General features: G+C 38.5%; 52 protein-coding genes and 1 pseudogene (2 of these 53 cut by a window edge). 32 read left to right on the top strand and 21 right to left on the bottom strand.

All coding sequences use genetic code 11. From position 1 onward, the window contains the following. Positions 1 to 215 carry the final stretch of an energy transducer TonB family protein gene (locus J7R10_RS02445; RefSeq protein ID WP_010704990.1) on the top strand. Its footprint begins 565 nt before the window's first position, so only the last 215 of its 780 coding nucleotides appear in the window; the start codon falls outside the window, past its left edge; the stop codon is at positions 213 to 215. Between the two features lie 102 nt (positions 216 to 317). Here J7R10_RS02445 and J7R10_RS02440 read toward each other — a convergent pair whose 3' ends face one another. Next, positions 318 to 2,432, bottom strand: coding sequence for a lytic transglycosylase domain-containing protein (locus tag J7R10_RS02440; protein WP_010704991.1), 2,115 nt, complete (start codon positions 2,430 to 2,432; stop codon positions 318 to 320). A 248-nt stretch (positions 2,433 to 2,680) separates the two neighbouring features. Between J7R10_RS02440 and dapA the strand changes: the two genes are divergently transcribed. Both dapA and smpB read left to right on the top strand, forming a co-directional pair. Continuing rightward, positions 2,681 to 3,565 carry a 4-hydroxy-tetrahydrodipicolinate synthase gene (gene dapA / locus J7R10_RS02435; RefSeq protein ID WP_010704992.1) on the top strand — a complete coding sequence of 295 codons (885 nt, stop codon included), beginning with the start codon at positions 2,681 to 2,683 and terminating at the stop codon, positions 3,563 to 3,565. A 15-nt stretch (positions 3,566 to 3,580) separates the two neighbouring features. Beyond that, positions 3,581 to 4,057: an SsrA-binding protein SmpB gene (gene smpB, locus J7R10_RS02430; RefSeq protein WP_004864754.1), complete on the top strand. Its 477-nt coding sequence runs from the start codon at positions 3,581 to 3,583 to the stop codon at positions 4,055 to 4,057. Between the two features lie 431 nt (positions 4,058 to 4,488). Here the strand turns inward: smpB and J7R10_RS02425 are convergent, their stop codons facing one another. Beyond that, positions 4,489 to 5,157 (bottom strand): uracil-DNA glycosylase, encoded by a 669-nt coding sequence (locus tag J7R10_RS02425; protein WP_026501284.1) that lies wholly within the window; start codon positions 5,155 to 5,157, stop codon positions 4,489 to 4,491. 563 nt (positions 5,158 to 5,720) lie between these two features. Between J7R10_RS02425 and rpoZ the strand changes: the two genes are divergently transcribed. The 11 genes from rpoZ to panB all read left to right on the top strand — a co-directional run bounded on the left by rpoZ (position 5,721) and on the right by panB (position 15,092). Continuing rightward, a complete protein-coding gene (gene rpoZ / locus J7R10_RS02420; RefSeq protein ID WP_010704994.1) occupies positions 5,721 to 6,119 on the top strand; it encodes a DNA-directed RNA polymerase subunit omega in 399 nt (132 codons plus the stop codon). A gap of 130 nt (positions 6,120 to 6,249) precedes the next feature. Beyond that, entirely contained in the window at positions 6,250 to 8,475 is a 2,226-nt protein-coding gene (locus J7R10_RS02415; RefSeq protein ID WP_010704995.1) for a RelA/SpoT family protein, read from the top strand. 14 nt (positions 8,476 to 8,489) lie between these two features. Beyond that, positions 8,490 to 9,068 (top strand): orotate phosphoribosyltransferase, encoded by a 579-nt coding sequence (pyrE, locus tag J7R10_RS02410; protein ID WP_010704996.1) that lies wholly within the window; start codon positions 8,490 to 8,492, stop codon positions 9,066 to 9,068. A gap of 92 nt (positions 9,069 to 9,160) precedes the next feature. Further along, the gene (locus J7R10_RS02405) at positions 9,161 to 9,760 is read left to right on the top strand and encodes a DUF2062 domain-containing protein (protein WP_010704997.1); all 600 of its coding nucleotides are present in this window, start codon (positions 9,161 to 9,163) and stop codon (positions 9,758 to 9,760) included. Then, the gene (gene acpS, locus J7R10_RS02400) at positions 9,757 to 10,158 is read left to right on the top strand and encodes a holo-ACP synthase (protein ID WP_010704998.1); all 402 of its coding nucleotides are present in this window, start codon (positions 9,757 to 9,759) and stop codon (positions 10,156 to 10,158) included. Before J7R10_RS02405 ends, acpS begins: the two co-directional genes overlap by 4 nt. Positions 10,159 to 10,244: 86 nt before the next feature. Continuing rightward, positions 10,245 to 11,057, top strand: coding sequence for a signal peptidase I (lepB, locus tag J7R10_RS02395; RefSeq protein ID WP_010704999.1), 813 nt, complete (start codon positions 10,245 to 10,247; stop codon positions 11,055 to 11,057). After that, a complete protein-coding gene (gene rnc, locus J7R10_RS02390) occupies positions 11,038 to 11,745 on the top strand; it encodes a ribonuclease III (RefSeq protein ID WP_010705000.1) in 708 nt (235 codons plus the stop codon). Before lepB ends, rnc begins: the two co-directional genes overlap by 20 nt. Beyond that, positions 11,738 to 12,643, top strand: a complete 906-nt coding sequence (gene era, locus J7R10_RS02385) for a GTPase Era (RefSeq protein ID WP_010705001.1) — start codon at positions 11,738 to 11,740, stop codon at positions 12,641 to 12,643. Before rnc ends, era begins: the two co-directional genes overlap by 8 nt. 1 nt (position 12,644) lies before the next feature. Next, a complete protein-coding gene (recO, locus tag J7R10_RS02380) occupies positions 12,645 to 13,382 on the top strand; it encodes a DNA repair protein RecO (RefSeq protein ID WP_010705002.1) in 738 nt (245 codons plus the stop codon). Between the two features lie 35 nt (positions 13,383 to 13,417). Continuing rightward, complete coding sequence (gene panC, locus J7R10_RS02375; RefSeq protein ID WP_010705003.1) at positions 13,418 to 14,272, top strand: pantoate--beta-alanine ligase; 855 nt, start codon at positions 13,418 to 13,420, stop codon at positions 14,270 to 14,272. Between the two features lie 4 nt (positions 14,273 to 14,276). Beyond that, positions 14,277 to 15,092: a 3-methyl-2-oxobutanoate hydroxymethyltransferase gene (gene panB, locus J7R10_RS02370; RefSeq protein WP_010705004.1), complete on the top strand. Its 816-nt coding sequence runs from the start codon at positions 14,277 to 14,279 to the stop codon at positions 15,090 to 15,092. Between the two features lie 416 nt (positions 15,093 to 15,508). Here panB and J7R10_RS02365 read toward each other — a convergent pair whose 3' ends face one another. Beyond that, a complete protein-coding gene (locus tag J7R10_RS02365) occupies positions 15,509 to 16,129 on the bottom strand; it encodes a YfbR-like 5'-deoxynucleotidase (RefSeq protein WP_010705005.1) in 621 nt (206 codons plus the stop codon). Between the two features lie 3 nt (positions 16,130 to 16,132). Beyond that, positions 16,133 to 16,996, bottom strand: coding sequence for a CAF17-like 4Fe-4S cluster assembly/insertion protein YgfZ (ygfZ, locus tag J7R10_RS02360; RefSeq protein ID WP_010705006.1), 864 nt, complete (start codon positions 16,994 to 16,996; stop codon positions 16,133 to 16,135). A 67-nt stretch (positions 16,997 to 17,063) separates the two neighbouring features. On the opposite strand from ygfZ, the gene J7R10_RS02355 reads away from it, so the two are divergent. Then, positions 17,064 to 18,392: a dihydroorotase gene (locus J7R10_RS02355; RefSeq protein ID WP_010705007.1), complete on the top strand. Its 1,329-nt coding sequence runs from the start codon at positions 17,064 to 17,066 to the stop codon at positions 18,390 to 18,392. Positions 18,393 to 18,607: 215 nt separating this feature from the next. Here J7R10_RS02355 and J7R10_RS02350 read toward each other — a convergent pair whose 3' ends face one another. Continuing rightward, entirely contained in the window at positions 18,608 to 18,985 is a 378-nt protein-coding gene (locus tag J7R10_RS02350) for a TIGR02301 family protein (protein WP_010705008.1), read from the bottom strand. Positions 18,986 to 19,503: 518 nt separating this feature from the next. Between J7R10_RS02350 and cysS the strand changes: the two genes are divergently transcribed. The 5 genes from cysS (at position 19,504) to pssA (ending at position 25,390) form a co-directional block, all read left to right on the top strand. Further along, the gene (gene cysS / locus J7R10_RS02345; RefSeq protein ID WP_010705009.1) at positions 19,504 to 21,009 is read left to right on the top strand and encodes a cysteine--tRNA ligase; all 1,506 of its coding nucleotides are present in this window, start codon (positions 19,504 to 19,506) and stop codon (positions 21,007 to 21,009) included. A gap of 45 nt (positions 21,010 to 21,054) precedes the next feature. Beyond that, complete coding sequence (locus J7R10_RS02340; RefSeq protein WP_010705010.1) at positions 21,055 to 21,726, top strand: DUF421 domain-containing protein; 672 nt, start codon at positions 21,055 to 21,057, stop codon at positions 21,724 to 21,726. Between the two features lie 116 nt (positions 21,727 to 21,842). Then, positions 21,843 to 23,726: an ABCB family ABC transporter ATP-binding protein/permease gene (locus J7R10_RS02335; protein WP_010705011.1), complete on the top strand. Its 1,884-nt coding sequence runs from the start codon at positions 21,843 to 21,845 to the stop codon at positions 23,724 to 23,726. 117 nt (positions 23,727 to 23,843) lie between these two features. Then, positions 23,844 to 24,542, top strand: a complete 699-nt coding sequence (locus tag J7R10_RS02330) for a phosphatidylserine decarboxylase (RefSeq protein WP_010705012.1) — start codon at positions 23,844 to 23,846, stop codon at positions 24,540 to 24,542. 8 nt (positions 24,543 to 24,550) lie between these two features. Continuing rightward, positions 24,551 to 25,390 (top strand): CDP-diacylglycerol--serine O-phosphatidyltransferase, encoded by an 840-nt coding sequence (gene pssA / locus J7R10_RS02325; RefSeq protein ID WP_010705013.1) that lies wholly within the window; start codon positions 24,551 to 24,553, stop codon positions 25,388 to 25,390. Between the two features lie 76 nt (positions 25,391 to 25,466). On the opposite strand, the gene J7R10_RS02320 is transcribed toward pssA, so the two are convergent. The 9 genes from J7R10_RS02320 to rpsF form a co-directional block, all read right to left on the bottom strand. Then, on the bottom strand, positions 25,467 to 26,216 hold the full coding sequence (locus tag J7R10_RS02320; protein WP_010705014.1) for an SDR family NAD(P)-dependent oxidoreductase: 750 nt from the start codon (positions 26,214 to 26,216) through the stop codon (positions 25,467 to 25,469). A gap of 2 nt (positions 26,217 to 26,218) precedes the next feature. After that, a complete protein-coding gene (gene purF / locus J7R10_RS02315; protein ID WP_010705015.1) occupies positions 26,219 to 27,712 on the bottom strand; it encodes an amidophosphoribosyltransferase in 1,494 nt (497 codons plus the stop codon). Between the two features lie 73 nt (positions 27,713 to 27,785). Next, positions 27,786 to 28,367 (bottom strand): CvpA family protein, encoded by a 582-nt coding sequence (locus J7R10_RS02310; RefSeq protein ID WP_010705016.1) that lies wholly within the window; start codon positions 28,365 to 28,367, stop codon positions 27,786 to 27,788. Between the two features lie 120 nt (positions 28,368 to 28,487). Next, positions 28,488 to 29,882, bottom strand: a complete 1,395-nt coding sequence (radA, locus tag J7R10_RS02305) for a DNA repair protein RadA (protein ID WP_010705017.1) — start codon at positions 29,880 to 29,882, stop codon at positions 28,488 to 28,490. A gap of 6 nt (positions 29,883 to 29,888) precedes the next feature. Then, positions 29,889 to 31,379 (bottom strand): replicative DNA helicase, encoded by a 1,491-nt coding sequence (locus tag J7R10_RS02300; RefSeq protein WP_010705018.1) that lies wholly within the window; start codon positions 31,377 to 31,379, stop codon positions 29,889 to 29,891. Positions 31,380 to 31,973: 594 nt separating this feature from the next. Continuing rightward, a complete protein-coding gene (rplI, locus tag J7R10_RS02295) occupies positions 31,974 to 32,570 on the bottom strand; it encodes a 50S ribosomal protein L9 (protein WP_010705019.1) in 597 nt (198 codons plus the stop codon). 25 nt (positions 32,571 to 32,595) lie between these two features. Further along, positions 32,596 to 33,576: a DUF2232 domain-containing protein gene (locus J7R10_RS02290; RefSeq protein ID WP_010705020.1), complete on the bottom strand. Its 981-nt coding sequence runs from the start codon at positions 33,574 to 33,576 to the stop codon at positions 32,596 to 32,598. Between the two features lie 149 nt (positions 33,577 to 33,725). After that, complete coding sequence (rpsR, locus tag J7R10_RS02285; RefSeq protein ID WP_010705021.1) at positions 33,726 to 33,974, bottom strand: 30S ribosomal protein S18; 249 nt, start codon at positions 33,972 to 33,974, stop codon at positions 33,726 to 33,728. Further along, a complete protein-coding gene (gene rpsF / locus J7R10_RS02280) occupies positions 33,974 to 34,372 on the bottom strand; it encodes a 30S ribosomal protein S6 (RefSeq protein ID WP_208436377.1) in 399 nt (132 codons plus the stop codon). Before rpsF ends, rpsR begins: the two co-directional genes overlap by 1 nt. A 349-nt stretch (positions 34,373 to 34,721) precedes the next feature. Here rpsF and J7R10_RS02275 point away from each other — a divergent pair, with 349 nt between their 5' ends. From J7R10_RS02275 to gmk, 7 genes are all read left to right on the top strand, one after another. Next, on the top strand, positions 34,722 to 35,309 hold the full coding sequence (locus tag J7R10_RS02275; protein ID WP_010705023.1) for an undecaprenyl-diphosphatase: 588 nt from the start codon (positions 34,722 to 34,724) through the stop codon (positions 35,307 to 35,309). A gap of 76 nt (positions 35,310 to 35,385) precedes the next feature. Next, entirely contained in the window at positions 35,386 to 36,330 is a 945-nt protein-coding gene (gene fabD / locus J7R10_RS02270; protein ID WP_010705024.1) for an ACP S-malonyltransferase, read from the top strand. 18 nt (positions 36,331 to 36,348) lie between these two features. Continuing rightward, a complete protein-coding gene (fabG, locus tag J7R10_RS02265; protein ID WP_010705025.1) occupies positions 36,349 to 37,086 on the top strand; it encodes a 3-oxoacyl-[acyl-carrier-protein] reductase in 738 nt (245 codons plus the stop codon). 261 nt (positions 37,087 to 37,347) lie between these two features. Further along, a complete protein-coding gene (locus J7R10_RS02260; RefSeq protein ID WP_004860281.1) occupies positions 37,348 to 37,584 on the top strand; it encodes an acyl carrier protein in 237 nt (78 codons plus the stop codon). A gap of 101 nt (positions 37,585 to 37,685) precedes the next feature. After that, on the top strand, positions 37,686 to 38,948 hold the full coding sequence (gene fabF / locus J7R10_RS02255; RefSeq protein ID WP_010705026.1) for a beta-ketoacyl-ACP synthase II: 1,263 nt from the start codon (positions 37,686 to 37,688) through the stop codon (positions 38,946 to 38,948). A 115-nt stretch (positions 38,949 to 39,063) separates the two neighbouring features. Beyond that, positions 39,064 to 40,173 carry an endolytic transglycosylase MltG gene (gene mltG / locus J7R10_RS02250; protein WP_010705027.1) on the top strand — a complete coding sequence of 370 codons (1,110 nt, stop codon included), beginning with the start codon at positions 39,064 to 39,066 and terminating at the stop codon, positions 40,171 to 40,173. A gap of 62 nt (positions 40,174 to 40,235) precedes the next feature. After that, positions 40,236 to 40,907 carry a guanylate kinase gene (gene gmk, locus J7R10_RS02245; protein ID WP_010705028.1) on the top strand — a complete coding sequence of 224 codons (672 nt, stop codon included), beginning with the start codon at positions 40,236 to 40,238 and terminating at the stop codon, positions 40,905 to 40,907. A gap of 42 nt (positions 40,908 to 40,949) precedes the next feature. On the opposite strand, the gene rsmA is transcribed toward gmk, so the two are convergent. The 6 genes from rsmA to lptF all read right to left on the bottom strand — a co-directional run bounded on the left by rsmA (position 40,950) and on the right by lptF (position 48,492). Beyond that, on the bottom strand, positions 40,950 to 41,780 hold the full coding sequence (rsmA, locus tag J7R10_RS02240) for a 16S rRNA (adenine(1518)-N(6)/adenine(1519)-N(6))-dimethyltransferase RsmA (protein WP_010705029.1): 831 nt from the start codon (positions 41,778 to 41,780) through the stop codon (positions 40,950 to 40,952). Further along, positions 41,771 to 42,784, bottom strand: a complete 1,014-nt coding sequence (pdxA, locus tag J7R10_RS02235; protein ID WP_010705030.1) for a 4-hydroxythreonine-4-phosphate dehydrogenase PdxA — start codon at positions 42,782 to 42,784, stop codon at positions 41,771 to 41,773. Before pdxA ends, rsmA begins: the two co-directional genes overlap by 10 nt. Then, the gene (locus J7R10_RS02230; RefSeq protein ID WP_010705031.1) at positions 42,784 to 43,740 is read right to left on the bottom strand and encodes a SurA N-terminal domain-containing protein; all 957 of its coding nucleotides are present in this window, start codon (positions 43,738 to 43,740) and stop codon (positions 42,784 to 42,786) included. The genes pdxA and J7R10_RS02230 overlap by 1 nt, the downstream gene beginning before the upstream one ends. A gap of 121 nt (positions 43,741 to 43,861) precedes the next feature. Beyond that, positions 43,862 to 46,213 (bottom strand): LPS-assembly protein LptD, encoded by a 2,352-nt coding sequence (locus J7R10_RS02225; RefSeq protein WP_010705032.1) that lies wholly within the window; start codon positions 46,211 to 46,213, stop codon positions 43,862 to 43,864. Further along, positions 46,214 to 47,305, bottom strand: a complete 1,092-nt coding sequence (gene lptG / locus J7R10_RS02220; protein ID WP_010705033.1) for an LPS export ABC transporter permease LptG — start codon at positions 47,303 to 47,305, stop codon at positions 46,214 to 46,216. After that, positions 47,302 to 48,492 carry an LPS export ABC transporter permease LptF gene (gene lptF / locus J7R10_RS02215; RefSeq protein ID WP_010705034.1) on the bottom strand — a complete coding sequence of 397 codons (1,191 nt, stop codon included), beginning with the start codon at positions 48,490 to 48,492 and terminating at the stop codon, positions 47,302 to 47,304. The genes lptG and lptF overlap by 4 nt, the downstream gene beginning before the upstream one ends. Before the next feature lie 406 nt (positions 48,493 to 48,898). On the opposite strand from lptF, the gene J7R10_RS02210 reads away from it, so the two are divergent. Genes J7R10_RS02210 through J7R10_RS09820 form a run of 3 tightly spaced genes read left to right on the top strand, consistent with a single transcriptional unit; the run spans position 48,899 to position 49,780 of the window. Next, complete coding sequence (locus tag J7R10_RS02210; protein WP_010705035.1) at positions 48,899 to 49,345, top strand: DNA polymerase III subunit chi; 447 nt, start codon at positions 48,899 to 48,901, stop codon at positions 49,343 to 49,345. Then, complete coding sequence (locus J7R10_RS09825) at positions 49,345 to 49,527, top strand: hypothetical protein (protein WP_010705036.1); 183 nt, start codon at positions 49,345 to 49,347, stop codon at positions 49,525 to 49,527. The genes J7R10_RS02210 and J7R10_RS09825 overlap by 1 nt, the downstream gene beginning before the upstream one ends. Then, complete coding sequence (locus J7R10_RS09820; RefSeq protein ID WP_010705037.1) at positions 49,514 to 49,780, top strand: hypothetical protein; 267 nt, start codon at positions 49,514 to 49,516, stop codon at positions 49,778 to 49,780. The genes J7R10_RS09825 and J7R10_RS09820 overlap by 14 nt, the downstream gene beginning before the upstream one ends. On the opposite strand, the gene J7R10_RS02205 is transcribed toward J7R10_RS09820, so the two are convergent. Beyond that, entirely contained in the window at positions 49,777 to 51,066 is a 1,290-nt protein-coding gene (locus J7R10_RS02205) for an MFS transporter (protein ID WP_208436376.1), read from the bottom strand. The genes J7R10_RS09820 and J7R10_RS02205 overlap by 4 nt on opposite strands. A gap of 601 nt (positions 51,067 to 51,667) precedes the next feature. On the opposite strand from J7R10_RS02205, the pseudogene bafA (J7R10_RS10320) reads away from it, so the two are divergent. Both bafA (J7R10_RS10320) and bafA (J7R10_RS02195) read left to right on the top strand, forming a co-directional pair. Further along, positions 51,668 to 55,401 (top strand): annotated as a pseudogene (bafA, locus tag J7R10_RS10320) (BafA family autotransporter). Between the two features lie 355 nt (positions 55,402 to 55,756). Beyond that, positions 55,757 to 57,671: the 5' portion of a BafA family autotransporter gene (bafA, locus tag J7R10_RS02195; RefSeq protein ID WP_010705039.1), read on the top strand. It continues 635 nt past the right edge of the window; 1,915 of the gene's 2,550 nt are visible here — the first part of the coding sequence; the start codon lies at positions 55,757 to 55,759; its stop codon lies beyond the right edge, outside the window.

Genomic DNA, 57,671 nt, shown 5'->3' with positions numbered 1-57,671 from the left:
TAGGACAGCGTAACAGTTCTGCAAAAGGAACAGTGAAGTTAGAATTTAGGGTGCATGAGCAAGGGAGTATTTTTTCTAGCCGTGTTGTAGTCTCTGCGGGTGATCCAGAACTTGATCGATTAGCTATGACGGCGCTTTCCCGTGTTGGCTCTTTTCCTCCACCACCACCATCAAAAGTGAACAAAATTATTAGAGTATCATTGATATTTAGCTGACTTCTATGGGATTTATGATTCATTTTCACATATTTTATGTTTGTTGCTATGATATTGTCGTTTGTGGGTTAAGAAATGAGAATGAACGACAAGATCATTATATTACTTCCATCGACCGTAAAGAAGATCAGCTTTCATATCTGTTTTCCCAGTAAGTCTTGCTTTATAGACTTCATAATTCTCCATAACACGCATCACGTAATTACGTGTTTCTGTATAGGGAATGCGTTCAATCCAATCGATGACTTTATCAAGAGATTGCCCTCGAGGATCGCCATAACGTTCTATCCATTCATTGACACGACGAGAGCCTGCATTATAACCAATAAGAGTTAAGATATAGGATCCATTAAAACGTTCCAATTGTTCACTGAGAAAATAGGCACCTAATGTAGCGTTATAGCTGGCATCGCTACTCAGTTTTTTGGGTGACCATGTGATTGAATATTTCTTTGCAAGTGCTTTTGCTGTCGTAGGCAGGAGTTGGAGGATGCCTCGTGCGCCTGCTTTTGATATAGCTGTCGGGTTAAATTCACTTTCTTGGCGCGCTATAGCATAAACAAGTGCTTGTCCTGCGGCTGATACGTTGGCAGAGGTTGGTATAGCACCTATAGGATGGGAAAGTGCACCAACATTTTTACCTTGAAAAACGGCATTTTTTCCGATTTTGAGACTGGTATAATAGTCTCCATTTTTTTCTGCCATTACTGCCAGAAGCGCTAATTCGCCAGGGCTTTCTATTTTTTTGCCAAGTTCTCTGTAAAAAATTTTAGCTAACTGAGCATAACCTGCTGCTTCAAGGCGTTGAATTGCTTTAATAGCATTGCGTGCGCTAAAGCGTTGTCGTTCAAGGGCTGTTGGTTTAGGAAAAAAAAAGTCGAGTTTTTTTTTGTTAAGCCGTGCAGCTGCTAATTGTCCATAATAAGTTGCACCAAAATGAGCAGCACGATGAAAATAATTTTGTGCACTTTTATGTTCACCTAAAGTTTCTGCCGCACGTCCCATCCAATAATATCCACGGGATGCAGAAAGAGGTGTAGAAGATAATTGGGGAATACGCGAAAAATGGTGTATTGCCAATTTAGGGTCATGAAGAAACCGTAGCGCATACCAACCTGCATGAAATTCAGCATCGACTGCCAATAAAGATGGCATACCAGTGTGTGTGGCCACGAGTTGATAAGCAATTTTAGGTTTGTTTAAATCAAGCATTTCGCGAGAAAGTGCACGTTGCTCTTTCCATAATGCAGGAGGGTTTATAAGTCTTAAGACATTTCTTGGTGTGTTCATCAGAAGTGTTGTGGCTTCATTATATTGTCCAGTTCGCCGAAGATAGCGAATTCGAGCGAATTGTAAGAGAGGATTTTTTTGCCATGATCTCTCTACGGCCCGTAATTTTTGTGCGGCTCTAGGATCATTTTTTTCAACGGCGACAAAAGCATTAAAAAGAGATTGAGCATGAGCTAATTTTGCAACGCGCACTGCTGAATCAAAGTGATGTGCATAAAGCATGAATTGCATGCGTTTTAGATGATCAATAGGTTTTAATGCAGCACGTGCATTTTTAAGAATAAGTTCTTCTTCTTTCGCATTGAGTTTTGTTTTATGCCACCATGGTGCAATAATTTGATGAGCACGGGTGGTTTGTCCAGTTGCGATAAGTGCTTTCGCAAAGAGAGCCATACCTTGTGCTGTTAAGGGGGGATGATGAGCAAATTTTTGGATAATCACATGTGTGGAATTTGTTTCATTGATAAAAGCACGTTCAGCATTACATTGCATAATATCTATGCCGGGCCATCCTTTTAGCTCGTTGATTGCATTGAATATTTCAGAACTTGGGACATTGGCTTGGCTTGATATACCGATTGCCCATATCAAAATATGATAATCAAGGCTATTTTTTTCCATTGAATTACGAAGACTTATTGTTTTTGCAATATCATTATTTAAAAGTGCATCTAAACCAGCTTTAAGGTATTTAAGAGGAGCATTATTATGCAGCGGCGTAGGAGGGCTGTGGTTTGCCTTATAAACCTGTCCAAGAGATTCCTGTGCTTCTTTTTTTGTGACAAAGGGAATAGGGCGCGCTAGAGGAATTGGGGCTTTTCCGGGCAAAAGGCGTGTCTGTGCACAGGCATTTGAAAATGAAATTGTTTTTGCCAGTATAAGTACAGTAAAGGTTTGCACAAAAAAAGGGACAGAAAGTGGGCGCATAGAGAAAAAAACCTTGAGACATTGCTTTTTGAAAACACTCAAGAATCTCTAAAACACAAGGGTGAAAAACGCGTTAATGTGGGCTGATACTTTAAAGAAATATGCAAAATTGAAGGAGACATATGCTAAATCTTATGAGAACTATCGTGAAATTCATCTTGCTTCAATAATAGAGCAGGACTATGCTCTATTATTGCTAATTTATAAAGGCCATAAAAAAATAAAGAGAACATTAAAGGAAGTTTATCATGCTCAAGGGAGCTGTGACCGCGCTTATCACACCGTTTGATGATGAAGGCGCTATTGATGAGAAAGCGTTTTGCAATTTTGTTGAGTGGCAGATTGTACAAGGTATTAACGGTGTAAGCCCTGTTGGAACAACAGGTGAATCACCGACTTTAAGCCATGAAGAGCATAAGAAGGTTATAGAATTGTGTGTGGAGCAAGTTGCTAAGCGTGTTCCTGTTGTTGCTGGAGCAGGATCCAATAGTACGAGTGAGGCTGTAGAGCTTGCTCAACATGCGCAAAAGGCAGGTGCAGATGCAGTCCTAGTAGTCACTCCCTATTATAATAGGCCTAATCAGTCTGGTTTATACGCGCATTTTTCTTCCATTGCGAAAGCTATTTCTATCCCTATTATAATCTATAATATTCCCGGTCGTTCTGTGATCGATATGGCTGTGGAAACTATGAGAGATCTTTGTCGGGATTTTAAAAATATCATTGGTGTTAAAGATGCAACGAGCAAAATTGAACGTGTGAGTGAACAACGTGAAAAGTGTGGCGAGGATTTTGTGCAGCTTTCTGGTGATGATTGTACAGCATTAGGTTTTAATGCACATGGAGGTGTAGGGTGCATTTCGGTTTCCTCTAATGTTGCTCCCAAACTCTGTGCACAACTTCATGAGGCTTGTTTGCGTGGTGATTATAAAACAGCCTTCAAATTAAATGACCGCCTGATGCCTCTCAATCGTGCAGTATTTATTGAACCCAGTCCTGCAGGTATTAAATATGCTGCCGCAAAATTAGGATTTTGTAACGATATTGTCCGTTCTCCAATTGTTCCATTAAAAGATACCACAAAGAAGATCATTGATGCGGCTCTGTTCCATGCGGGTCTGCTTAAAGAATAAAATGATAGAGTAGTCATGAACAAAAAGAAGAACGTGCCAGTACGAAAAATAATTGCTGACAATCGGAAAGCCCGTTTTAATTATGAAATTCTCGATAATCTTGAGGCGGGTTTGGTACTTCATGGTGCGGAAGTGAAGTCATTGCGTTCCAATCAGGCCAATATTGCTGAAAGCTATGCTAGCTTTGAAAATGGCGAATTATGGCTCGTGAACAGTTATATTCCTGAATATACGCAAGCTAATCGTTTTAATCATGAGCCACGTCGTTTGCGTAAATTATTAATTTCAAAACGTGAAATGGCACGATTTTTTAATGCGACTTCTCGTGAGGGAATGACACTTGTTCCCCTTAAATTGTATTTTAATGAAAGAGGATGTGCTAAGTTGGAAATTGCCCTAGCACGTGGGAAAAAGCTTCATGATAAACGCGAAACGGAAAAAAAACGTGATTGGGGACGCGAAAAAGCAAGGCTTTTAAAAAAATATGGATGAAAAAATTGGTTTGTATATCTTTATTCATGCGCTTTTTAAAGAAACATCTCTTAAGGTACTCAAGCCTATTTCGCGGTACCAGCCGTGGATGGTGTATTGGTAAATCCATTGAGCACGACCATCTTTACGCTTGTGAAGGTGCAAGTTGGCTTCATCATTCTATTTGCTAGTTCCCAATGTTGCGATAGCTCTTTTGCAATAGCTCTTGCATTAAGCCGATTCATAAGAGGTATTTTTACTCTTTTCTTTCTTTTAAATATTTTGCCCACATGTCAGTCCCGTTTGTGACCGGCAAGGAAATGCTTTTGATTGATTCTACATAAAACAGGCTTGAAATGAGAGAATCTGAACAGTATTCGTGTCACTCACTTAACATGCAAAATAATAAAACACCATTACGAATCCATGTTTTCATATAGCTTTAGGAAATTTCAGCATTGTTCTAGATATGTTTTTGCTGCTTCAAAAATTTGATGGAACATAGCATCCGTTAAGCGGCCAGTATTGGTATTATAGCGTGAACAGTGATAGCTTGAAAAGATACGTAATCCTCCGATATCATTTATTTTTCCATGTCCGAAAGGATGGGCTAAAATTTTTGCATTGAGAGCGCGTAGAGTGGAATGATGCGCAATAGTGCCAAGGGTGATAACAGCTTTAAGTTTAGGAAGATTTGTTAAAAGAGGGGAAAAGAAATATCGGCAAGTATTGATTTCTGCACCAGTGGGTTTGTTTTCTGGTGGAACACAACGAACTGAGTTGACAATTGCTACATCAATCAATTCAAGAGTGTCGTCTGCTCTTTCTTCGAAGGTACCTTGGGCAAAACCAAATTTTTTTAGAGTGGAATAAAGTAAGTGTCCAGCATAATCACCAGTGAATGGGCGTCCAGTTCGATTTGCTCCGCGTAACCCAGGGGCAAGACCCACAATGAGAAGCCGTGTTGTTGTTGCACCTTTATAGGGAAAGAATGGGCGCACCGGTGCATTATACCAACTTGGTTCTTTTATACGCCAGTCAGAAATGAACTTGTGTAAGCGTGGGCATAAATTGCAGTTTTGTGCGGGTTCTGGGCAAAGCGATGTTAATTGGCTATTCATAGACATTAATTGTTTTTTATAAAAATTCTTTTGAGTTGTTTATGAGGTGTATGACGAATTATATTTTTGTAAACAACCTTGATGAATATAAATGGGTTATTTGATAACAGAATTTAACATAAAATGATTGCCAATTCTTTTTCATAAAGGAGCAAATCTTTTAGTAATTTATGAGGTGAATAAGAGAGCAATGAAGAGAGATGTTATGGAATAAAATTCCTTAATATAAATACTGTGCATGAGATTGTCGTTATTACAAAAAAATAATAAATTGGAATGATTGCTATAATCTCAAAGGATAAATTTTTTAGAGTAGAGAGTCAATTTATCAAGTCAGTATAGTTTTTGTTTAAAACTGATACTTTTAAAGTTTTCCTTTTACAAAGAGCGTTGGAAACAAATTTGAAGAGGTTTTGTGCTTTTATGAAGATTCCAAGATTCTTTTAATAAGCTTTTTGAGCAAAAAAACAAGCTTGTGTTGTTTTTCTTGTGTTTTATTTTGATTATTGTATATACTCTAACACCTATTATAAAATTTTTTAAGCTTTAAGAAAGAGACATAAATGGCCCGCGTAACGGTAGAAGATTGTATTGATAAAGTCGATAACCGCTTTGAGTTGGTGCTTTTAGCTGGGCATCGAGCGCGTCAGATTTCACAGGGTGCGCAGATCACGGTTAATCGTGATAATGATAAAAATCCAGTTGTTGCTTTGCGTGAAATAGCTGAGGAAACATTATCGCCTGCCGATTTGAAAGAAGATCTTATTCATTCATTGCAAAAGCATGTGGAAGTGGATGAACCAGAAATGGCAAGTGAATTTATTTCTCATTCAGGTGAATCTGAAACTGTTTTTGGAACATCGTCAGAAGAAGAGGGCTGTTCATTTGATTATATGTCAGAAGAAGAGCTTTTAGCAGGTATTGAAGGTTTAGTCGTTCCGGAGAAAAGTGACGATTATTAATTGCAGCGATTTATATTTCTGGAGAAAATATACGTTGTTATGCGGTAGCGGTTGTTTTTCTTGTCTTTTATTGATGAATTATTCATGCTCAATAAGGGGTAAGTTGTGAAAAGATAAAGGATATGCTCGTATGATGCGTCAGTGTGAGCTTGTTGAGCGTGTTCAACGTTACAAGTCTGACGTGGATGAGGCTCTGTTAAATAGAGCCTATAATTATGCAATGCAAAAGCATGGTCATCAAAAGCGTGCTTCTGGAGATCTTTATTTTTCTCATCCTTTAGAAGTTGCTGCTATTTTGACAGATATGCGGTTGGATGAAGCGACAATTGCCGTTGCTCTTTTGCATGATACAATTGAAGATACAAGCGCTACACGAGCTGAAATTGACCAGCTTTTCGGGTCTGAGATTGGAAAGTTGGTTGAAGGGCTCACAAAACTTAATAAGCTTGATCTTGTATCGAAGAAAGCAGTACAGGCAGAGAATCTTCGTAAACTTCTTATTGCTATTTCTGATGATGTTCGTGTTCTTTTAGTCAAGCTTGCTGATCGTCTTCATAATATGCGCACTCTTGGTGTTATGCGTGATGATAAGCGTCAGCGAATTGCTGAGGAAACAATGGATATTTATGCGCCACTTGCAGGTCGTATGGGTATGCAAGATATGCGCGAAGAATTAGAAGATCTCTCTTTTTTTTATTTAAATCCAGAAGGTTATCGGACGATCACCAATCGACTTTCTGAATTATCAAAGCGCAATCGTGATGTGCTTTCTAGGATTGAAAATGAACTGGCAAAACTTTTTTTTGAACATGGCATTAAAGCGGATGTTAAAAGCCGTCAGAAAAAATCCTATTCAGTTTTTCGCAAAATGGAAAGTAAGGCATTATCGTTTGAACAGTTGTCTGATATTTTTGGATTTCGCGTTATTGTTGAAACAGTGAATGATTGTTATCGTGCTCTTGGTATCATTCATACGACTTGGCCAATGGTACCTGGTCGTTTTAAAGATTATATTTCTATACCAAAGCAAAATGATTATCGTTCCATTCATACGACGATTGTAGGTCCCTCTAGGCAGCGTGTAGAACTGCAGATTAGAACGGCTGCTATGGATGGAATTGCTGAATATGGCGTTGCGGCACATTCTATTTATAAAGATCATGGCTCCAATTATTCAACTTTGAAGTTATCAAACGAAACAAATGCCTATGCATGGTTGCGTCAAACGATTCAATCTTTGTCAGATGGGGATAATCCAGAAGAGTTTTTAGAACATACAAAGCTTGAGCTTTTTCAAGATCAAGTTTTTTGTTTTACTCCAAAAGGCCGATTAATTGCCTTTCCAAAAGGCGCGACCCCTATCGATTTTGCTTATGCCGTTCATACGGATATTGGTAATTCTTGTGTAGGGGTAAAAATCAATGGTCGTATTATGCCTTTAATGACCAAATTAAAAAATGGTGATGAAGTTGATATTATACGTTCTCAAGCTCAAATTCCGCCAGCAGCTTGGGAATTCCTTGTTGTAACAGGTAAAGCGCGCTCAGCCATTCGTCGAGCAACCCGTGCAGCGGTACGTAAGCAATATTCTGGTTTGGGGTATCGTATCCTCGAGCGTTCGTTTGAATATATGGGAAAGCAATTTTCAAAAGATGCTCTTAAGCAAGTTTTGCCACGTTTGGCACGTAAAGATGTGGAAGATGTATTGGCCGCTGTTGGACGTGGTGAACTCCTTTCTGCTGATGTGGTTAAAGCAATTTATCCTGATTACCAAGATCATCGTGTTGTACAAAAGTCCTCTTTTAAGCCTGGAGAAGAAGGTTGGTTTAACATTGAAAATGCTCAAGGGATGATTTTTAAAGTTCCAGAAAATGAAAAGGATACAACTGTGCAGAAGCATCAATCCAAAGCATTACCTATCAGAGGAACACGTGGAGATATTCCTGTACGGTTTTCTCCTGAAGGAGCAGTACCGGGAGATCGGATTGTTGGCATTATGCAACCAGGAGCGGGAATCGTTATTTATCCGATACAGTCTTCGGCTTTGATGGCCTATGATGATCAGCCAGAACGATGGATTGATGTCCGCTGGGATATTGATGCTCAAATGAGCGAACGTTTTCCTGCTCGAATTAATATTTTAGCTGTTAATAGTCCTGGCTCTTTAGCTGAAATTACACAAGTGATTTCTGCCAATGATGCCAATATTCAAAATTTATCTTTTATTCGTACAGCACCAGATTTTACAGAAATTGTGATTGATCTAGAAGTTTGGGATTTAAAACATTTGAATCGTATTTTTTCTCAGTTAAAAGAAGCAGGTTCAGTTAGTGCAGTACGGCGGGTTCATGGGTAAAGAGAGATTTAACGATGAATACACAAGATGTGATTGATATTTTTAAACAAGCAGATGCTATTTTGGAAGGACATTTTATTTTAACATCAGGCCGCCATAGCGCTACTTATATGCAGAAGGCGAAAGTATTTATGCATGCTGACTTGACGGAGAAGTTATGCCGTGGGTTGGCTGAGAAAATCAAAAAATCTATTGAGGGAAAAATTGATTATGTGGTTGGTCCAGCGATTGGTGGGCTTATTCCTTCGTACGAAACTTCGCGTCACCTTGGTATTCCCTCCCTTTGGGTAGAGCGTGTAAATGGTGTATTTGAATTGCGTCGTTTTGAAATCAAGCAGGATGCCCGTGTTGTGATTGTTGAAGATATTGTAACAACAGGCCTTTCCATTCGTGAGACGGTTGAGGCTCTGGTGGCAGCAGGAGCAGATGTGTTGGCGAGTGCATGTATCTTTGATCGTTCTGGCGGTAAGGTTGATGTTGGGGTTCCGTTGATTGCTCTTGCTGAATACGAGATAGCATCTTATGCTAGTGATGCACTCCCTGCTGAACTTGCCATGCTCCCAGCGGTTAAGCCAGGAAGTCGAAATATTTAATTGTCTTTCTATTTTTTTTTACAAAATCTTGGAGAAATTAATTTGAACCATGTGGATTATTTCATTGTCACAAGATGTATATAGAGAGTCAAATGCTTTTTCGTCGTAGAGAACCGGTAGATTTTGTAAAGCGTATTCGACTTTGGTTATGGCCACGTCGTTCATTCTCTCGCTCATTTCACTATATACGTAAACGTATTTTGCGTATCTCAGCGACGCCACATAAAGTTGCGTTGGGGTTTGCTATCGGTATTTTTTTAGCTTGTTCTCCTCTCTTTGGGATGCATATTGTTTTAGCAATATTTTTTTCTTGGATTTTACGCGGAAATTTTGCTGCAGCAATTATCGGGACAGCTTTTTCTAACCCACTTACATTTTTGCTGATTGTTATGGCTGATTATAAGGTAGGCTATTTCTGTTTATCGCTTTTTAGCAATGTAGATGAGATTTCTCTTTCTCAAATTCGTGTTTTGTTTGAGGGTTTGACGCTGTCAAATATATCTCTGCTTTTTAAGGGGACATGGGACTCAATCATGAGACCAATGATTTTAGGTGGTATCCTTTTAGGTTTTATTTTGGGCAGCTTATCTTATATAGGCGTTTACAGAGCAATTGCCCGTTTTCAAAAAAAACGATATCAAAAGATTATAAAAAAAGCGCTTATGGCAAAAAAATCGGGTAATATCTTATGATTATTGGTCTTGGAAATGATCTCATTGATATAAGACGCATTGAAAGAATGTTGATTCGTTATGGGGATCGTTTTATTCAACGTATTTTTACTGATATTGAGCAGAGCAAATCTGAAATTCTCTCCAAAAGATCTTCTTCTTATGCCAAAAGATTTGCTGCTAAAGAAGCATGTGCTAAGGCTTTGGGGACTGGAATTTCTTGTGGTGTGAGTTGGAAAGACATGGGAGTGGTCAACTTACCGTCTGGCAAACCAGTCATGAAACTCACAAATCGTGCGCAAATGCAGTTACAAAAGTTATTGCCTCCCGATTATGAAGCTGTCATTCATCTGAGCATAACAGATGATTTTCCTTGGGCGCAGGCATTTGTTATTATCGAAGCATTTCCGCGTGGATAGAATAGATATCGTGGGAGATTGTACTTTTGTTATTTGGACATTATGATAAAAAATGAATTATATCTGTCATGAGAAGGTAGTCTGTAATGATTCAGAAAGAGAAAATGCATAAAAAGAAAGAAAAAGGCGGAATTCTTGAATTTATTTTGGTTTTGATACAAGCCCTTTTTTTAGCAGCACTTATTCGTACGCTTTTTTTCCAGCCTTTTAGTATTCCTTCTGGTTCAATGCGTCCTACTTTACTTGTAGGAGATTATCTATTTGTTTCCAAATATGCTTATGGATATTCTCGTTTTTCTATACCTTTTTCTCCTCCTCTTTTTTCGGGACGTATTTGGGCATCACAACCGAATCGTGGAGATGTTGTCGTTTTTCGTTTACCGAGCAATCCCGATATTGACTATATAAAACGTGTTGTTGGGCTACCAGGTGATCGTATACAAGTTCGTCAAAGTGTTCTTTATATTAATGGTAAGGCTGTTCCACGTCATTTTATGGGGAAGATTGATAATTCTGATATAACAGAGGTTAATGACCCTGTTGATGTGTATCGCGAAACAATGCCTAATGGTGTTCGCTACGATACACTTGATTTAGCTTTTATTCCGCAAGTTGATGACACAAAAGTCTTTGAAGTTCCATTAGGACATTATTTTATGATGGGTGATAACCGTGATAATTCAGATGATAGTCGTCTGGATGTAGGCTATGTTCCCGAAGAAAATCTTATTGGTCGAGCGAGCGTGATTTTTTTCTCTATCAGTAATGGTTCAAGTGCTTGGCAGATTTGGCGCTGGCCATTTGATGTGCGTTGGAGTCGTTTGTTTTCTTTTATCAATACTGTTCATGATTTGCCGCTTGTTAAGCAAGGAATCAGTAATGAAACGTCCAGTAATTGACCAGCTTGAAAAACTGACGGGACATCGTTTTAGAAATGAAGAGAAATTAAAAAGAGCGTTAACACATTCGAGTGTACAAGATTCGGAACAAGGGAATTATGAAAGACTCGAATTTTTAGGTGATCGGGTTCTAGGACTTTTGATTGCAGAGATGCTGTATCAATTTTTTCCGCAGGCAAGTGAAGGTGAATTATCGGTACGTTTAAATGGTCTGGTCAATGCGCAGACATGTGCCGATATTGCACAAGAAATGGGTTTGCCTGATATGATTCGTGTTGGTTTTGAGATGAAAAACTTCGAAGGGCGTCGACACATCAATATGCATGCCGATGTAATAGAAGCTTTGATTGCTGTGATGTATCTAGAGGGAGGATTGGAGAGTGTTCGGCCTTTTATTCAAAGATATTGGAAAGATCGGGCGAAACAAATGGATGCTGGTCGACGTGATGCCAAGACGGCGTTACAGGAATGGGCTCATATACAGAGCAACGCCCAACCATATTATCGGGTTATAAAACGTTCTGGTCCAGATCATGATCCTGTTTTTATGGTAGAGGTAAGCATTTCTGGTTTTGCTCCAGAGATCGGGCGGGGTAGTTCTAAAAGATATGCTGAGAGAATGGCAGCTGAGAAAATTTTACGACGAGAGGGTATATGGAAAGCAATAGGAAAAAGTGATCATGGATGACGTTATGAAAACGCGTTCTGGTTTTGTTGTGCTTATTGGGATGCCGAATGCTGGCAAGTCAACATTAGTTAATCAGTTGGTGGGAACAAAAGTTTCAATTGTAACGCATAAAGTACAAACAACACGCACTTTAATCCGTGGTATTGTCATTCATGATAATACGCAAATTGTGTTGATTGACACACCAGGTGTTTTTCATCCTCATAAGCGATTAGAACGCGCAATGGTGTCTGCTGCTTGGGGAAGTGCTAAGAGTGCTGATATTCTTTTAGTTTTGATTGATGTTCAAAGTGGTCTTTCGGATGATGTCTATAAGATGTTGGATATTGCAAAAAATATTAAACAGGATAAGATTCTGGTTCTTAATAAGGTTGATACAGTTGTTAAGTCATCCCTTTTAGCATTAACCACTCAAATTAATGAGCGTGTGCCATTTGTGCAGACATTTATGATTTCGGCTTTAAACGGTTCTGGTTGCAAGGATTTGCTTCATGGATTAAGTGCAATGATGCAGGAGGGGCCATGGTATTATCCAGAGGATCAAATTTCAGATATGCCCATGCGTCATCTCGCTGCTGAAATTACGCGTGAAAAACTTTTTCTTCGCCTCCATGATGAACTGCCTTATTCCTCAACAGTTGAAACAGAAAACTGGGAAGAGCGTTCGGATGGTTCAGTTAAAATTAATCAAGTTATTTATGTAGAGCGTGAGAGTCAGAAAAAAATTGTTTTAGGAGCAAAAGGGGATACAATTAAAGCGATTGGTCAGGCTGCACGTAAGGAATTAATGGAAATTATGGACCAGAAGGTTCATCTTTTTCTCTTCGTAAAAGTGCGTGATAATTGGGATACTGATCCAGAACGTTACCGCGAAATGGGATTAGATTTTTTAAAATAAAATGAAATGGAAAGAGCAGGCCATTATCCTTGGTACACGCCAATATGGTGAAACAAGTGTTATTCTTGAAATTATGACACGTCTGCATGGTCGCTATATGGGGGTGGTAAAAGGGGGGCGGTCTCGTCGTATGGCGGCTCTTCTGCAACCTGGAAATTTTGTTGAAGCCGAATGGTGGGCGCGTTTAGATGAACATTTGGGGCTTTTTCGGGTTGAAGCGCTTGACTTACATGCTGCGCAATTAATAGTCTTACCGGATGCACTTTATGCTTTGCAGTTAATAGCTTTTCATTTACGTCTTCTTCCTGAGCGTGATCCGCATCCCATTTTATATGATATTTTACATCTTTTTATGCAAAATTTTGAAGAAACGTTTGTGAACGCTGAATTACTTGTACGTTTTGAAATGCGGCTTCTTGAAGAACTGGGTTTTGGCCTCGATTTATCTCGTTGTGCTGCAACAGGTCGTCAGGAAAGGCTCTGCTATGTATCACCAAAATCAGGACGTGCTGTATGCGAAGAAGCTGGCTCTCCTTGGAAAGAAAAGCTTTTAATTTTACCACAGTTTCTCGTGCAAAGAACGGTTCGTCCTGTTGATTTTAATGACATATTAAATGGTTTTATTTTAACGGGTTTTTTTTTAATGCGTCATGTTTGGGAACCACGAGATATGAAGCAACCATCGGTGCGCATGAAGTTGATACAATTGTTTGAACGGCGATTTCGTATGCAAACATGAATGTGCAGATTTGATAAAATGAAGAGAATGTGAAGATGAAAATCTTGAAAACAATTGCCGAGGTACGCTGCTTTCTCGCAGAAGAAAGACGTTTAGGGCACTCTATTGGTTTTGTGCCAACCATGGGGGCACTGCATAAAGGTCATCTTGCATTAGTGCAGCAAGCAAAGGCCATGTGTGATCGCATATTGGTTTCTATTTTTGTCAATCCAAAGCAGTTTGGCCCCAATGAGAATTTTGATCAATATCCAAGAGATTTGATGGGTGATTGTGCTTTGTTGAAAAAAGCAGGTGTTGAATATGTTTTTGCACCTTCTGTGGAAGAAATGTGGCCACAGGGAAATGACACAATTGTGAAAGTAGAAAAATTATCACGTATTTTGATGGGAAAATTACGTCCAGGACATTTTTGTGGTGTGACTAGTGTCGTTGCTAAACTTTTTAATATTGTTCAGCCAGATAAGGCTTTTTTTGGGGAAAAAGATTTTCAACAAATTTTGATCATTCGTCGTATGGTTGAAGATTTGGCTTTTCCTATTGAAATTATTGGAGTCCCTATTTTACGTGAAGCAGATGGAGTGGCAAGTTCTTCACGGAATCAGCTTTTAACCTTAGAAGATCGCCAAGCTGCAAAAATTATTCCTGAAAGCGGTAAAGCTGCGGAAAGGCTTTATCACCAAGGTGAACGATCGGTTGATAAATTATGTAAAACTGTCCGCAATATTTTACAGCAGGAATCGCGTGCGATTATTGAATCAGTAGATTTACGGGATATGGAAACTTTATCGGTAGTGAAGGGGAAGTTGGAAAAACCTGCGGTTTTATTACTCACTGCCCGTTTTGGTGAGGTGAGACTTCTGGATCAATATATCTTGCAAGAGAAAGGCTGAAAAGATGAGTGCACAGAAAACCATAAAACGTATGGCTGCTTCTGATATAAGGTCAAGAAAAGGACAAGAACCGATTGTGTCTTTAACAGCTTATCAAGCTTATAGTGCGCGAATTGCTGATCCATATTGCGATTTGCTTTTGGTTGGTGATAGTGTTGGTATGGTCGTGCATGGGTTTGAGACAACGCTCCCTGTGAGTGTGGATATGATGATTTTGCATGGGCAGGCAGTGATGCGTGGGTCTAAGAGAGCATTAGTGGTTGTTGATATGCCTTTTGGTTCTTATGAAGAAAGTCCAGAACAAGCTTTTTCTAATGCCTCACATATTCTTGCAGAAACAGGGTGTGGTGCAATTAAGCTTGAAGGTGGCGTTTATATGGCAGAAACGATTGATTTTTTGTGTAAACGCGGTATTCCCGTTATGAGCCATATTGGTCTTACACCACAGGCAGTAAATCGTTTTGGTGGTTTTAAGACGCAAGGACGTGATGAAAGGAATTGGCAACAGATTGAAGAAGACGCAGCAGCGGTTGAAAAAGCAGGTGCCTTTGCTGTTGTTGTAGAGGGAGTCGTAGAACCATTAGCGGTAAAGCTTACGGAGATCCTTTCTATTCCGACGATTGGCATTGGAGCATCTAGTCAATGTGATGGGCAGATATTGGTGATGGAAGATATGTTGGGTTATGGCGCTTGGGTACCTAAATTTGTGCGCCGCTATGGTGCCCTTGAGCAAGCAATGGAGACAGCAATCAAGAGTTATGCAGAAGATGTCAAATCACGTGTTTTCCCAGCTGATGCGGAAGTTTATAAACTTAAATAAAATCCACTTTCATACAAAGGTTTTACAAGAGAGTCTTTGTTGTTAAAACTTTGGAAAATGAAAGTCTCTTTTTTCATATGTTCTTTGTCTGTATTCAATTTGAACGGTATTTTTTTGTATGCTATTGCAATGATATTATCGGAAACCAATGAACACATAAAATTACGAGGACCTCATTGTAAGTATATTTTATGAAAATCTTTGGGCTTAATATTCTTCGCTTTTGTTGTTCCTAAGCTACAGTTTATTCTAAAAACAGAGATTTTAGAGTATGAAATATTTACAAGATAATGAATAGGAGAGAGGGATATTCTTTTTATAATGGCATTCAAAGAGGTATTAAGAGAAGAGGGTGACAATCTCATATAGGCATTTTTCACTAAAACGATTAAAGGGTGAACTATGCAAGGAGAGTATTAGGATGATCTTTGCATATCAAGGTGAAGAAAACGGATTAAAAAGGCATTTTCAATTTGTTGTGTAGAAGAGGGGTGCAAATCGAGATCGTCGGGTAAAATATTATTTGGATTTCCAAAATAACGAAGAGCTTCTTCTGTATTGAAGCCAGCAAGTGTAATCGCTTCGTAAAATGCAGCAATACGATCGGCTTGCTTGATTTTTTTTAAGAGCTTTTGAGAAGGGGAAACAGGGAGAGAAAAGCGTATATGGATAGCATCTTGTATACGTTTTTCGATAAGCTCATATTGTTTTCCGATGACAGCTTTAAAAGGTGAAATCATATCACCGATGACATATTCTGGTGCATCATGAAGAAGAGCACATAGACAATCATTGCAACAAGATTGCGGAAAAAGCTTCTGAAATATTTGTTCTACCAAAAGGGAATGTTGTGCAACAGAATAGGCATGCTCTCCTCGTGTTTGACCGTTCCAGCGTGCAACACGGGCGAGCCCATGGGCAATATCTTCGATTTCCACATCAAAAGGAGAAGGATTTAGTAGATCAAGTCGTCGACCAGAAAGCATTCTTTGCCAAGCACGCGCTTCTCCATTTTTTGATAATTCAGCTTTAGCCATGCGTTAAGTTTCCACAGTGTTTTCAGGAAAGGTAAAGTTCATATTTTCGGCAATGCTTATGGTGACAGAAGCATTTTTTACTGTCAACGCAATACCTCTGTCCATAGCATCTTTGACATGGTCAATACGCATTAAAGCCAAAGCTTCATTTGCAACACATGTTCCCAAACAACCAAGTATTTTTGTTTCTGCTTCAACGTTGGAACCTGAAGTTAATTCATGCTGACTTTTGACGATTAAAATGCGGCGACGTGCTGCACGACGGTGATGCATTCGTGAAACCACTTCTTGCCCTATATAGCAGCCTTTATTAGAGGCTAATCCACCAATTTGATCATAATTAATATCATGAGGAAAGACTTTTCCTATTTCATAGTCTTGACCACTTTCGGCGATTGCATAACGGATACGCAAACGATTCCAGTTATGGTGATCTTCTGAAGCGAAAAGGGGGGTATTTCCATAGATTCGCGTTATTTTTTCTTTTTGTGGAAAGCGTTTATCAATAAAACTTGAATCATACTCTGAGGAAATTCTTTCAGGGTTCAAAAAGACTGTAACAACTTCTTGTAATGGTTCTGTAATTTCCACTTTTCTCCGCAATTTGTAAAAGAGAAGGCGCTTTTGGAGGATATCAGCGAAAGAGGCAACAATATCGATCAGATAGCCGTCTTCTATTTTCCCGATAAGAAAATCAGCAATAACTTTTCCTTGTGGAGATAAGAGGGCTCCAGGAAAAATTTCTTGTAAGCCGATTTTTGTTACATCTGTTGTGATGAGAGATTGCAGAAAATCTGTTGCTTCTTCACCTATAACTTTAATAATGCTACGGTTTTTAAAGCGAATGGTATTTTGTTTTTCAATCATGGTTCTTGCTTTTTTGCTCAAAGTTACCTAATCGATCAAAGAGGGAATATGTGAGAGGAGTACGGCTATGTTTAAAACATTTGATACAATTTTTAAAGGTGCAACACTTGTAAATCATGATGGAAGTAGCAAGCGTGATATTGGTATTACAAATGGCCGTATTGCTGAAATTGGTGATCTTGCATATGCCACTGCTGGGGAGGTTGTTGATTGTACAGGGCTTCATATTTTGCCGGGTATCATCGATAGCCAAGTTCATTTTCGGGAGCCGGGCAATGAACATAAAGAAGATTTGGAAAGTGGTTCTTATTCTGCGGTGTTAGGGGGAGTTACGGCAGTCTTTGAAATGCCTAATACCACTCCATTAACCACTACGGAAGAAGCTTTGAATGATAAGGTAAAACGTGGATTTCACCGGATGCATTGTGATTTTGCATTTTGGATTGGAGGAACACGTGAAAATGCACATGAATTGGCTGAGTTAGAAAAACTTCCTGGTGCTGCTGGAATAAAAGTTTTCATGGGATCTTCTACCGGTGATCTTTTGGTGGATGATGATGAAAGTGTGCGTCTTATTTTGCAGAACACACGCCGTCGTGCAGCTTTTCATTCCGAAGATGAGACAAGGCTTAGAGAACGTAAAATGTTGCGTATTGAAGGGGATGCATCATCACATCCAGTTTGGCGTGATGAGGTTGCAGCATTGAAATGTACACAACGTTTAGTAAAAATTGCCCATGAAACAAAGTCACGCATCCACGTGTTACATCTTTCTACAGTAGAAGAAATTGAGTTTTTAAAATATCATAAGGATATTGCAACAATTGAAGTTACGCAGCATCATTTGACTTTAACCTCTGATGATTATCAGCGATTTGGTACATTGATTCAAATGAATCCACCAATTCGCGAAAGTCGACACTGTGAATCTCTCTGGTATGGTGTTCAGCAGGGTATTGTTGATGTATTAGGTTCTGATCATGCTCCTCATACGCTTGAAGAAAAGCGCAAATCTTATCCTGCTTCACCTTCAGGGATGACAGGAGTGCAAACAACAGCGGCAATTATGCTAACACATGTCAATGCGGGAAAGATATCCCTTGAACGTTTTGTTGATCTCACGTCACATGGTCCTAGTCGCGTTTTTGGTATAAGCTGTAAAGGGCGCCTTGCTGTTGGATATGATGCAGACTTGACCATTGTTGATCTTAAGCGAGAAGAAGTGATTACGAATACTTTGATTGGTTCACGCGCAGGTTGGACACCTTATGATGGTAAAAAAGTTAAGGGTTGGCCTGTTGGGACCATTATTCGAGGAATGCGTGTTATGTGGGAAGGAGAAATCGTGACCCCTTCGCAAGGTGAACCTGTTAAATTTCTAGAAGCTCTGGTGTAACTAGATAAAACAGATGGGGGTTATGGAATGACTTACTTTGTAAAAAAACGCTTGTTGTGGTTTTGTCATAGGAAAATAAAAATATCTTGAGGGTTTATTCTCCAAAAGTTGTCATATTGATATCAGAGACAGTTTATAACTCTATTCATTGTTGAGAGTATTGTTATTGATATGGTTCAAATCAAAGGTTTGGTACTTTTTGTACAGGTTGATTATTATAATGCATGAGAAGTATAATGCATGAGAAGGTTTTCAGATAAAGCTCTTCCTTCCTGAATATATCTTTGATTTGCTTCAATTGCTGATTGTGTACAATGATGATAATTTTCTGAAAAAGCTCGGTATGCTTCATTAAATGCTTCATAAAAATAAGCACGTCTTTGTGGCATGGGTTGTTCTGCTTCAATCAGTGCACTCATGTAATTATACCATTGGTTTGTTGGAGTACTACAAAGATTTTGTAGGTAATGGAGGGATCCTAGAATTTCTGATAGTCGTAGTAATTTCGTCTCATAGGGTGGCGATTGTTGCGCAAAAGTTGATGTTAAAGCTAAAAAAGATATAAAAAAAACAATTTTTATCAGAGTACGCATTGTTTATTGCTCCTTTTTAATAAAGCTTTTTGGGAATACAATCGCGGATGAAATGGCTTTGTCATAGAATATAGGTTACAAGGTGAAGACAAAAATAGTTTGCACATCATTACCAAGAGCGGGCATGTTGTAAAATGTAGGGCATGAAAGGGAGTAAGGAAAGCATCATGAAGATAGTAAAAATTTTGACGAAGCTTTGTGTCTTTAGAAATTTCAGATTTTTGTACGCAATCTGTTTTTCGTATGATTTTACGCTGTATAGCGCGTTCTAGATTTTCTTCTAGAGCAGTTTTTTCATCAAGAAAAATAGAGTTTTTATTGATAGGATGTTTTAATCCAATCCAATAGAGTGGATTGTTTTTTGACAAATGATGGGGACAGCCTCGATACAATAGGCTCACTGTAAGAATTTTAGATAAGATATACGAAAGTTTTAACTTAAAACCGCATAATGCAATGATTTTAAATAAAATTCACTTTGAAAAGCGGCGAGTAATATCGTTTAACGGAGTATAATAATGAAAGAGTTGCGTTTTTATAACACGCTAACACGTAAAAAAGAAATTTTTACACCGATAGATGCAACGAGAGTACGTCTTTATGTTTGCGGACCAACGGTTTACGATTATGCCCATATAGGTAACGCACGCCCAGTCATTGTTTTTGACATGTTATTTCGTTTATTGCGCCATATCTATGGTAAAGATCACGTGATATACGCACGTAATATTACAGATGTAGATGATAAAATTAATACACGAGCAGCTTACGAATATCCAGAGCTAGCACTTAACGAAGCTATTCGCCGCTTGACGGAGCGTACCTATTTTCAGTTTCAACAAGACACACAAGCACTTGGTTGTTTATTGCCAACCAGCCAACCGCGTGCAACAGATCATTTAGAAGCGATGCGCTCTTTGATTGAACGATTGCTTGAAAAAGGACACGCTTATAGAGCGGAAAATCATATATTATTTTCTGTAAGCAGCATAAAAAAACAGCCCTCTTATGGGGCATTTGCAAGGCGCTCATTAGAGGAAATGAGAGCGGGAGCGCGTGTCGATGTTGCTGCTTATAAAAAGGAAGAGATGGATTTTGTTTTATGGAAGCCCTCTATGGAGGGAGAACCAGGTTGGACATCACCAGCAGGAATTCCTGTTTTAGGTCGTCCAGGGTGGCATATTGAATGTTCTGCAATGTCGATGGCAAAGTTGCTAGAACCCTATGGCGGTGGTTTAAGCTGTGATGATCCTACAGCGAATATTTTTGATATTCATGGTGGTGGACTTGATTTGATTTTTCCGCACCATGAAAATGAGATTGCACAAAGTTGTTCAGCTTTTGGAACAGAGCGAATGGCTAATCTTTGGATGCATAATGGTTTTTTGCAGGTTGAAGGCAAAAAAATGTCTAAAAGCCTTGGCAATTTCATTACTATTCATTCTGTTTTAGAAAATGATTTTTTTGCACACAATGATGTTTTAACAAATGAAATGAAGCAAAATTGGGCTGGTTTGTCTGCCCGCTTTTCGATGTTACAAACCCATTATCGTGAACCATTAAATTGGACAGCTCAGCGTTTAGTACACTCTAGTAATGAACTCTATCGTTGGTATGAATTGCTTCGTAGTGAAAGGGGTTGTATGGAGAAGAATGAAGCTCTTGATAGCTTTTTGATAAACGCATTAAGTGATGATCTTAACACGCCGAATGCCTTTGCTCTTTTACGACAATTCTATAAAGTAGGTGATGCTGTAACTCTCGCAAATGGGATGAATTTATTTGGGTTATTGCGCCAAGAGTGGATTAGAGACGCAGAGTGCCCATTATTTATGAAAAAAACTTCCCTTGATGAAAAATTTATCGATCAACGCATTGCCGAAAGGCTACAGCTTATCCATAATAAAGAGTGGGCAGCTGCGGATAGAGTTCGTGATGCGCTTGCAGCCGAGGGGGTTATTTTAAAAGACAGTAAAGACCCACAGACTGGCGAGCGTGTAACCGTGTGGGAGATAAAACGCTGATAATTCCGATATTCTCGCAGCTTCCGTAACATGGGAGACAGTTTGATGGAATTTTTATATCATTACGGATATGTCACACTTAAATTGGTTGTAGGTCTTATCGCTTTCCTCTTCATTTTAAGAACAACGGGGCGTGGAGGTCTTAGCCAAATGACACCTGTTGATTTAGTAAGCAATTTTGTGATGGGAAGTATCATTGGAGGCATTATTTATAGTCCGGAAGTTAGCAGTGTTCAATTGTTGCTTGTGTTATTCATTTGGCAAACCTTGATCGCATCTCTTAATTTTTTAACACGCTATTCAGTTTTTTTTCGTCGTCTCATTGCTGGGCAAAATATCCCATTGGTTTTAGATGGTGTGTTTCAAATGGATGAAATTAAAAATTTAGGCATCAGCGTGAATGAACTGATAACGATGTTGCGTATTAAAGGCTGTAGTTTACATGAAGCCGCTTTTGTTCGTTTGGAAAACAATGGTGATTGTTCTGTTATTAAAAAGGAAGAAGGGAAGAAGTCTATTATTGTAGTACAAAATGGGGAAATTCTTAAGAAGGGGCTTAAAGAAATTGGTAAATCAAAGAAATGGCTTCAAGCAGAACTGGACAAAAAGCATGTAAAGGCTGAGAATTTATTTGCGGCGGAATGGTATGAGAATATAGACCAAAATAATAAATCTTATGGGGGATTATTTCTTGTCCCTTTTTCAAAAACAGTCTAACTTTAAGTGCTAATATGTATATTTACAAGAAGCGTATGGTAAGAGGATAGAAACTGTAGTGGCTACGGGGGATATTATCGTGCTTTTGGAGTGGATGATAAAGAAATAAGTGCTTTATGAAACAGAATGAAATGATAAAAACCGTATCGTCAGATACAGGACAGACTTTGCGCACACTCTACAATTTATGGCCTTATATGTGGCCAACAGATCGCCGCGATCTGAAAATGCGTGTGCTATGGGCGATATTTTATCTTGTTTTAGCCAAGCTGTTTCTCATATCTGTACCGTATTTCTTTAAATATGCTACAGATACTCTTGATGTAAGTTCTAAATTCTCTATGTGGACGTCATCCGGTTGCGTTATTCCTCTTATGCTCGTCTTGGCATATAACGTTGTACGTATTGTTCAAGCTGCATTAAATCAATTACGTGATTCTCTATTTGCAACGGTTGGTCAACATGCTATCCGCCAATTAGCTTATAAAACCTTCATGCATGTTCATGAATTATCTTTGCGATTTCATTTGCAAAGGCGAACTGGTGGTCTTTCTCGTGTGATTGAGCGTGGGACAAAGGGAATTGAAGCTATTGTGCGATTTTCAATTCTGAACACAGTACCAACGGTTTTAGAATTTATTTTGACAGCATTTGTATTTTATATCAACTATGGTTGGTGTTATTTGTTCATAGTTATCATCATGGTGGGATTGTATACTTGGTTTACAATTAAGGCAAGTGATTTGCGCATTCGTATTCGGCAGAACATGAATATGGCAGATACTGAAGCCAATACGCGTGCTGTTGATTCTCTTTTAAATTTTGAAACAGTCAAATATTTTTGTAATGAAACTCTAGAAGCACGTCGCTTTGATTCTTCTATGGAAAATTATGAAAAAGCAGCAACGAAAATTTGGACATCCTTAAGCTGGCTTAATTTTGGTCAGGCTCTTATTTTTGGTATTGGAATGACTATTCTGATGGTAATGTCAGCTTACGAAGTTTTTCATAATACACAAACTTTGGGGGATTTTGTTTTTATTAATGCGCTTTTAATACAGCTTTCTATTCCGCTGAATTTTATTGGTTCAATTTATCGTGATGTGCGACAAGGATTAACTGATATTGAAGCCATGTTTGATCTTTTAGACGTTCAGCAGGAGATTTTTGATAAATCAGATGCTAAACCATTGATGGTGCGTGATGGTACCATTCGTTTTCATCAGGTAAAATTTTCCTATGATCCAGCTCGCCCAATTCTCAAAGACATTAATTTTGAAGTCCCTGGAGGCAAAACGGTTGCAATTGTTGGTCCATCAGGTGCTGGTAAATCAACTATTTCTCGATTACTTTTCCGGTTTTACGATGTTGATGCAGGCTCTATCACAATTGATGGACAAGATATCCGTGACGTAACGCAAAAAAGTTTACGTGAAGCTATCGGTATGGTACCACAGGATACGGTGTTATTTAATGATACAATTGCATATAACATTTGCTATGGGCGTCCAACTGCTATAGAGGAAGAGATGCGCAAAGCTGCTGAAATGGCACAGATATCAAAATTTATTGAAATGCTTCCGGAAGGCTTTCAGTCTATGGTAGGTGAACGTGGACTTAAATTATCAGGTGGTGAAAAACAACGTGTAGCTATTGCGCGGACATTGTTGAAAGCTCCCCCCCTTCTTATTCTGGATGAAGCAACAGCAGCTCTTGATACGGCAACAGAACAGGAAATTCAACAAGCACTGGATATCGTAAGCCGTGGGCGTACGACATTGATCATTGCTCATCGTCTTTCTACTGTTATCAATGCTGATGAAATTTTGGTTCTTAAAAATGGACGTATTATTGAAAATGGGACACATGTACAGCTTTTACGGAAAAAAGGTCTCTATGCTTCAATGTGGAATAAGCAGCTTGAAGCATCGCAAGCTGAAGAGAAATTACGTAAAATGCGTGAAGAAGATGAGATAGGTGTCGTTAATCGTAAAAAATAAGCTGTGCAAATGCTATCTATAACTTTATAGGGAGTGAATGATTAAGTACACAAAAAAAAACAAAGGGGAACAAAAAGATTGATATCTTGTTAAGTTATACTATGAATAGGAAATTATATGAGTATTCTACAATCTATCCATAATAGCTTTGTGCCGATTCATAAAGAAGGTTATCCTTTTATTGTAGCGTTTTTTATTATTTCGCTCATTCTTGGTTGGATATGGAATCCTTTTTTTTGGTGTGGTCTTATTCTTACTGTATGGTGTATATACTTTTTCCGTGATCCAGATCGTGTGGTTCCTTTAAATTCAAATTTGGTTATATCTCCTGCTGATGGGCGTATATCATTTGTTAAACCGTGTGTTCCACCTAAAGAATTGGGATTAGGTCAAGAAGAAATGATCCGTGTTTCCGTGTTTATGGATATTTTTTCGTGCCACATCAACCGTATTCCCATAAGTGGAATAGTAGAATCTATAGTTTATCGCCCAGGGCGCTTTATCAATGCTGAACTTGATAAGGCGAGTCAGTTTAATGAACGTAATGGGATGGTGATTGATAGCAAGCATGGTAAAATTGGTATGGTGCAGATAGCTGGGTTGGTTGCACGCCGGATTGTTTGCTGGTCAAAAGAAAATGATTCTGTGACTGCTGGAGAACGATTTGGGTTAATTCGTTTTGGTTCTCGCCTTGATATTTATATACCAACGGAAGTGCAATTGCGTGTTGCAGTTGGCCAAACAGCAATTGCGGGAGAAACAGTTTTAGGTTCTTTTGATGATCAGAGTGAGACAACTGGTTTTAGATTCGATTAGGATGAACAATGAAAATTTTTTCGCTCTTTTCTTCATTTAATCCTGATGGGCAGCAGGATGACGGCGCAAATCGGTGGCGTTCACCTACACCGATGCGATATGTCATCCCCAATATTATCACTATTTTGGCAATTTGCGCAGGGATGAGCAGTATTCGTTTGGCTTTTGAGCATCGTTATGAGGCCGCTATTTTAATGGTGCTTTTTGCAGCAATTCTAGATGGTGCAGATGGCCGCATCGCCCGTTTGATGGATGGCAGTTCATCTTTTGGAGCACAGATGGATTCTCTTGCTGATGTGATTAATTTTGGTGTTGCACCTGCGCTTATTGTATATTCCTTTATTTTAGAACAAGCACACCAAGTTGGTTGGGTGGCGGCACTTGTCTATTGTGTTGCTTGTTGTTTGCGATTAGCGCGTTTTAATGTGATGTTGGATAACAAGGATATACCAAAATGGCAGGCGAATTATTTTATTGGTGTTCCTGCGCCAGCAGGGGCGTTACTGCTTTTATTACCTATGTATTTAGGAGCTCTTGGTTTGGTCCCAAGTTGGAGTTGGGCATTATTTTTTAGCTTTTATACTGTGGTCATTGCTTTTCTTTTGGTCAGCCGTTTACCAGTATGGAATGCAAAAACAATTGATCAAAATTTAAGGCGTGATATCGTTGTACCGTGCATGCTGGGTATTGTTATTTATGTAGGTTTTCTTGCAACTTACACATGGTATACATTATTAGTTACAGCTGTTTGCTATATGATTTTTCTCCCTTGTAGTTTTATTGCTTATAATAAACGAGTTACTTTGGAAGAAAAAAAGACCAATGCTGAAAAGTGCGAAGAATCATAAACTTTATATTTTGGGAAAGAAGAGTAGAAGCAGAGAGAAATTTCTATTCAGGTTGGTTATCTCTATTTTTCTATAATCAATCAGGTGCATGATAATCCATAAACCGATTTTTACGGACGTTAAAGAGTTTTCCTGTTTCCTTTAAATCGGGTGAGGATAAATGTGCTATCTTTGCTGCAACTTCTTGCGGTGAGGGCAGTGTTTGAGGATCTTCACCAGGCATGGCTTGTGCTCGCATAGCAGTCCGTGTGGCACCGGGGTCAACACAATTAATTTTGATAGGGGTTTGTTTGAGTTCTTCCGCCCAGCAGCGAGCAATGATTTCTAAAGCAGCTTTAGAGGCTGCATAAGGTCCCCAGAAAGCACGTGCAATATGAGCAACACTTGAGGATAATAGAATCGCTCGTCCAGCATCAGATTGACGCAATAAATGTTCAACGGCTTTCATTAAGCGCCATTGGCTGATAAGGTTTATTTGAAAAACATCTTCAAAGACCGTATTCTCTATATGAGCTATTGGTGAGAGCGTACCAAGAATTCCTGCACTTGCGACCATAATATCAAGTTTTTTCCAGCGTTTAGCAATTGAAACACTTAGAGTATCAATGTTTTCCATATGATGTAAGTCAAGTGGGACGAGTGTTGCACATGCACCTTTTTCTCGGATTTCGTTGTCAAGCTCAGTAAGATCACGCACTGTTCGTGCAAGGGCGATAATATGAGCACCACGTTTCGCGAGTTCTAACGCTAAATGGTAGCCAATACCTTTTGAAGCACCGGTAACAAGTGCAACACGACCAGAGAGACTAAAATCAAATTGTGTCATCATTAATCTCTTGTTTTAAGAACAGAAGATTGATGAATTTTGGGGATACTTTCTTGATCAACCAGATGTGTAGGATAATGTCCGGTAAAATAATGGTCAGTAAATTGTGGATCCGTATTATTTCGTTTTTCCCCCGCTACAGCAAGATAGAGACCATCCGTTGAGAGAAATTGTAATGAGTCAGCTCCAACAAAATTGCACATAGATTTTAAGTCTGGATATTGATTAGCTAATAGGCTTTCAACTTCAGGTGTATCAATGCCATAAAAATCAGGATAGAAAATCATAGGGCTAGAAATGCGCATATGAACTTCTTTTGCGCCTGCATCACGGAGCATTCGCACAATTTTGAGGGATGTTGTACCACGCACAATGGAGTCATCAACCAGAATAACGCGTTTTCCTTTGATGACAGAACGGTTTGCGGAATGTTTTAATTTGACTCCAAAAGCACGAATTTGTTGTGTTGGTTCGATAAAAGTGCGACCAACATAGTGATTACGAATAATCCCAAGCTCAAAGGGAATTCCAATTTCCTGTGCATAGCCGATTGCAGCGGGTGTTCCACCATCAGGAACAGGAACCACAACATCACCTTCACAGGGTGCTTCCTGCGCCAAATGGATTCCCATATTTTTACGTACCGTATAAACATTGCGTCCTCCAACAATTGAATCAGGACGCGCAAAATAAACATATTCAAAAAGACAAAGTTTTTCTGGTTTTTGATTCTCTGAATTTATGATTTTTTTAGTAATTTCCCCATTTTTTTGTATTTCACATATGATAATTTCGCCATTTTTAACATCACGAACATATTTTGCTCCGATAATATCAAGAGCACAGGTTTCGGAACAAAAGATTGGTTTACTGTCAAGTTCTCCCATTACAAGAGGACGAATTCCTGTTGGATCGCGTGCAGCAATAAGCTTTGTACGTGTAAGCGCCAACATGGCATATCCACCTTCTACTTTTCGAATAGCATCAACAAAACGATCAGATGACGATTCATAACGTGAACGGGCAATGAGATGGAGAAAAACCTCTGAATCTGATGTTGATTGACAGATGGCACCTGAAGCAATGAGTTCGCGGCGTAGTGTAAGACCATTTGTGAGATTGCCATTATGGGCAATAGCAATCCCTCCAGCTTTTAATTCAGCAAAAAGAGGCTGAACGTTTCGTAATGCTATTTCTCCAGTTGTTGAGTAACGCGTGTGTCCAATGGCACGATTACCTGGTAAACGGGCAAGTGTTGCGGGGTTTGTATAGTGATCACCCACAAGACCTAGATGCTTTTCTTGATGAAACATTTTATTATGGTAAGAAACAATTCCAGCCGCTTCTTGCCCACGATGTTGAAGTGCATGAAGCCCGAGAGCTGTTAATGTTACTGCATCTTCATGACCAAGAATACCAAAAACTCCACATTCTTCATGAAGGGTATCGTCATCCAATAAAAAATCCTGACAGGAAATATTGCCTTTTGTCATCATATTCTTTCAGTTGTAATATAAAGAATGATTACTCATCCTTCACATGTTATTTTGAACTTTTTCCCATAACAAATTATTCCCCATTTTGCCGAATTGCTTTTTCATGAGAGTGGTTATCCTGTGTATGAGTATCGTCTTTTTTAAACATCTTTTCTGCTTTTTCGAGGACAGTATCGAGATTTTTAGGAAGTATTTCTAAAACCTTATGTCCCCATGAATCTAAGATGGGTTTTGTTGTTGCATTTTTTAACCAGTGAGCTTGGTTTTCGGGTTTAATAAGCGCATTAATAAGGAGCATGCCGATGACCATGATAAATACCCCTCGGAATGCCCCAAAAACAAAACCGATAGTGCGGTCAAGAATACCAATTCGACTATCAATAATAAAATCAGAGATTTTCATGGTAATGATGGAAGTAATAATAAGAACAACAATAAAAATGGTGATCAATGTTGTGATCAATGCAATCATTTTATTAGAAAGATATTGCTCAAAGAAGGGTAAGAAAGGTTTGAATAAAAATAGTGTAGCAACAGCTGCTATTGCCCAAGAAACCAACGATAGCACCTCGCGTGAAAACCCTCGAAGCATAGCGAGAAAAGCGGACAACAGGATGATTGCTACGACAATTCCATCAAGGACTGTTATGACCATTTGTTTGTTCCTTATACATAAAGTTGTGTTTTTTTAATGAATATACATACATTTCTAGTTATGCCATTTTTATTCTTATAGCAGGGATCTTTTGTATTTTGTAGAGTTTTTTCTCTATTATCACGCGTGTGGTGCAGACCGTTTTTTACTAGCAGTAATAGCGGCAACCAGTTCAGGAAGGTCAGAGAATGTTTTTTGTTGAAAATGGAGCGTTTTCATCGTTTCGTTTGTTGTAATAGGTTGAAAGGCCCCTTGAAAGCCAAGTTTTTTTGCTTCATTGATGCGTTGTGCTGAATGTGCAACAGCACGAGTAGCTCCTGAAAGGCTAATTTCACCAAAATAGACATAATCTGTTGGAAGGGGAATGTTTGCGAGAGAGGAAACCAAAGCTGCTGCAACAGCTAAATCAGCTGCTGGCTCTGTTATGCGATATCCACCTGCAACGTTAAGATAAACATCATGTTGTCCAAAGCGAACACCGCAATGGGCCTCTAGAACAGCAAGAATCATTGAAAGGCGATTTCCATCCCATCCCACGACAGCGCGTCGTGGTGTTCCAAGGGAAGAGGGAGCAACAAGCGCTTGAATTTCTACTAATATAGGGCGTGTTCCTTCCATTCCTGCAAAAACAGCCGCGCCTGGTGCTTTTTCATTTCGTTCACCTAAAAAAAGTTCAGATGGATTAATGACTTCTTGTAATCCCTTATCAGACATTTCAAAAATGCCAATTTCATCTGTTGGCCCGAAGCGGTTTTTTACAGTTCTAAGGATTCGATAATGATGACCGCCTTCACCTTCAAAATAAAGAACAGCATCAACCATATGTTCAACAACACGGGGACCAGCAATTTGTCCATCTTTTGTAACATGCCCGACAAGAACAACAGTTGCTCCTGTTTTTTTTGCAAAGCGGATCATTGCTTGAGCACCGATGCGCACTTGTGTGACAGTTCCTGGTGCTGAATCAGCAGCATCTGACCAGAGGGTTTGAATGGAATCAATAATAACTATATCAAGGTTTTTATGCTCGCTTAAGGTGGCAAGAATATCTTCAACATTCGTTTCAGCAGCGAGTTTTACCTCTGTATTGGCTGCACTAAGCCTTTGAGCACGTAAACAGATTTGAGCAAGTGCTTCTTCGCCTGAAACATAAATGACATTATGTCCTTTTCGCGATAAAGCAGCTGCTGTTTGCGTAAGCAATGTTGATTTTCCAATACCTGGATCTCCACCAACAAGTAATGCTGATCCACGGACAAAGCCGCCACCGGTAACACGATCAAGCTCAGCAATGCCAGAATGGATACGTGGAGCATCTTTAAGATCTCCAGAAAGAGATGTGAGTGCGACAATACGTCCTTTACGGAAATTTTGTGTAGGACCACCGCCAATGCCACTATTTTCATTTTCTTCGATAAGGGAATTCCATTCTCCACACGAACTACACTTCCCAGCCCAACGTGAATAGATGGTTCCACAATTTTGGCAGATAAATTGAATACGGCTGCGTGCCATGGTAATTTACCCAATTTGTTCTGGAAGATAATCACTGTCTGCTAGATCGCTAAAACGTGTGAAATCAGACTGAAAGGCAAGATGAACAGTTCCTGTTGGTCCATGGCGTTGTTTTGCAACAATAACGTCAGCTTTCCCAAAAGCTTTGTCCATTATATTTTGCCACTTTTCATATTCAAGAGTGCCTATCTTTGGTTCTTCATTTTTGAGATAATATTCTTCACGATAGACAAAAAGTACGATGTCGGCGTCTTGCTCAATAGAACCAGATTCACGTAAATCTGAGAGTTGTGGGCGTTTGTCAGTTCGATTTTCAACTTGGCGCGAAAGTTGTGAAAGAGCAATGATGGGAATATTCAATTCTTTCGCTAATGCTTTTAATCCTGTTGTGATTTCTGTAATCTCTTGAACACGATTTTCAGAGGAACGCCTTGAATTGCTTGTCATAAGCTGGATATAGTCAATAATTAAAACGTCCAAACCATGTTGCCTTTTGAGACGACGTGCACGGGCAGCCAATTGCGTGATTGATATACCACCCGTTTGATCTATATAAAGCGGTGCTTTTTGTAAGCGTTTCATTGCACGGATGATTTTAGAAAATTGTTCTTCTGAAATATTCCCCCGTCGGATATCAGAAGAAGAAACCTCTGTTTGTTCGGAAATAATACGGGTTGCAAGCTGTTCTGAGGACATTTCAAGCGAGAAAAAACCAACGATGCCTCCTTCATTTTCCTGTGTTTTAGAATCACGATTACAAGCATTGGCAATGTTAAAAGCAATATTGGTAGCAAGTGAAGTTTTCCCCATGCCAGGGCGTCCAGCAAGGATAATAAGGTCAGATGCTTGTAATCCTCCCATTTTTTCATCAAGTGTCTTAATATGAGTTGCTATCCCTGATAACTGTGAAGAACGCTTTTTGGCAGCACTTGCCATGTCAATAGCTTTTTTGACAGCTTCATTGAAATTTTCAAATCCTCCTCCATATTTACCTTTTTCAGCCAATTCAAACAAATGTTGTTCAACAGTTTCAATTTGTTGGGAAGGCGTAAGTTCCACAGGAGCATCAAAAGCTGTATTGACAACTTGAGTTCCAAGATTAATCAAAGAACGACGGATAAAAAGATCATAGATGACTCGTCCATAATCTTCAGTATTAATAATTGTTACTGCTTCTTTTGTCAAACGAACAACGTAAGTGTATACGTTGATATCTCCAATTTTTTCATCAGCTGGAATAAAAGGCTTGATAGTAACTGGATCTGCAACTTTTCCTTTTTCAATAAGATGAGATAAAACAGCGTAGATTTTTTGATGCAATGGTTCAAAAAAATGATCTGGCTTTAGAAAATCTACAACACGATCATGAGCATCATTGTTGATGAGAAGTGCTCCAAGCAACGCTTGTTCAGCTTCAATATTATGCGGAAGTTGCTGGAAAGAAGGGGAATCTTCTTTTTGTGAAGAGCTAAAATTAACGACGCTTGTTTCTTCCATAACAGTTTTTTCCACTAAAATTTCGCGTTTAGCTACTTTAGAAAATCGATCGAACATTGTACCTAAAAAGGATAGAGGAACAAATCTTCATTTTAAGTTAAAATCACACTTTCAATTTTTTAGGTTCTCGTTGATTTCCAGTTTATCATCTGTGTATAGTTTATATACAAGCTATTCCTTTATATTTTATTTTAAATACAAAAATTTTCCAAATTGCACTTTTGATGTTATGAGATGCTAAAGTTTTAATGTTGCTGTGAGTAAAATTATTTTTCTTTATGATTTGAATGATTTCAAATAAGATGGGGGATGTAATCAATTTACCACTTTATGCAGGGCACTCTTTATAAAGAGCAGAATCTTTAAAATTGTTTTTATTTTAATAAAGCAACCTATGGGAATGTTTTTGCTGACTGTGTTTCTAACTGTGTGATTTCCTTTACACACTACGCTGAAAACGATCTTTTCCATAAGAATTCAGTTTTTACGATAACACAATGAAGCGTTTAGCCTTTTAGGCTAAATGCTCCATAATATAACAATGTTGTCAAACGACGGAAAAAGAAAAAATGCAAGAGAGAGTAAAAATAGCTCTTAAGCTTCTTTATCGGTACTGTTTGCATCATTATCGTTCACTTCTTCTGCTGATGGTTCTTCCTGATTTTCTTCTAATGATTCTTTTTGAATATCATAAATTGCTTCAGCAGAGGTTAGAGTTTCACCTTCTGCTTGGCGTTGTGCTTCACTGGCTGAACGCGCAACATTAAGGATTACAGAAATTTGAACTTCAGGATGCAAGCTCAAAGTGATGGTATGGAGACCGATCGTTTTTATTGGATGTTTCAACTCAATCTGATTGCGTCCAATAGAAAAGCCTTCATTTGTTATGATTTCAGAAATATCACGTGTTGATACAGATCCATAAAGTTGTCCCGTTTCACCAGCAGAACGAACAGCAATAAACGATTTCCCATCAAGTTTTTCAGCAATTTTTTGTGCTTCGCTTTTGCGTTCGAGATTACGTGCTTCGAGTTGTGCACGTTGTATCTCAAAATGTTTTTTATTCGCTTCATTAGCGCGTAAAGCTTTACCTTGAGGCAAGAGAAAATTACGTGCATAACCATCTTTAACCGAGACAATATCACCCATCTGACCAAGACGAGGAATGCGCTCAAGTAGAATAATATCCATAGTTTTTCCTTTCCAACAAATAAATTTAGTGAAGTTTCTTGCGTGATTGAAAATTGTATTGAATAGCGGCCCAAATACCCATCAAAAGCATCATGAAAGAAATAGGTGGAGCAAAAACGACAGTTAAAATAGCGACATAAACAAGAGAGAGTATAATAGCACGACCATTGATCCCTTTTGTAATATTGTGGAGGTATGCGAGACCACTGATTGATATGACGACAGTATATGCAGAGCTAAAGGTACGCGTGCCCAAATCAACAGGAGCGCTCAATTCAATCATTGATGCTATACAAACAACAATAAAAATAATAATTCCAGAAAGAGGAAGACGGAAAGTTTTACTCCAATCATCACGAGGTCTTTTCAGCCACTTCATATGTTGTGCTGCTATCATCGAAAAATAAAGGTTACCAATAAGAAAAATCAAGCTATAAATTGTCAGAGCAATAGCTGTAAAAGTTGCAGCATGGGTTGTTAAAAGCTCACTAAAAGCGAATATATCAGCTTCTTTTAGTGATTGCGCCTTTTGCATAGCTTGGGCGATATTTTCAGTAACTTTTTTTGCAATGAAGGGTGTGGATGGACGGGTTTGAACATAAAGCCCGATGAAGGTTGCTATAAGAGCGATAAAATTGGTTAAATGAAAAATAACTGATGATAATGGATACCATATCAGTGCGTTTTCTTTTTGCGTTGATCGTGCAAGTCCAAGGAGCCAAGAAGCGTAGACAGCAGGAAGGAAGAATAAGAGCATAAAGCTAAGAGCAGTATAGATATTAGTGGTTATGATAAGAACAACACTAGCACTTATAAGGGCGATGAGGCTAGCTAATGTTCCTTGTCCAAACGCAACAATAAAAATTGGGAATGAAAGAAAGCAACCAAGAAGAAAAGAAAAATAGGGTGCGACAGTTGCGACGCTCATGATTGCCATTCCTATTACAACAGCAAACAAGCCCGCTAAAACACCGGTCATCATCTTATGAATATAAAAGTTTTTCATTTGTCGCTGTCCTGCCTTCATTGCAGTTAGAGGTATTCCAATGCCTCAACTTTTAATATTTATTCGTATAGTTGGCAATCAGTTGTTTTCCTGAAACATACCAGAAAAGCAACTGGGGAGTTTCCCCAGTTGCAGAGTGCACTGACAGCTTACTTTATAACATAAGGGAGTAAGCCTAGAAAACGAGCACGCTTGATGGCATTAGCTAATTCACGTTGTTTTTTCTGACTGACGGCTGTAATCCGTGAAGGAACGATTTTCCCGCGTTCTGAGATATAGCGCTGCAACAGTTTGATATCTTTATAATCAATTCTAGGGGCATTAGCACCTGAAAAGGGACATGTTTTGCGACGACGATGAAAGGGACGACGTACTGCAGTTTGATTCATATCAGTCATCATTCTACTCCTTCCATGATATCTTCACGTTGACGGCGCACAGAGCGAGGACGCTCTTCATCATGACCATTACGATCAGTGCGTGAGAGCATAGCAGACTTCTCTTTTTCATGTTTTTCTACGCGAATAGTCATGTAACGCAAAATATCTTCATTGATTCGCATTTGACGTTCAACTTCAGCAATTGCTGCAGCGGGTGCATCGATATTAACCAGCACATAATAGGCCTTACGATTTTTGCGAATACGATAAGCGAGGGGACGAAGACCCCAATTTTCTACACGCCCAACTTTTCCACCGTGTGCTTCAATGATACCTTTGTAGACACTCAAAAGTTCATCAATTTGCTGCGGTGCAATGCCCTGTCGGGCAAGGAACATATGTTCATAAAGAGCCATTGCTTTGCCTTTCTTCAATTAAATTTTACCGGTTTCAGCGCAAAGCCTCTGCGACTTGTCTTTTTTGGAAATCCAAAGAAGAAAGGACGCGTTTACAATTCGAGACATTCGAGAGCGGAGACACAGGAGGTCGGAAACATTGCGCTTCCTACTGGTTACTTTCCAGTCCTCCGTTCAATCTCCAGCCAAAGTGCCGGTAACGAAAGTTTGATGTCTACAGCGTATCTTCAAAAATAGCAAGTTTATGCGTATAAAAAAATTGATTTATTGAATCTGACCTATTCTTTATAGGTTTCATTCTTTTAAAAGATTATGATGTTGACAAGCTATAAAGATGAAGGAAAGAAGAATGGATTTTTTAAACCGAATTGATGTTGCACTTTTTGAAATGTTTGCTGGCAATCATCAATCTTGGTCAGTTTTAGTTTTATTGGGTATTTTTTGTGCGAAGTTTTTGATTTATATTATTCCATTACATCTTTGTGCATTGTGGTTTTGCGGTGAAGAGAGAGAGAGACGCGTAACCTTAAGCATTTGTGTGAGCATTTGTGCAGCTCTTTTTATAGGTTATCTTATTTCTCTTATTTATTTTCATCCACGTCCGTTTGTTGTAGGATTAACAACACCACTAATTAAGCATCGTGCAACCGCTTCTTTTCCGAGCAATCATGCCTTGACTCTGGCATCTTATATGGCAACTCTTTATTTTTATCGATACAAAATTGCTTCTCAGTTTGCAGCGGTATTTTTATGTTTGATCTGTTGGGGGCGTATCTTTGTTGGTGTACATTATCCTTTTGATGTTTTAGCTGGCACAATTTTAGGCTGCTTTATCAGTTGGGGCATTCTTCACTTTATGGCACCCTATTTTCCTAAGTTTTTATACCAAATTCCGCCATTAAAGTATAACTTTAAGAGAGATATCCGTTCAAAATAAAGACCTTTGTCTTGATTTGTGCTGATGAATAAGATCAAAAGCAGATAATTTAATTGCATAATTTAGGAGTTGAATAATGGTGGCAGCTTTTATTTTTCCAGGACAGGGGAGTCAGCTTGTTGGTATGGGTAAAGCGCTTGCAGAGCAATTTGTTGCAGCTCGGATGGTTTTTGAAGAAGTTGATGATGCTTTAGGTGAGAAATTATCAAATATCATTTTTGAAGGGCCATCAGATATTTTAACGTTAACAGCAAATGCTCAACCAGCCTTAATGTGCGTATCTATAGCTATTATTCGTGTGATGGAACAATTGGGGCTTGATATAGAATCAAAGATAAAATTTGTTGCAGGTCATTCTTTGGGAGAATATTCGGCTCTTTGTGCTGCTGGTACATTTAGTCTTCGTGATACAGCAAAGCTCTTGCGTATTCGTGGAAATGCTATGCAGGCTGCTGTTGCTGTTGGTGATGGCTCTATGGCAGCACTTATTGGATTGAATGAGCAAGATGTAGAAGAAATTTGTGAGATTGCTTCTGGAAAAGGAGTATGCCAGATTGCTAATGATAATGGGGGGAGACAAATTGTTATCTCAGGTGAAGCGAAAGCGGTTGAGACAGCGGTAGAGCTTGCGTCAAAAAAAGGTGCTAAACGTGCACTTCTTCTTCCTGTTTCGGCACCTTTCCATTCATCTTTAATGCAACCTGCTGCTAATGCCATGAAGAAAGCACTTTTGACTGTTAAAAAAAAGGCTCCTATTGTTCCTCTCATTGCCAATGTTTCTGTTACACCAGAAAGTGATCCAGAGCGTCTTGCTATGCTTCTTGTTAAACAAGTAACAGGGAGAGTGAGATGGCGTGAAACGATAGAGTGGATCAGTGCTCATGGAGTTGATACATTTTTTGAAGTTGGTTCTGGAAAAGTATTAACAGGTTTAACGCGTCGTATTAACAAGGTTGTAAAGGCATTAACAATTGGAACAGCTGAGGAAATAGAAGCAGCACTACAGATGCTTGGCGTTTAATCGATAAGGAGTCAAAAAATGTTTAAATTAACAGGTCGTAAAGCTCTTGTGACGGGAGCATCGGGAGGAATTGGTGAAGCAATAGCGCGTTGTTTTCATGCACAAGGGGCCATTGTTGGGCTTCATGGAACACGTGAAGACAAACTTAAAGCAGTGGCTGCAGATCTAGGAAAAGATGTTTTTGTTTTTCCTGCTAATCTTTCTGAGCGTAAATCTATTAAGCAATTGGCTGAAGCAGCGGAAAGAGAAATGGGTGGTGTTGATATCCTTGTAAACAATGCAGGAATCACCCGAGATGGTCTTTTTATACGTATGCAGGATCAAGATTGGGATGATGTCTTAGCGGTCAATTTGACAGCTGCTTCTATTTTAACACGTGAATTAACGCATTCTATGATGCGACGTCGCTATGGACGCGTTATTAACATAACATCTATTGTTGGTGTTGTTGGCAATCCTGGACAAACGAACTATTGTGCTGCAAAGGCTGGTTTGATAGGTTTTTCGAAAGCATTGGCACAAGAAATTGCTTCACGAAACATTACAGTTAATTGTATTGCTCCAGGATTCATTAAGTCCGCAATGACCGATAAGCTTAATGAAAAGCAAAAAGAAACTATTATGGCTGCAATTCCAATGAAGCGTATGGGGAGTGGAGAAGAAATAGCTTTTGCTGCTGTTTATCTAGCAAGCGATGAAGCAGCGTATGTGACAGGCCAAACATTACACGTCAATGGTGGAATGGCAATGATTTAAGTATTTTTTTTTCACATTGATTTATAAATTTTATTATTTTAGTAATATCAAAAGAAATGAAAAATGTATTCTGTTTCCTTAATATAATCAGTTAATCAATTTATATCGGAATGTCAGATTGGTTCATTTTGTAGAAGATATCCACAGGAAGTTTTAAATTGTTGCTAAAATCTTGAGAGTAAATGCATCTATTGCTTGATTAGATGACGCGATATAGTTAACCCAATTATAGGAAAGTAATATAAATTCGAGGATTTCAACATGAGTGACACAGTAGAGCGCGTTAAGAAAATTATCGTGGAGCATCTTGGAGTTAATGCCGATAAGGTAGTAGAAAATGCGAGCTTTATCGATGATTTAGGAGCAGATAGTCTTGATACGGTTGAGCTCGTTATGGCTTTTGAAGAAGAATTTGGTGTGGAAATCCCAGATGAGGCCGCTGAAACGATTTTCACAGTTGGTGATGCAGTAAAGTTTATCGATAAAGCTTCTGCGTGATGATTGAAAGGCAAAAGCGTAAAATGCTTTTGCCTCTATTCTTTAGAGCTATTTTGAGAAGTAAGTTTTAAGAGGTGAATCTCAATTCAAGGTTAGAAGTTATGAGACGTGTTGTTATTACTGGTTTAGGATTGGTATCTCCATTAGCTGGTGATGTCGAATGGAGTTGGAAACGTCTTCTTGAAGGGAAAAGTGGTATTCGGCGTATTACTGAATTTGATGTGTCCGATTTGCCATGCCAAATTGCTGCTCGTATCCCCCTAGGGGATGGAACAAATGGTACGTATAATGCTGATTTGTATATGGATCCCAAGGAACAGCGTAAGGTCGATGCATTTATTGTCTATGCAATGGCTGCTGCGAGCCAAGCGCTTTCAGATGCTGAGTGGTCTCCTAAAAGTGATGAAGATCAGGTTTCTACAGGTGTATTAATTGGTTCGGGTATTGGTGGTATCGAAGGTATTGTCGAAGCCGGTTATACGCTTCGTGATAAAGGTCCAAGGCGTGTCTCTCCTTTTTTTATTCCAGGACGTTTGATTAATCTTGCTTCTGGTTATGTCTCTATTAAACATGGTTTGCGTGGTCCTAATCATTCGGTTGTAACAGCTTGTTCGACAGGTGCACATGCAATTGGTGATGCAGCACGTTTGGTTGCGTTGGGTGATGCAGATGTCATGGTGGCAGGGGGCACTGAATCTCCGATAAATCGAATCTCTCTTGCTGGTTTTTCTGCTTGTAGAGCTCTTTCTACTTGTCGTAATGATGATCCTGAACGCGCATCACGTCCTTATGATATTGATCGTGATGGTTTTGTGATGGGGGAGGGAGCTGCGATTGTTGTTCTAGAAGAGCTTGAACATGCAAAAAAACGGGGTGCACGTATTTATGCTGAGATTATTGGCTATGGTTTATCTGGCGATGCGTATCATATTACTGCTCCTTCAGAGAATGGTGAAGGCGCGCAGCGTAGTATGATGGCTGCTCTTAAACGTGCACAAGTGAATGTAAGCGAGCTTGATTATATTAATGCGCATGGAACTTCAACGATGGCTGATACTATAGAATTGGCAGCTGTTGAACGCGTTTTAGGGCATTATGCACCAAAAGTATCCATGTCATCAACAAAGTCATCAGTCGGGCACTTACTTGGAGCAGCCGGTGCTGCTGAGGCTATTTTTTGTGTTTTAGCTATACGAGATAATATAGCTCCAGCAACACTTAATCTTGATAATCCGTCTATTGAAACGAAAATTGACCTTGTCCCACATAAACCACGTGAACGAAAGATTGATACGATTCTTTCTAATTCTTTTGGGTTTGGTGGAACCAATGCGTCTTTAGTCATGTGCCGCTTTGAGAAATAATAAACACTTTATATTTGTTTTTCTGTTTCTGATTTTTCTATTTTATTATAAAATCTATAAAGTTTTGGTGAGAAATGAGCGTTATAGTACATAAAAGTTATTAAGGCTGATAATTATGTCCAATGTGAAAAATGGAAAACCATTCAAGGACGTAAGTAATTCCTCTTCGAATCGTTTAACAGATAATCATATGTTTGCACAGAAGAGGCGGAAGAAATCGTTTATTGTACGCAATCCGTTAGTCATTCTCGGTCATTTTTTTCTTATGATGATTGTGATTATTATTTTAAGCATCGGTATCCCTCTTTATATTGGAAAAAGTATTTTTGAAGGAAGGGGGATGACGGGGGAAGAGCAAGTTGTTCTTATCTATCCAGGAACAGGAATTCGTGAGATTGCTTTACTGCTTGAAAAACGTGGTCTTATTCGGTCATCTGATATTTTTGTTTATGGAGTTGGTTACCATCAAAAAACGACACATCTTAAAGCTGGTGAATATTCAATTCCAGCGCATGCCTCGATGCGGGACATTATGGATATCCTTGTGAGAGGGAAATCTATTGAATATACTTTTACAGTGCCAGAAGGTTTAACGGTTCAACAAGTTTTTGATCGATTAGCCGCTCATGAAGTTTTGATTGGGGATCTTCCAAAAGTTTTGCCTCCAGAGGGCAGTTTGATGACGGATACTGTCCGTTTTATTCGAGGGACAACGCGCAAAGAAATTATAAACAGATTGCGTGAAGGACAGACAAAATTAATTCATGCTCTATGGGCTGCGCGCTCACCTAATTTGCCAATCAAATCCATAGATGAATTTGTTATATTGGCATCAATTGTTGAGAAAGAAACAGGAATTGCAGCAGAAAGACCGCAGGTTGCTGCAGTGTTTTATAACCGCCTTGCAAAACATATGCGTCTTCAATCTGATCCAACGGTAATTTATGGTCTCTTTGGTGGAAAAGGGATACCATCCGGTCGTGCAATTTATCGTTCAGATCTTGAGAAGGAAACACCGTATAACACTTATAAAATTGATGGTTTGCCACCAACGGCTATTGCAAATCCAGGTCGCGATTCTTTGAAAGCGGTGGCACATCCTCCCAGCAGTGATGTGCTCTATTTTGTAGCGGATGGTTCGGGAGGGCATGTTTTTTCTAGAACTTTAGAGGAACATAATATGAATGTTCGCAAGTGGCGTGCATTAAAGAAGGCAAAACATTAGTTTTGAAGATTATAGAAAACGTATTATGGACGTTTGAAGAACAGTTGAAAAAGTAGAGCAGTATGACGAAATTCTTTGAGGATAAATTAAGGGTGAAAAAAAGAGATCACCGCCGTGGTTTTTTATTTATTCTCTCTTCACCTTCAGGAGTGGGCAAATCAACACTTTCTCGATTGCTTTTGAAAGATGGACAATTAGAGCTCTCCATAAGTATGACAACACGGCAAAGACGTCTTAGTGAGGTAGATGGCCTTCATTATCATTTTATTTCAAAAAAAGAGTTTGAACGCAAGCGTGATGGTGATGAATTTATTGAATGGGCAGAAGTTCATGGAAATTATTACGGAACTTTACGGGAAAGCGTTGAAAACATATTAAGAGCTGGTCGAGACATGTTATTCGATATTGATTATCAAGGAACCGAACAGCTTCAAAAAAAGATGCCAGAGGATACCGTATCTGTTTTCATTCTGCCGCCATCAATGAAGGAGCTTATTTCGCGTTTGCATCGTCGAGCAGAAGATAACCAAGATGTTATCAATTTACGATTGAGAAATGCACGAACAGAAATGCAGCATTGGCGTTCTTACGATTATATTGTCATTAATGAGGATTTAGAGCAGTCCCTATCGCTTATTAAATCGATTTATTTAGCCGAAACAGTAAAACGCGAACGCTGCTTCTTTCTTGAAACTTTTATTGATGGGCTTATTGCTGAAAAGATTCAGGAATGAACTCATTATTTTGAAAAAGAATAATGAAAAAAGTTACGCTTTTCAGATCACCAAATTAGCTAAAGTTACAAATTCAGAAATTGAAAGTGTTTCTGCGCGACGTGTTCCATCAATTCCTGCTTTTTCTAAAAGTATTTCACCCCCGAGAGGTTTAAGGTTTTGACGAAGCATTTTTCGTCTTTGTCCAAAAGCCGTTTTCGTAACAAAGCTTAATTTTTGTACGGAGCAGGTAAGAGGTTCTGTTCGCGGAATGATATGAACAACAGAAGACGTTATTTTGGGTGCTGGTATGAAGGCTTGAGGAGGTATATCAAAAGCAATTTTAGCCATGGTACGCCATCCGGTTAAAACACTAAGGCGACCATAGTGGGCGGATTGAGGTTTTGCTGTAATACGTTTGGCTACTTCTCGTTGAAACATGAGTGTCATGGATTCATAAAAAGGAGGCCATGGTTCAGCTAATAGCCAATTTAATAAGAGTTGTGTTCCAATGTTATAGGGAAGATTTGCAATAATGCGTGGTTTTTCTAAAGATTTTTCAAAAAGTTTTGAGAAATCTTGCTTTAATGCATCATTACAAATAAGGTTTAGTTTCTGTGGATAGTGTTTTTCTATCTCTAAGAGAGCAGGTATACAGCGCTCATCACGCTCTATTGCTGTTACAATAGCTCCTTTTGCAAGCAAAGCACGTGTTAGCCCTCCAGGACCGGGCCCCACTTCAATAACAGGTTTTCCTTCTATATTTCCTGCTTGATGAGCAATTTTAGATGTTAAATTAAGATTGAAAAGAAAATTTTGGCCCAAGGATTTATGAGCTTGCAATCCATATATATCAATTACCTCACGCAGAGGAGGTAGATTATCTATTGCCATGGTATCAAACTATTTTCTGCAAGTTGATTTGCGAGTTTAAGAGCAGCAATAAAACTTTCGGGAGAGGCAATTCCTTTATCAGCAATATCAAAAGCAGTTCCATGATCTGGAGAAGTCCGAATAAAAGGCAGTCCTAAAGTAATATTGACCGTACTGTCAAAGTCTAATGTCTTAACAGGGATAAGGGCTTGATCATGATACATACAAAGAGCAACATCATATGTTTTTCTTGCACTTTCATGGAACATTGTATCAGCAGGCAATGGTCCTACAATATTAACTTCTTTCTTTTTAAGATATTCAATAGCGGGGATGATAATTTCAATCTCTTCTTTTCCCATTGTGCCTTCTTCTCCAGCGTGAGGATTAAGTCCAGCAACAGCGAGACGGGGTGAAGCTATTTTAAATCGTGTTCTTAAATCATGTTCAGTAATGAGTGCAGTTTGAATGATAACATGACGAGAAAGCTGTGTGGGAACTTCTTTGAAGGCAACGTGAACAGTAATTGGTACTGTTTTTAATTGAGGTCCTGATAACATCATAACCGGATGATAACATTTATTGGAAGTTTTATAAGCTAAATCGGCTAAAAATTCTGTATGACCTGGAAATTTAAATCCAGCATTGTAAAGGTTCTTTTTTGCAATAGGGCAAGTAACAAGCGCACACGCATGGCCATTTTGAATCAATTGGACACCACGTGTAATTGCTTCAATGATTCCAGCAGCATTATTTGGTGAAGGTAAGCCGAGTTGAGTACTTTGTTGGTTTTTTAACGGTATGATAGGAAGAGCAGTTTGGAAGTTTGGGGTAGGATTATTTGTTGAAACAGATTCTACCTCAACATCAATCTTTAAAAAATGAGCACGCGAACGAATAACATCTGGATCGGCGAGCATAACAAAAGGCGGAACTTGACGCGTAACACGCAAAGCCCACGCTTTGAGTGCTATTTCAGGACCAATACCGGCAGGATCACCACCACTAACAACAAGTGCAGCCATTATGAGTTTTGAATACGCGCTACTTTCCGCAATTCGTCTAAATATTTTTCGCTTAATTTTTCAAGTTCGTGCGGGCTTTTTCGCTTATTATCTTGAATAGAAAATATCAGTCGAGCTACGTAATCATCGGAAACTCTTTTTATTTTGCAGACAGCAACTGCTTCAATTCCGTCAGATGTTTCCTGAAATTTGGTCATTTTCCCGACAGGTGTTGCAAGGATAGCCTGTTCCCATGCGTTGGGAAGCTGGGGTTCGAGAAACTTCCCTAAGTTGCGAATAGTAACATCCAAGATACCACTTGCTTGTTTTTGAGCGTTTGCACATCCTTGGAAATGTGCGCGAAAATTATTCGCTTCTCTCTGGCGTCTTGCAAAGATTTCTGAACGAAGGTGTGCAGGAATGACAAAAACAATTCGCTGTAGTGTATATTCATTGGTTGAAGGCTTTAGACCACCATTTTTTAATATTCTTCGTACAGCTTCTTGTTCTGTAATCAAGCCTGTTTCAGCTTGATAGCGTGCATTGACAAGACGTCCCCATCCTATTTGCCCACGGATGTAATCTTTAAAGTGTTGTACTGTGATATCATTTTGAGTCAGAATTTGGTTAAGCTGATCAATGGTCATATTATTTTGCGTTGCAAAGTTTTCGAAAGCACTGTCAACTTCATGATTGCTCACTTCAATATTACGACGCTTTATTTCGGTATTTTTAAGGACTTCATTGATAAGCTCATTTTTAGCTTGCGCAGCAAGATTGCCCTGCTTTTGTTGCAATCTGAGAAAAGCAATGCGCCTTTGTATATCGTAATTTGTGATAGGATTGCCATTGACTGTAGCAACAATGACAGTCTGTGCGAAGACCAGAGGAATTAAAAATTCACTTACCAGCATACTGCTTGCACTCAAAGGTGCAATAAAAAATAAAGCAAAAATACGCTTTTTTAATTTATTCATGGAAATAGGCCTTCGCATTGTTTATTCATTCTGATCAACTGCCTAAAATATACGCTTTTTTTCATAAAAACAATGATAAGTTAAATTTCCTCTACATTCTCTTTATAAATTTGGGTTTAGCTTATTTTCCAATATCTGCAATTGTGCGCAACGAAAGAGAGAAATTAAAGTTTTGCAAAGGTGTTTTTTTCCCTGGATCATTTACCTGCTGATAACCGAATGTTAGCCCAAAACATTCATCTGTATAACTTAAGGTGATTCCCCGCTTTACGAATCTACCAGATACTAAGTCATAACCGGCATTGCTGTTGATAGACCAATAATGAGCCAGTTTAAGACCAGTTTGAAAAAAAATCTCTTGGCGCTCTTGTGGATATTCATAATCTGGTTGGTTTGCGATATAAACATATTGTATCGCCGCTCCAAAATTTTGCCATTTTTGTGATGCTTCAATTTCACTACGTTGAATTTTCCCTGTTTTTTTATCAAAACGTCCACGGGCTTCTAGAGAAAAACCACTTTTATGACTTGTACTAAGCATTGCTACATAGTCTGAACGTTTTGTTTCAAGGCCAGAATGAATGCCGACATTAACAAAATCCCTTTCCGCAAAAGAATTTTTTCCCGCAAGATGAAAGGATTGTCCAATGAGACCGTAAAGAGACCAATTATTGTTAAAACTTCCAGAATATCTTAAACCTATATTGGCTCTTGTTCCACCTTCTACGCGGTCATAACCAGAGAATTTATCCCGTTGAAACAGGGTGGTTGCGTCAAAGATGAAACTTTGTGCATCTTCATTGGGGAGCTGTCCTATATATTGTTCATTATTGCGTACAAAAATTTGTGCGGTTGGCTCTATAATATGTGTAGAATTGCCCAATCTCATGAGGAGGGGGTAGCGTAATTCTAAACCAGCCGTTGCCATGCCACGAAATGCTGAATTACGGAGAGTTAATGAGGAGTCATTTATTATAGGAAGAGTGTCGTTTTTGTGCGTATTTGTTTTAATGATATCAGCCCGTAAAGAGAAAAGAGGGGTTAAGATGAGGCCATTACGCGTTTTAAAGCGTCTTTTCCATTCGAGTTCATTTGTTAAACGAAAACTATTTCCCGCCATACCAGAAAGCCTAGCAGCGTTGAGAGGTGTTCCGTTCCATTCGGGAGATCTGAAGTCAGCATGACGACGATAAATCGATTGCATATTGCTGTGAAAAGTGAGCATTCCATTATAAATTGATTGATTTGGTGTGAAAGAATAATCAATGCGGGGGAGAACCCAGGCTTGCCGAGAGTGTCGCTCATAATCGGGGTCATTTAAGATTAAATCTTGAACGTTGAAATGGTAAAAACGCATATCAAAGTGGTTTTTTCCTGCAAGACCATTCAAATAAAGCTGAGAAAGTTGTGTAGGATTGTTATAGTTTTCAAGTGTATAGGTACGACTAAAGTGTCGATCAGACTGTGCGAGAATATCCCATCCATAGGTCCAGTGTGAATTAATACGAAAATCGCCCTTTGTTGCTAGCATATAACGGTTTTTACGATGTGCATCAATTGTATCGTTATCAAAGCTATGCGGTTTCATTTGGTATATATGTGCAAAGCGAATGTTATAATTGCCTGTTTTAAAACGCTGACGCCACTCACCTTCGGTTAAAAGTCCTTGTTGTGTATAAATAGTAGAAGAAAGTGTAAAATCATAATGGGGGGCAAGATTCCAGAAGTAAGAATTTTTTATGCCCATGCCGAGATAATCGCTATAAAAAAAATGAGGTGCAAGGAGACCACTAGTACGTTTCACAGTTGGATCATGGAGTTCAAAAGTTGGAAACTGTAGAATTGGCACACCGAAAACTTCAAAACGACTCTTTTCAAATCGAATTTTTTTGGTACTATTATTCCATATAATTTTTCGTGCTTTAATCTTCCACAGCACTTCTCTGTCTGGTTTGTAGGAGCAAGGTTCGCAGGCTGTGTAGGAGGCATTGTTGAAAGTTGTTATTTGATTGTTGTTTCGTGTAGCACTTTCTGCTGCAAAATGGACATTGCTGGCTGTGTCAATACGTAATGCATTTACGAATCCTTCGCCGAAATCTTTAGTCATATCAATTTGGTTCGAATAAATTTTATTCCCATCTTTTTGAACAATTTCAACATTTCCTTTGGCTATAATCCGCCCTGTTTTTTGATTATAGGTGACTTTTTGGGCAACAACTTTATTGCCATCATATTCGATTCGGACATGACCTTGTGCAGAGACAGTATTTTCATCACGATTGTAAATAAGTTCTTCTGCAGAGAGCGAAAGAGGACTTATGGAATCCGAGATACGATTTTGAGCAAGAGAAGTAAGGTTTTTGGTGTATGCAAAACAGGATAAAGAGAGACCCAAAACAAAGACAAGAACGCTTTTAAAGGCAAGTGCACTTAATTGTGTTAAAATCACTCTCTTATTTATTAATACTTTCACTTAGCCATCCTCTTTATGAAGAAGAAAAGAGATTCCCAAAAACAATGCAATAGCAACTGGTGTCCAAGCGGCAATAATGGGTGGAATATATCCGGCATTACCAAAAGCCTGAACGAGTACAGAAATAACATAAAGCATGAAACCGGCTGTTACGCCACCAAGAATCAACGTTCCAGATTGTCCAAAGCGCGTGAAGTTTAAAGATATAGTTGCTGCAATGAGAGTCATTGCCACAAGCAGCGCAGGCAATGCAATCAAAGATTGTAAATACATATCAAAATTATTGGCAGAGTAGCCAAATGAACGTGCAATCATAATTTTTTTTGGCAATTGGTAAAATGGGATGGTCACGGGATTTACTAAACGTTCAGTTAAAAATTCAGGTTTTAGATTAGTTTTTATTTGTAACGTAGCAAATTTTTCAGGAGGATGCCCTATTTTATAGATTATACCCTCTTTTAACAGCCAAGCACCGTTTGTCAATGTTGCCTTTTTAGTGTTAATCCAATTTTTGACTGTTGCATTATCATTGTATTGTACAAAGGTTGCATCAATAAGAGAAAGCCCTTGATCAGTAATAGATTTAGCACCAATGGTTGTTTTGCCTGAATTTGTGCGTTGTGTGAACCATGGTATACGTGTGTCATGAAAAGATGTGAGTACATTATTACTACGCCACTCAGTCATCATTTTTTCTGCTTGAGAAAATCCCCATGCGGCAAGTGGATTAATCAGCAGAATTGAAAATAATCCAAAAAGAAAAGCTCCCAAGCAAGCAGGCATGAGAAATTGCCATGCAGAAACACCAATTGAACGTGTCACAACAAGCTCAAGTTTTCTATTAAGCGAGATCAGCATCACCATTGCAGAAAAGAGTGCAATAAAGGGAATGAGTTGTTGCACAATAAAAGGGATGCGAAAAGCGGAGATAAGAAATGCATCTTTTGCGGTATAATGGGAAAGATGAGATAGACGACCAGAATTTTCTGTAAAGTCGATTAAAAAAGCAAGAATAAAAATACTCACAAAGAAATAACAGGTTGTTTTAAGATAACGTATAAAAAAATATCGCCCAAGCGTCCAGCCAATCATGATATTTCATCCGAGGGGTATCGAGATTTTCTATATTTAAATTTGTTTACTAATTTTTGAAAAGCACTTTGAATAACCTCGTTAAGTTTTGTGGGGATACCAATTTGATGATTTGTTAAGAGCATGAAAAAAATAAGCATACTCATTCCTATGGGTGTAATATAAAGCAGAGGAATGTAAGCAAGATCACCCTTTGCTTTTTCGGCGAAAAAATATCCTATCCAATACACCAATAAAGAAATGCTAATCGCAGAGAAGTTTGCAGAGTTTCGTGCTTGTCGATATGAGCGTGTATCTCCTGCTGCTGCTAATGCAATGAGTGAAAAAACAATTGGATAGAACCATTCTGTGAGTCTGCGATGAAACTCAGCTTTATAGTGGAGAGGTTTTCGTTGATAGTAGGGATCTTTCGGGTCAGGATTTCGTAAATAAGCAAGAGGACGGTCTTTTGGGTAAAGTGTGGGTGTTTTATCGTTGGGGATGAATTCACTCAAGTTAAAGGTATACGAGCTGAATTGAACGATTGAAACGCTCTTATTTTGATGATTGTTTCTTTCTATTTCACCATTATTGAGGACTAAAAAATGGCCATTTTTATTGCTTACAATTGACGCATCTGTTGCATAATAAAAAAGATCAGTTTTAGAATCACGTTGGTCGGCGATGAAAAGATGCTTAAGTGTTCCGTTTGGATTTCGTCCACCAATTTCTATATAAAGATTATTGGCGAGTTTTTGGAAGCTACCTTCACTAATGAAAAGATTAATAAGATCAAAATGAGCACTTGCAAGCATTTGTCGCATATTAAGTCTAGCTTGAGGAACAACAAAATTAGCTATAGAAAAGGAGGCACAGGCTGCAATAATTGCGAGGAGAAGAATGGGTTTCCAGACAGTATTTTTTGGAAAACCGGAGGCACTGATGATTACAAGCTCGGAGTCTCGATTCATTGCTGAAAGGGTACTTGTAATCGCAATGACTAATGCAAAGGGAATGACAAGAAAAATAACAGAAGGGACCAATGAGAGTGAAAATTGCAAGACTGTGAAGAGTGTTTGTTTACTTGTTGTGAGAAAGTTTATCCGTGCAAGAATCTGAACTGTCCAACTGATACTGACTGCTGCAATCATAACAGCACTGAACAGCACAAGAACACGCTTTAGGATATATAACTCAATAATACGCATAAATTGAATAACATCCTCAGTCTTTAATGAGAGAGTAAATATTGTACACTGTCTTCTGGATGAAAAATATAACCAATTAAAAAATATTTTTATATATCGCGCACTTTCACAAAATAAAGAACATGAGATTGTTAGCTAACTTCAATCTATTCTACTATATATTCTATTCTATTTTCAACTATAGTCCATAGAGAAGCGAGAAAACAAACTCAAATATTTTTTTATGAACGTAGGAAATGAAGAGAGGTCTTTTTCTTGCTGTAAGATAATTGATAAAAGTAATATAACAATCAAAACAAGAGGGTTCGTTATATTTTTAACTCTTTCTTTTTATATAAGAGGTGATAGAAGCTTCTTCAGAAAACGTTGACTTTATTTATAATTTATAAAGAGTGATGAGGGTTCAATGGATATTCTATTTTATCATTTGACGCAGTCAACGCTAGGAGATATTTTGCCAACGCTTGTAGAGCGTGCGTTGGCGCGTTTTTGCAAGATAACCATACAATGTGTGAGTGAAGAACAACGCGATGCTATAGATATGCGTCTATGGGTTTATGCTGATGAAGCTTTTATTGGACATGGGACTGAGTATGATCCATATCCAAGCTTTCAGCCTGTATTTCTTACTACAGGGCAGGAAAATCCGAATGATTCAAAGATACGCTTTCTTATAGAAGGAGCAGTTTGCTCAAATATTGATACTTATCAACGGCTTGTCGTGATATTTGATGGAAAAAACGATCAGCAACTAAATCTTATTCGTGCACAGTGGAAAAAATATAAAATGGAAAATCATAATTTAACTTATTGGCAGCAGACTGAAGACCGCTGTTGGGAAAAACAGGCTTAATGCGTGTAACCTTTGTTCTTTTGATTTTTATAGGATTGATAGGAATCATAAATTCTGCGTTCTTTATTGCGAAAGGATCGGGAGGGGGACGTAGGTTTTTTTTTATGATTTTTCTTTTGGGAGCATTCAAGATGTGGGCTGCAATCAAAAAAAATAAACGGTGTGATGATGATCGTCATTGATCGAATTTTACTCGTTTTATGGGCTGTGATATTAGCCTTTTTTTGTGTTTCGTTGGTAGGAACAACGCATATCCTGTCACGAATTTTCCCTATTGCTTATATTGGCAATATTGCGGATATCTTATTCTTTTTTCTGAGTGCATTGTTTGCTGGAATATTGTGGTGGAGTATACCGCAACCGATGTCTTTAAAAATGAAACTAGCGGCATTTTTGCCGCTAGCCCTCATTTTATTCTTCTTCACTATGTTCTAGTTAGATATTTCATCGTCGGTAAATCCAACGAAGCAAATCAGTGAAATAAAGGAAGAAAGAAGTAAGTAATAACCGATATAGGAAGTATCAAAATGTTGCACTAGATGTTCTGCTATATAAGGTGCAAGAGATGCGCCTACGATACCAGATAAGTTAAAAGTTATGGAAGAACCAGTGTATCGAATTGCAGTTGGATATGGTGAAGCCAAAACAGCACCAAGAGGGCTATAGATCATTCCCATAATCGACAAACCAATGACAGACATTGCAAGAACTCCTATAATTCCAGAGTTTAAGAAATAAGGAATTGCAAAAGAATAGAGTCCAGTAATTATTGTGATCCAAATCATTAAAGTTCTACGTCTAATACGATCAGCGAGTTTTCCAGTTATAACAGTAAAAATACCACAGAAAATAGCACCGATAATTTCTACTTCAAGAGCCTGATAAAATGTCAATTGCAAATAGTTTGTTGAATAACTTAACAAATATGCGGTGACCAAATAAAATAAAACCAATGTTGCCATGCCAGAAAAAGTTCCAAGAAATAAAATTCGTGGACATTTTAAAAAGACCTCTAATATAGGGACTTTGACACGTTCTTTACGCTCAAGCGTTTTTTTGAATGCAACTGTTTCATTAATTGAAAGACGAACCCATAATCCTATGATCATAAGAACAACTGAACCGATAAAAGGAATCCGCCATCCCCATGCTAAAAGTTCATCATGATCAAGGAAGTGCAATAACCCCAAATAAACAATAATAGATGAGAATAAACCGATTGGAACACCCAATTGAGGAAACATTGCATACCAGCCACGTTTTTCTGGTGGTGCATTTTCTGTTGCGAGCAGAACGGCTCCTCCCCATTCACCTCCTAATCCCATTCCTTGTCCGATACGGCACAAGGTTAAAAAGAAGGGCGCCCACCATCCAGCTGTTTCATAAGTAGGAAGGAAACCAATAATAACTGTCGATAGGCCCATTGTGAGAAGAGCAGCAATAAGCGTTGCTTTTCGTCCTATTTTATCTCCAAAATGTCCAAAGACAATAGATCCAAGGGGGCGTGCAAAAAAGGCTGCTCCAAAGATCAGGAAGGATTGTAAAATAGCAAGTTGATCATTTTGCGTTGGAAAAAATACATGAGGAAATATAAGAGCAGCCGCAGTTGCAAAGACATAAAAATCAAAGAATTCAATTGTTGGGCCAATAAGGCTTGCAAACAAAATTCGTCGAGGAGAATTTTTTTTGCTTATACTTTGTATTTCTGAGTTTATAGACATGAATAGAATGTCCCTTTCAGTATTATGACAAATCAAATTACGAAACTAACTTCTTTAATTATAATATCGAATCAGTATCGAGTCGATATTATTACGCTTCATTATTACGCTTCTCATGTACGAGAACAATGACTATGGTATGATAAGCATAGATGGTTGTACGGTATTTAAACAAATTCAATGCACCAAAGGTACTCTTTTAAATGCCATAAAAGATGAAAATATATTTTTACAAACGACATAATTTTACACAATTTCATTGTGCTGTTTCTTTTACAAGAGACGCTATTTCAGCCTGTTTAGGAAGCAATCTGATTTTTCAGATAATTGTTTAGTCTCACAAAAATATTCAAAAAATCTTTTTATGGATGCAATTAAAACACTTTTTAAGTGCATTATAAAAACATTTTTCCTTTTGATTGTTTATAAGTTTAAAAACACACACTGTAGTATTTGATTGGTTAGAGCTTAGTGCATTGAATGCTTCGTGTATGGTGATTTGTTCTCTTGAAAAACGAGATTGAGCAGGTGCGTTACGCTGTCTTTTCTGTGCACTTTTTCGAAATATGCGGATTTTTTTAAAGATCATAGAGTGTGGAGAATGCAACACAAATTGATGTTGAGTTTTTGGTCATTGATGACCTGTAGTTTTGTTGTAAAAATTGCAAGTGCTGAGGGAGAAGCTGCTCCAAAAGAGAGACCATTAACGTCAGTATGTATAAGCAAGAATCTAGAAGAAAATGATAAAAATCTCATCAATAAAAATTTTACAATTAAGGATGGTCAAGTGGAGACTGTCGGGAAAGAAAAATTTTTAGCTGATACTTTTATTGAGGAATATGGATTACAAAGTGTTGAGTATGGAGGACAAATAAAAGATACTAAAATCTGTGGTGGTGAACAAATTGTTTTGGGGGAGGGGAGTTCTGCTTATAACACTGAAATTCATGGTAAAGGCGAAACAGTGGGACAACAGAATGTGTATGATGATGGGGTTACTTTTGTCACAAATGTTATGAGTGGAGGAGAACAAAATCTCAGTACATGGTTTGGAGATAAAGGGGGCTTAGCAGTAAATACGAATGTTTTTGCAGCTGGGGTGCAAAATGTTTTCGCAGGAGGTAAGGCAAATACCGTTACTTTGGAAGATGGAGCTCTTCAAAGAGTCCATGCTGGTGGGCATGTAGAAAAACTTTGACGATTAATGATGGAGCCATTTCATTGGTCTATTCTGATGCGATATTGGAAGGGGAAGTAAAAATTAATGGCTCTGGGAAACTTCATCTTTACGCTGGAGATAAGGGGCAGCAAACGAAAGTAGAAGAGATTATTTTAAAGGGCAAAGAATCTCAATTACGCTCTATTACTACGGAAGTTGATGGATCAAGTTCTCTGATTGGGAAATTAAGTGGTGAGGGGAGTGTTATTTATACTGCTACTTCTACGGGTTCCACAGAATTAACTCCATATTATTCTCTCCTTCATATTGCTGATCTTTCGGGTACTATAGATTTCAATTTGAGAGCCAATTTTGCAGGGGGCATGGTGATTATCTTATTATTGAAAAGGGAGCAGGTAACCATACAGTAAGTGTCATGGACTCTGATACTGAAATTATCAATTCTTCTTTTTCTTCATTGGATTTAATTACTGATAAAAGTGGAGGCGCTCATTTTACTTTAAAAAAACCATTTCGGGGAAAAAGCTGATGCTGTTGATGGTGGAGCTTATATTTATGATCTAAAGCAGAAAGATCATAACGGGGGAAAATTTGATATTTGGCGATCTCAGCAAAACCTTCTACGTCTTTAATCATTCCGTCTCATATAATATTGCCTATTGCTGAAACTTTTGAAAAAGAAGAGGATAAGAAAGTTTCAAAAGACGCTATAGTCAATTCTCATACAAGTGATATCAGCTTTTATCCAGAGGATCTCAGCGTTAGTGAGGATAAATTCGTTTTGCAGAACTCTCTGCTTAATGATGATCATACAGTTTATATTTTGGATGATGGAGAGACACAAGGGCCAAATTTTCCATTAATAATACGGTTAAGGAAGCTGGAATACTCTATGTTGAAGCAGGTGGTTTTAGTGAGAATACGACCGTTGGAAATGGTGGTTCTAAAGTTGTCGCAGAACAAGGAATTTCAAAATCTACTATTGTTTATGAAGGCGGACAACAGAGGGTAGAGGGGGAAGGAACAGCAATAGATACGGAAATCTATGGTGGAAACCAACTTATTTTCGGAGAGGGTGATGTGAATGATGGAGTTGTGAATAGTACTGCTTATAGCACCACAATTTATGGTCAAGGTGAGACACTGGGGCAACAGAGTATGTATGATGATGGGGTAGTTTCAGACACAAAAATTATGAGAGGAGGAATACAAAATCTTGCTAAATGGTTCACAGATGATGATTTTGCACTAAAGAGTGGTGGTTTGGCAATGAATACCGAAGTTTTTGAAGGTGGTATGCAGCGTGTTTTAGCAGGAGGTGAGGCTGACATTGTCATGTTATACGCTGGTGCTGTTCAAGTAGTTCATGCTGGTGAATACGTGAAAAATTTGACAATTCATGGTGGAGCTAATTCTTGGATCTTTTCTGGTGCAATATTAAGAGAAGAAATAGCAGTTAGTGTTTTGGGACAGCTCAATCTTTATGCCGGAGATGATAAATTTCGAACTACGGTAGAGGATATCACCTTAAGTGGGGAAGAGTCTAAATTATACTCTATTGCTAACATTTCTGATGGAAGGAGCTCTTACATTCAAAATTTGAGTGATGCAGGGAAGATTATTTTTGCTTCTGCAGAGTCTCATTTATACTACTCTCAACTTTATATTGATAATCTTTCAGGGAGTCTGCATTTTAACTTTAATGTTAGTCTTACAGAAGGGAAAGGGGATTCCTTCTTTATTAAAAATGGTTCAGGATATCAGACAATAAGTGTTCAAGACTCAGGTCTTGAAATTACCGATCCTTCTTCAAAAAGACTTGATATCATTGTTGATAAAAGCGGAAGAGCAAATTTTACTCTACAAAGCTTTTCTGGTGCAAATATTAAATTGATGGTGGAACCTATACATATGGTTTAAAGCAGAAAAATGGTGAGGATGGAAGTAAAAAAATTTGGTATTTGGCTGGGGTTTCCATTGACAGTATACCACGGGGGAGAAGAACTCCCAGACATTTAAGCTATAATCAATCTGTTTCTTTTCTTTCAACTATTCCAGCATCAAGACATCAAGCTCCTGAGATGGGACGTTCCGCAGGACCCCTTCATTTTTCTGAAGAGCAACAGCAGCCTGTTGTTTCTACAAATGTTCAATCTTTCACTGATCAGATACTGTTACGTCCAAGTGGTCCAGATCAACTTCTTCAACAAGTAAGGCAGGGGCCCTCAGTTGCTGATTTTTTAACCACTCCCTCTACGGATGCGGTGTTGTCATTGTCTGTTACACCGGCACTTGTTTTTAAGAATGAGTCGCAAACTGTGCGTGCAGGGAGAGGAATTCTAGAGAGAAATAAAAAAACTTCCGCTCTTTGGACATATGCAATCAAAAGTAAAGAGAGCGTTTCCGCAGAACATATAGATTTTAAGCTTGAACAAACGGGGATTGTATTAGGGATCAGTGGTTTAAATGAATTGGCACATGGAGAGTTTTATATTGGTGGTTTTGGCAGTTATGACAAAGCACGTGTTGCTCATGCTCGTGGTGGTGTGAGTGGCATCAATACCTATGGCATAGGAGCTTATGCAACTTATTTTGACGATAGCGGATGGTATTTGGATAGTGTATTAAAATACAATCACTCTCAAAATACATTGAATGCTATTTCAACAAACGGTTTAGCTATTGAAGGGAATTATAACCAGTGGGCGGTAGGAGCGTCCTTTGAAGCAGGTTATCGGATGAAGGTGGCACAGCATAGTTGGATTCAATCTTATGCGCAATTAATGTGGTTGCAAGTTGAAGGTAAAGAGATCAAGCTTTCGAATGAAATGACGGGTGATATAAGTCCCTTTACGTCATTACGCAGTGAAGTTGGGTTATCATTGGGGTATGAAATTTTGGATGGTTTAGAGACTTCATTGATGGGTTATGTTACGGCATCATGGTTGCGTGAGAATAAAGATGACAATCACACAACAATTAATAAGCAGCATCAATTTGTTACGGATTTATCAGGGAATGCAGGTAAATTAGGGATAGGTTTAAGCAGTTTCCTTAGTAATACCTTGAAGCTTTATGCAGAAGCGCATTATGTCAAAGGACACAAGACGAAACAGTCCCTTCAGGGTATTTTAGGAGTGCGCTATAGTTTCTAAGTCTGTGTTTGTTCTTTAATTGGCTTTATCTGTATTTTTACAAACGAGATATGCGATGTGTGGGGTGATGTTTTCCAGATAAACGGGCTTGCGGCTGTATGCTGCGTAGGAAATTTTTCTCGTATTTTACTTTTTACTGTTTGGTAAAAAAAATTGGAAAGATCTTGAAAAGGCAACGCAGGTATAGTGTCTTGTACTTTCGATAAAATAAAGACTTTACTGAAAAGTGTAAAGGGATTTTTTATAATATTAATAAACTGTTAAAGATAATTCTTAAAATTTTAGGTTGAAAATAGATTTTGCAGAGCTAATTACGTTTGATGTCTACTCAGACGTGAAGGGGGAGGAGGTAGCTATGCAATATAAGTGGAAACTGAGTTGTTGGATGCTCATGGTTAGTAGCTGTTTGGGGCAAACAGCATTTGGGGAAGAAACGCGGCTTTTTTATCAGTCTTTAAACTATGGGGAAAATGAAAAAATATCTTATGATAATCAGGATATGAGAACAGGGGGGGGCATAAATATTAAAGCATCTAAAAATAATCATATATTAGAGATGAGCGGTGGGGTAGATTCTTTTGAAAAGCTTAGTGGTGGTAAGGGGACAAGAATATCGGTAAGGAATGTATGGGGAGAAGATGGAAAACATGATAGTCAAGCCAGACAGTATGCGGAAGAAAATAATACTATAATGCAGGAAGATTCTGAGCTTATTTTCATTAATAGCGGGACTGAACTAGACAATCATTTGTTCGATAATAACGGTAAAGGCTATTTTTTTAATGATGATGATACCGATAAACCAGGGAAGTCTATCAATAACGCGGTTAGAAATGGTGGAGAGATTCATGTTTCTGCAGGGGGGCTCAGTCAAGAGAGCAAAATTGAATATGGTGGAACTGAAATTGTTCAGGCTTCAAGAGGAAAACAAGGATTTTCAGAAAATGCTATCGTTAAAGAAGGTGGACAGCAAAGGATTGAGAATGGGGGAAAAGCACAGGGAACAAAAGTCTATGGTGGTAAACAGCTTGTTTTCGGAGAGGGTGATGTTAGAGGGAAAATGAAAGGCAGCAGCGCTTCAGATATTGTAATTTATGGACAAGGCAAAACATTAGGGTGGCAAGAAGTATATGACGGTGGAAGCGTTTGGAACACGGAAGTTATGCAAGGAGGTGTACAAGAGGTTGCAAAAAAAGATCAAGGTGCAAGAAATGGTGGTTTTGCGTTTGATACTCAAGTCTTTGGTGGTGGTAAGCAGAATATCTTAGCAGGAGGTAGTGCTATTGGTGTCACTTTAAATGAAACTGCTGCGCAAGAAATATATGCTGATGGAACTGTGAAAAACCTGACAATTAATAATGAGGCAAAATCATGGGTGCATGCGGGAGCAACATTAGAAGGCAAAACGCTTTTAAATCATTCTGGACAGCTTCATCTTTACGCTGGAAATGATCAACACCATACTATAGCAGAAGACATTTTTTTAAATGGGAAAGATACAAAACTGTACTCTATCACTGATGAATTTGATGGTAAAAACTCTCTCATTCAGAAATTAAGTGGTGAAGGGAGTGTTATTTTTGCGTTTACTGGCTCTGATCCGTATTATTCTCAACTTCATGTTAATGATCTTTCAGGAAGTTTACATTTCGCCTTCAATACAACTCTTGCGCATAATCGTGGTGATTATCTTTTTGTTGATCATGGTATAGGTAAGCACACAATCAGTATTGCTGATTCTGGAGTTGAAATCACCGACCCTTTTTCAAATAAGCGTGATTTGATTACAGATCAAAGCGGTGGGGCTGATTTTACTTTGACAGATCTCTCAGGTGAAAAAATTAATGCTATCGATGGTGGCACCTATATGTATGGTTTAAAACAGAGAAAAGATGAAAATGGAAAAGTTTGGTTTTTGTCTCCAGATCGGATCAAGGGACCAGAATCTTCACGTCCCGATCCAACAGATCCATTCGCCTCTGGTGGGGCATCAACGACTCCTTCAGTTGATGCCATGCTTTCTACAGCAGTAGCTTCTGGACTTATTTTTAACAATGAGTTGGAAATTATGCGTACGGGGAGAGGAGTTCTGGACCAAAACAGGAAAGATACAGATTTATGGGCTTACGCGCTCAAGAGCAGAGAACGTGTGACAATAGGTCATACAAATTTTAAGCTTGAGCAGACAGGAATAATGTTAGGTGCTGATCATTTGAATGAATTAACGCATGGAGATTTGTATGTTGGTGGTTTTGGTAGTTATGATCAAG

Source organism: Bartonella vinsonii subsp. berkhoffii ATCC 51672 (assembly GCF_902825225.1).
Taxonomy (GTDB): domain Bacteria; phylum Pseudomonadota; class Alphaproteobacteria; order Rhizobiales; family Rhizobiaceae; genus Bartonella; species Bartonella berkhoffii.
This window is presented reverse-complemented; position numbering and strand designations above follow the sequence as displayed.

What these genes read in the sequence shown, in the direction of transcription:
- J7R10_RS02440 (WP_010704991.1), bottom strand. Translation starts at nt 2,432, where the DNA reads ATGCGCCCACTTTCTGTCCCTTTTTTTGTGCAAACCTTTACTGTACTT.
- dapA (WP_010704992.1), top strand. Translation starts at nt 2,681, where the DNA reads ATGCTCAAGGGAGCTGTGACCGCGCTTATCACACCGTTTGATGATGAA.
- smpB (WP_004864754.1), top strand. Translation starts at nt 3,581, where the DNA reads ATGAACAAAAAGAAGAACGTGCCAGTACGAAAAATAATTGCTGACAAT.
- J7R10_RS02425 (WP_026501284.1), bottom strand. Translation starts at nt 5,157, where the DNA reads ATGAATAGCCAATTAACATCGCTTTGCCCAGAACCCGCACAAAACTGC.
- rpoZ (WP_010704994.1), top strand. Translation starts at nt 5,721, where the DNA reads ATGGCCCGCGTAACGGTAGAAGATTGTATTGATAAAGTCGATAACCGC.
- J7R10_RS02415 (WP_010704995.1), top strand. Translation starts at nt 6,250, where the DNA reads ATGATGCGTCAGTGTGAGCTTGTTGAGCGTGTTCAACGTTACAAGTCT.
- pyrE (WP_010704996.1), top strand. Translation starts at nt 8,490, where the DNA reads ATGAATACACAAGATGTGATTGATATTTTTAAACAAGCAGATGCTATT.
- J7R10_RS02405 (WP_010704997.1), top strand. Translation starts at nt 9,161, where the DNA reads ATGCTTTTTCGTCGTAGAGAACCGGTAGATTTTGTAAAGCGTATTCGA.
- acpS (WP_010704998.1), top strand. Translation starts at nt 9,757, where the DNA reads ATGATTATTGGTCTTGGAAATGATCTCATTGATATAAGACGCATTGAA.
- lepB (WP_010704999.1), top strand. Translation starts at nt 10,245, where the DNA reads ATGATTCAGAAAGAGAAAATGCATAAAAAGAAAGAAAAAGGCGGAATT.
- rnc (WP_010705000.1), top strand. Translation starts at nt 11,038, where the DNA reads ATGAAACGTCCAGTAATTGACCAGCTTGAAAAACTGACGGGACATCGT.
- era (WP_010705001.1), top strand. Translation starts at nt 11,738, where the DNA reads ATGGATGACGTTATGAAAACGCGTTCTGGTTTTGTTGTGCTTATTGGG.
- recO (WP_010705002.1), top strand. Translation starts at nt 12,645, where the DNA reads ATGAAATGGAAAGAGCAGGCCATTATCCTTGGTACACGCCAATATGGT.
- panC (WP_010705003.1), top strand. Translation starts at nt 13,418, where the DNA reads ATGAAAATCTTGAAAACAATTGCCGAGGTACGCTGCTTTCTCGCAGAA.
- panB (WP_010705004.1), top strand. Translation starts at nt 14,277, where the DNA reads ATGAGTGCACAGAAAACCATAAAACGTATGGCTGCTTCTGATATAAGG.
- J7R10_RS02365 (WP_010705005.1), bottom strand. Translation starts at nt 16,129, where the DNA reads ATGGCTAAAGCTGAATTATCAAAAAATGGAGAAGCGCGTGCTTGGCAA.
- ygfZ (WP_010705006.1), bottom strand. Translation starts at nt 16,996, where the DNA reads ATGATTGAAAAACAAAATACCATTCGCTTTAAAAACCGTAGCATTATT.
- J7R10_RS02355 (WP_010705007.1), top strand. Translation starts at nt 17,064, where the DNA reads ATGTTTAAAACATTTGATACAATTTTTAAAGGTGCAACACTTGTAAAT.
- J7R10_RS02350 (WP_010705008.1), bottom strand. Translation starts at nt 18,985, where the DNA reads ATGCGTACTCTGATAAAAATTGTTTTTTTTATATCTTTTTTAGCTTTA.
- cysS (WP_010705009.1), top strand. Translation starts at nt 19,504, where the DNA reads ATGAAAGAGTTGCGTTTTTATAACACGCTAACACGTAAAAAAGAAATT.
- J7R10_RS02340 (WP_010705010.1), top strand. Translation starts at nt 21,055, where the DNA reads ATGGAATTTTTATATCATTACGGATATGTCACACTTAAATTGGTTGTA.
- J7R10_RS02335 (WP_010705011.1), top strand. Translation starts at nt 21,843, where the DNA reads ATGAAACAGAATGAAATGATAAAAACCGTATCGTCAGATACAGGACAG.
- J7R10_RS02330 (WP_010705012.1), top strand. Translation starts at nt 23,844, where the DNA reads ATGAGTATTCTACAATCTATCCATAATAGCTTTGTGCCGATTCATAAA.
- pssA (WP_010705013.1), top strand. Translation starts at nt 24,551, where the DNA reads ATGAAAATTTTTTCGCTCTTTTCTTCATTTAATCCTGATGGGCAGCAG.
- J7R10_RS02320 (WP_010705014.1), bottom strand. Translation starts at nt 26,216, where the DNA reads ATGACACAATTTGATTTTAGTCTCTCTGGTCGTGTTGCACTTGTTACC.
- purF (WP_010705015.1), bottom strand. Translation starts at nt 27,712, where the DNA reads ATGATGACAAAAGGCAATATTTCCTGTCAGGATTTTTTATTGGATGAC.
- J7R10_RS02310 (WP_010705016.1), bottom strand. Translation starts at nt 28,367, where the DNA reads ATGGTCATAACAGTCCTTGATGGAATTGTCGTAGCAATCATCCTGTTG.
- radA (WP_010705017.1), bottom strand. Translation starts at nt 29,882, where the DNA reads ATGGCACGCAGCCGTATTCAATTTATCTGCCAAAATTGTGGAACCATC.
- J7R10_RS02300 (WP_010705018.1), bottom strand. Translation starts at nt 31,379, where the DNA reads ATGGAAGAAACAAGCGTCGTTAATTTTAGCTCTTCACAAAAAGAAGAT.
- rplI (WP_010705019.1), bottom strand. Translation starts at nt 32,570, where the DNA reads ATGGATATTATTCTACTTGAGCGCATTCCTCGTCTTGGTCAGATGGGT.
- J7R10_RS02290 (WP_010705020.1), bottom strand. Translation starts at nt 33,576, where the DNA reads ATGAAAAACTTTTATATTCATAAGATGATGACCGGTGTTTTAGCGGGC.
- rpsR (WP_010705021.1), bottom strand. Translation starts at nt 33,974, where the DNA reads ATGACTGATATGAATCAAACTGCAGTACGTCGTCCCTTTCATCGTCGT.
- rpsF (WP_208436377.1), bottom strand. Translation starts at nt 34,372, where the DNA reads ATGGCTCTTTATGAACATATGTTCCTTGCCCGACAGGGCATTGCACCG.
- J7R10_RS02275 (WP_010705023.1), top strand. Translation starts at nt 34,722, where the DNA reads ATGGATTTTTTAAACCGAATTGATGTTGCACTTTTTGAAATGTTTGCT.
- fabD (WP_010705024.1), top strand. Translation starts at nt 35,386, where the DNA reads ATGGTGGCAGCTTTTATTTTTCCAGGACAGGGGAGTCAGCTTGTTGGT.
- fabG (WP_010705025.1), top strand. Translation starts at nt 36,349, where the DNA reads ATGTTTAAATTAACAGGTCGTAAAGCTCTTGTGACGGGAGCATCGGGA.
- J7R10_RS02260 (WP_004860281.1), top strand. Translation starts at nt 37,348, where the DNA reads ATGAGTGACACAGTAGAGCGCGTTAAGAAAATTATCGTGGAGCATCTT.
- fabF (WP_010705026.1), top strand. Translation starts at nt 37,686, where the DNA reads ATGAGACGTGTTGTTATTACTGGTTTAGGATTGGTATCTCCATTAGCT.
- mltG (WP_010705027.1), top strand. Translation starts at nt 39,064, where the DNA reads ATGTCCAATGTGAAAAATGGAAAACCATTCAAGGACGTAAGTAATTCC.
- gmk (WP_010705028.1), top strand. Translation starts at nt 40,236, where the DNA reads ATGACGAAATTCTTTGAGGATAAATTAAGGGTGAAAAAAAGAGATCAC.
- rsmA (WP_010705029.1), bottom strand. Translation starts at nt 41,780, where the DNA reads ATGGCAATAGATAATCTACCTCCTCTGCGTGAGGTAATTGATATATAT.
- pdxA (WP_010705030.1), bottom strand. Translation starts at nt 42,784, where the DNA reads ATGGCTGCACTTGTTGTTAGTGGTGGTGATCCTGCCGGTATTGGTCCT.
- J7R10_RS02230 (WP_010705031.1), bottom strand. Translation starts at nt 43,740, where the DNA reads ATGAATAAATTAAAAAAGCGTATTTTTGCTTTATTTTTTATTGCACCT.
- lptG (WP_010705033.1), bottom strand. Translation starts at nt 47,305, where the DNA reads ATGATTGGCTGGACGCTTGGGCGATATTTTTTTATACGTTATCTTAAA.
- lptF (WP_010705034.1), bottom strand. Translation starts at nt 48,492, where the DNA reads ATGCGTATTATTGAGTTATATATCCTAAAGCGTGTTCTTGTGCTGTTC.
- J7R10_RS02210 (WP_010705035.1), top strand. Translation starts at nt 48,899, where the DNA reads ATGGATATTCTATTTTATCATTTGACGCAGTCAACGCTAGGAGATATT.
- J7R10_RS09825 (WP_010705036.1), top strand. Translation starts at nt 49,345, where the DNA reads ATGCGTGTAACCTTTGTTCTTTTGATTTTTATAGGATTGATAGGAATC.
- J7R10_RS09820 (WP_010705037.1), top strand. Translation starts at nt 49,514, where the DNA reads ATGATCGTCATTGATCGAATTTTACTCGTTTTATGGGCTGTGATATTA.
- J7R10_RS02205 (WP_208436376.1), bottom strand. Translation starts at nt 51,066, where the DNA reads ATGTCTATAAACTCAGAAATACAAAGTATAAGCAAAAAAAATTCTCCT.